At 41.9% G+C, this 40,542-nt stretch carries 37 protein-coding genes, 7 pseudogenes and 1 riboswitch; of the genes and pseudogenes, 3 read left to right on the top strand and 41 right to left on the bottom strand.

Translation table 11 applies throughout. From position 1 onward, the window contains the following. Nucleotides 1-374: 374 nt before the first annotated feature. The 20 genes and pseudogenes from bshA to ASG93_RS34325 all read right to left on the bottom strand — a co-directional run. Nucleotides 375-1,546 (bottom strand): annotated as a pseudogene (gene bshA / locus ASG93_RS19555) (N-acetyl-alpha-D-glucosaminyl L-malate synthase BshA). Nucleotides 1,547-1,968: 422 nt separating this feature from the next. Beyond that, nucleotides 1,969-2,280 (bottom strand): thioredoxin, encoded by a 312-nt coding sequence (gene trxA / locus ASG93_RS19545; RefSeq protein WP_056834381.1) that lies wholly within the window; start codon nucleotides 2,278-2,280, stop codon nucleotides 1,969-1,971. Nucleotides 2,281-2,502: 222 nt separating this feature from the next. Continuing rightward, a pseudogene (locus ASG93_RS34330) lies at nucleotides 2,503-2,702 on the bottom strand (NAD(P)/FAD-dependent oxidoreductase); the annotation flags it as partial. 236 nt (nucleotides 2,703-2,938) lie between these two features. Continuing rightward, nucleotides 2,939-3,109 carry a hypothetical protein gene (locus tag ASG93_RS19535; protein WP_156410975.1) on the bottom strand — a complete coding sequence of 57 codons (171 nt, stop codon included), beginning with the start codon at nucleotides 3,107-3,109 and terminating at the stop codon, nucleotides 2,939-2,941. Between the two features lie 84 nt (nucleotides 3,110-3,193). After that, on the bottom strand, nucleotides 3,194-4,435 hold the full coding sequence (locus ASG93_RS19530) for an MFS transporter (RefSeq protein ID WP_063891911.1): 1,242 nt from the start codon (nucleotides 4,433-4,435) through the stop codon (nucleotides 3,194-3,196). 899 nt (nucleotides 4,436-5,334) lie between these two features. Beyond that, the gene (locus tag ASG93_RS19525) at nucleotides 5,335-6,054 is read right to left on the bottom strand and encodes a DUF421 domain-containing protein (protein ID WP_056834375.1); all 720 of its coding nucleotides are present in this window, start codon (nucleotides 6,052-6,054) and stop codon (nucleotides 5,335-5,337) included. Nucleotides 6,055-6,710: 656 nt separating this feature from the next. Beyond that, nucleotides 6,711-6,974: pseudogene (locus ASG93_RS19520) on the bottom strand (nitroreductase family protein); the annotation flags it as partial. Between the two features lie 142 nt (nucleotides 6,975-7,116). Further along, the gene (locus ASG93_RS19515) at nucleotides 7,117-7,770 is read right to left on the bottom strand and encodes an NAD(P)H-dependent oxidoreductase (RefSeq protein ID WP_082614979.1); all 654 of its coding nucleotides are present in this window, start codon (nucleotides 7,768-7,770) and stop codon (nucleotides 7,117-7,119) included. 389 nt (nucleotides 7,771-8,159) lie between these two features. After that, nucleotides 8,160-8,666: a hypothetical protein gene (locus tag ASG93_RS19510; RefSeq protein WP_235550900.1), complete on the bottom strand. Its 507-nt coding sequence runs from the start codon at nucleotides 8,664-8,666 to the stop codon at nucleotides 8,160-8,162. Nucleotides 8,667-8,963: 297 nt separating this feature from the next. Beyond that, nucleotides 8,964-9,377, bottom strand: a complete 414-nt coding sequence (locus ASG93_RS36460) for a phosphotransferase family protein (RefSeq protein ID WP_414858878.1) — start codon at nucleotides 9,375-9,377, stop codon at nucleotides 8,964-8,966. Nucleotides 9,378-9,388: 11 nt separating this feature from the next. Continuing rightward, on the bottom strand, nucleotides 9,389-9,814 hold the full coding sequence (locus ASG93_RS36455; protein WP_235550898.1) for a hypothetical protein: 426 nt from the start codon (nucleotides 9,812-9,814) through the stop codon (nucleotides 9,389-9,391). Nucleotides 9,815-9,831: 17 nt separating this feature from the next. Continuing rightward, the gene (locus tag ASG93_RS19500; protein WP_056834374.1) at nucleotides 9,832-10,113 is read right to left on the bottom strand and encodes a hypothetical protein; all 282 of its coding nucleotides are present in this window, start codon (nucleotides 10,111-10,113) and stop codon (nucleotides 9,832-9,834) included. A 178-nt stretch (nucleotides 10,114-10,291) separates the two neighbouring features. Continuing rightward, entirely contained in the window at nucleotides 10,292-10,567 is a 276-nt protein-coding gene (locus ASG93_RS19495) for a hypothetical protein (protein ID WP_056834372.1), read from the bottom strand. Nucleotides 10,568-10,789: 222 nt separating this feature from the next. Beyond that, entirely contained in the window at nucleotides 10,790-11,554 is a 765-nt protein-coding gene (locus tag ASG93_RS19490; RefSeq protein ID WP_235550897.1) for a methylenetetrahydrofolate reductase, read from the bottom strand. Beyond that, the gene (locus ASG93_RS36450; RefSeq protein ID WP_235550896.1) at nucleotides 11,517-11,735 is read right to left on the bottom strand and encodes a hypothetical protein; all 219 of its coding nucleotides are present in this window, start codon (nucleotides 11,733-11,735) and stop codon (nucleotides 11,517-11,519) included. Before ASG93_RS36450 ends, ASG93_RS19490 begins: the two co-directional genes overlap by 38 nt. A gap of 376 nt (nucleotides 11,736-12,111) precedes the next feature. Next, on the bottom strand, nucleotides 12,112-12,288 hold the full coding sequence (locus ASG93_RS35935) for a hypothetical protein (protein WP_200984500.1): 177 nt from the start codon (nucleotides 12,286-12,288) through the stop codon (nucleotides 12,112-12,114). Between the two features lie 942 nt (nucleotides 12,289-13,230). Further along, a complete protein-coding gene (locus tag ASG93_RS19480; RefSeq protein ID WP_056834367.1) occupies nucleotides 13,231-13,680 on the bottom strand; it encodes a VOC family protein in 450 nt (149 codons plus the stop codon). A gap of 163 nt (nucleotides 13,681-13,843) precedes the next feature. Next, complete coding sequence (locus ASG93_RS19475) at nucleotides 13,844-14,311, bottom strand: shikimate kinase (RefSeq protein ID WP_056834365.1); 468 nt, start codon at nucleotides 14,309-14,311, stop codon at nucleotides 13,844-13,846. Nucleotides 14,312-14,503: 192 nt separating this feature from the next. Continuing rightward, a complete protein-coding gene (locus ASG93_RS19470; protein ID WP_056834362.1) occupies nucleotides 14,504-14,995 on the bottom strand; it encodes a hypothetical protein in 492 nt (163 codons plus the stop codon). A gap of 442 nt (nucleotides 14,996-15,437) precedes the next feature. Then, nucleotides 15,438-15,866: pseudogene (locus tag ASG93_RS34325) on the bottom strand (IS110 family transposase); the annotation flags it as partial. A gap of 592 nt (nucleotides 15,867-16,458) precedes the next feature. Between ASG93_RS34325 and ASG93_RS19460 the strand changes: the two are divergent. Continuing rightward, a complete protein-coding gene (locus ASG93_RS19460; protein WP_056834359.1) occupies nucleotides 16,459-19,668 on the top strand; it encodes a hypothetical protein in 3,210 nt (1,069 codons plus the stop codon). Between the two features lie 533 nt (nucleotides 19,669-20,201). Here the strand turns inward: ASG93_RS19460 and ASG93_RS19455 are convergent. The 4 genes and pseudogenes from ASG93_RS19455 to ASG93_RS19440 all read right to left on the bottom strand — a co-directional run bounded on the left by ASG93_RS19455 (nucleotide 20,202) and on the right by ASG93_RS19440 (nucleotide 23,054). Further along, nucleotides 20,202-20,719, bottom strand: a pseudogene (locus ASG93_RS19455) (DinB family protein). Nucleotides 20,720-21,452: 733 nt separating this feature from the next. Continuing rightward, nucleotides 21,453-21,686 carry a YdcF family protein gene (locus ASG93_RS36445; RefSeq protein WP_235550895.1) on the bottom strand — a complete coding sequence of 78 codons (234 nt, stop codon included), beginning with the start codon at nucleotides 21,684-21,686 and terminating at the stop codon, nucleotides 21,453-21,455. Nucleotides 21,687-21,948: 262 nt separating this feature from the next. After that, complete coding sequence (locus tag ASG93_RS19445) at nucleotides 21,949-22,242, bottom strand: NUDIX hydrolase (protein WP_235550894.1); 294 nt, start codon at nucleotides 22,240-22,242, stop codon at nucleotides 21,949-21,951. Between the two features lie 170 nt (nucleotides 22,243-22,412). Then, nucleotides 22,413-23,054: a hypothetical protein gene (locus tag ASG93_RS19440; RefSeq protein WP_056834357.1), complete on the bottom strand. Its 642-nt coding sequence runs from the start codon at nucleotides 23,052-23,054 to the stop codon at nucleotides 22,413-22,415. 374 nt (nucleotides 23,055-23,428) lie between these two features. On the opposite strand from ASG93_RS19440, the gene ASG93_RS19435 reads away from it, so the two are divergent. Next, a complete protein-coding gene (locus ASG93_RS19435; RefSeq protein WP_056834355.1) occupies nucleotides 23,429-23,833 on the top strand; it encodes a VOC family protein in 405 nt (134 codons plus the stop codon). Nucleotides 23,834-24,549: 716 nt separating this feature from the next. Here the strand turns inward: ASG93_RS19435 and ASG93_RS19430 are convergent. The 3 genes from ASG93_RS19430 to ASG93_RS19420 all read right to left on the bottom strand — a co-directional run bounded on the left by ASG93_RS19430 (nucleotide 24,550) and on the right by ASG93_RS19420 (nucleotide 28,381). Continuing rightward, nucleotides 24,550-26,502: a hypothetical protein gene (locus ASG93_RS19430; protein WP_056834353.1), complete on the bottom strand. Its 1,953-nt coding sequence runs from the start codon at nucleotides 26,500-26,502 to the stop codon at nucleotides 24,550-24,552. A gap of 500 nt (nucleotides 26,503-27,002) precedes the next feature. Beyond that, the gene (locus ASG93_RS19425) at nucleotides 27,003-27,371 is read right to left on the bottom strand and encodes a MerR family transcriptional regulator (RefSeq protein ID WP_056834352.1); all 369 of its coding nucleotides are present in this window, start codon (nucleotides 27,369-27,371) and stop codon (nucleotides 27,003-27,005) included. 29 nt (nucleotides 27,372-27,400) lie between these two features. Next, on the bottom strand, nucleotides 27,401-28,381 hold the full coding sequence (locus ASG93_RS19420) for an aldo/keto reductase (RefSeq protein ID WP_056834393.1): 981 nt from the start codon (nucleotides 28,379-28,381) through the stop codon (nucleotides 27,401-27,403). 662 nt (nucleotides 28,382-29,043) lie between these two features. On the opposite strand from ASG93_RS19420, the gene ASG93_RS19415 reads away from it, so the two are divergent. Beyond that, nucleotides 29,044-29,283 (top strand): DUF3888 domain-containing protein, encoded by a 240-nt coding sequence (locus ASG93_RS19415; RefSeq protein ID WP_056834350.1) that lies wholly within the window; start codon nucleotides 29,044-29,046, stop codon nucleotides 29,281-29,283. Between the two features lie 125 nt (nucleotides 29,284-29,408). Here ASG93_RS19415 and ASG93_RS19410 read toward each other — a convergent pair whose 3' ends face one another. The 14 genes and pseudogenes from ASG93_RS19410 to ASG93_RS34305 form a co-directional block, all read right to left on the bottom strand. Next, nucleotides 29,409-29,948, bottom strand: coding sequence for a hypothetical protein (locus tag ASG93_RS19410; RefSeq protein ID WP_056834348.1), 540 nt, complete (start codon nucleotides 29,946-29,948; stop codon nucleotides 29,409-29,411). Nucleotides 29,949-30,092: 144 nt separating this feature from the next. Further along, entirely contained in the window at nucleotides 30,093-30,686 is a 594-nt protein-coding gene (locus ASG93_RS19405) for an HAD family hydrolase (protein ID WP_056834346.1), read from the bottom strand. 49 nt (nucleotides 30,687-30,735) lie between these two features. Continuing rightward, nucleotides 30,736-30,999 carry a hypothetical protein gene (locus tag ASG93_RS36440; protein WP_056834343.1) on the bottom strand — a complete coding sequence of 88 codons (264 nt, stop codon included), beginning with the start codon at nucleotides 30,997-30,999 and terminating at the stop codon, nucleotides 30,736-30,738. Nucleotides 31,000-31,296: 297 nt separating this feature from the next. Then, nucleotides 31,297-31,888 (bottom strand): annotated as a pseudogene (locus tag ASG93_RS19390) (kinase). 362 nt (nucleotides 31,889-32,250) lie between these two features. Then, nucleotides 32,251-32,814 carry a hypothetical protein gene (locus ASG93_RS19385; protein ID WP_056834339.1) on the bottom strand — a complete coding sequence of 188 codons (564 nt, stop codon included), beginning with the start codon at nucleotides 32,812-32,814 and terminating at the stop codon, nucleotides 32,251-32,253. Between the two features lie 297 nt (nucleotides 32,815-33,111). After that, a complete protein-coding gene (locus tag ASG93_RS19380; protein WP_056834337.1) occupies nucleotides 33,112-33,552 on the bottom strand; it encodes a hypothetical protein in 441 nt (146 codons plus the stop codon). A gap of 109 nt (nucleotides 33,553-33,661) precedes the next feature. Further along, a complete protein-coding gene (locus ASG93_RS37220) occupies nucleotides 33,662-33,865 on the bottom strand; it encodes a shikimate kinase (RefSeq protein ID WP_056834336.1) in 204 nt (67 codons plus the stop codon). A gap of 50 nt (nucleotides 33,866-33,915) precedes the next feature. Continuing rightward, entirely contained in the window at nucleotides 33,916-34,119 is a 204-nt protein-coding gene (locus ASG93_RS34310; RefSeq protein ID WP_156410974.1) for a shikimate kinase, read from the bottom strand. A gap of 91 nt (nucleotides 34,120-34,210) precedes the next feature. Then, nucleotides 34,211-34,666, bottom strand: a complete 456-nt coding sequence (locus ASG93_RS19365; RefSeq protein WP_056834332.1) for a hypothetical protein — start codon at nucleotides 34,664-34,666, stop codon at nucleotides 34,211-34,213. Nucleotides 34,667-34,871: 205 nt separating this feature from the next. After that, a complete protein-coding gene (locus ASG93_RS19360; protein WP_056834329.1) occupies nucleotides 34,872-36,038 on the bottom strand; it encodes a phosphoribosylaminoimidazolecarboxamide formyltransferase in 1,167 nt (388 codons plus the stop codon). A gap of 51 nt (nucleotides 36,039-36,089) precedes the next feature. Continuing rightward, nucleotides 36,090-36,169, bottom strand: a riboswitch (ZMP/ZTP riboswitch). A 767-nt stretch (nucleotides 36,170-36,936) separates the two neighbouring features. Continuing rightward, nucleotides 36,937-38,217: a serine dehydratase subunit alpha family protein gene (locus ASG93_RS19350; RefSeq protein ID WP_056834324.1), complete on the bottom strand. Its 1,281-nt coding sequence runs from the start codon at nucleotides 38,215-38,217 to the stop codon at nucleotides 36,937-36,939. Nucleotides 38,218-38,923: 706 nt separating this feature from the next. Continuing rightward, the gene (locus tag ASG93_RS35245) at nucleotides 38,924-39,109 is read right to left on the bottom strand and encodes a hypothetical protein (RefSeq protein ID WP_156410973.1); all 186 of its coding nucleotides are present in this window, start codon (nucleotides 39,107-39,109) and stop codon (nucleotides 38,924-38,926) included. A gap of 267 nt (nucleotides 39,110-39,376) precedes the next feature. Then, nucleotides 39,377-39,715: an HAD hydrolase-like protein gene (locus tag ASG93_RS19340; RefSeq protein WP_082614975.1), complete on the bottom strand. Its 339-nt coding sequence runs from the start codon at nucleotides 39,713-39,715 to the stop codon at nucleotides 39,377-39,379. A gap of 695 nt (nucleotides 39,716-40,410) precedes the next feature. Further along, nucleotides 40,411-40,542, bottom strand: a pseudogene (locus ASG93_RS34305) (DUF1572 domain-containing protein); the annotation flags it as partial.

The raw sequence follows: 40,542 nt of genomic DNA, 5'->3' as shown, positions 1-40,542 counted from the left end.
ATCCCCGATTTCTGAAGTTCCTCAATCATTTGACCGATCTTGATCTGCGCTTCAATCGGCGCATTGGCCTTAAACTGCTGTGTGGCCACTTCCAGCTGATCGGTTAAATTTTGGTTGCTCATCGTTCTGAAACCTCCAATGTCGAATGATAGCTTGATTATAATTCTAAATTAAAGCGGAGTTCTGTGAAGTAGATTACAGTTCTCCATATATTTTCAAATACGAACATTAGACTGATCTTGATCTGCGCTTTAATCGGTGAATTGGCCTTAAACTACTGTGTGGCTGCTTTCAGCTGTTTGCCTCTCTTCAGAGAGGAAAAATAGCACAATCGGACATTGTTATATATTGAACTCTAACGAGCAAATCATCATTTATTGACACGACGCGGCTAATAAACGGTGGGAGTCTGTTATTTCTCTTCCCAACACGCGATAATAGATTTCTTCATATTGATCGATCGCTGTATCATTACAGAACGTATGACGGGCTCGGTACAAACAATTTTGAACCATCTGCTCATAATGCTCTGGGTTACTAAGCAGATGAATAACATGTTCAGCCATCTTATCTGTATCTCCTATTTCCGCTAAATAGCCAGTCTCCCCATGGGTAATGAGCTCAGGAGTCCCTCCGGCATTCGAGCCTACTGTAGGCACCCCGCAAGCCATCGCTTCAAGCGCTACGAGACCAAAGCTCTCCTTTTCCGATGGCAGCAGCATGACATCTGCGAGTGAAATTAGTTGTGCAACATCGTCCTGCTTCCCGCAAAACGTCACTTTATCTGTAAGTCCCAGCTCCCTAATTTTCGAAATCGTTTTTGACAAATCCGGACCTTCCCCGACAAAAAGCAGACGGGATGGCACTTTTTTGCTTACTTTTGCAAAGATGTCAACGACGTCCTGTACACGCTTCACCGGTCTAAAGTTCGATATATGAATAAGAATTCTCTCATCAGGCCTTGCGAACTCTCTTCTTAGCTTGGAAATATCTCGAGGATAATAAACGCGCATATCTACAAAATTATATACTAAATCAATATCTCGACTAATATTGAGCGATTCCCTTGTTTCCTTGATCAAATCCTTTGAAACCGCGGTAACCGCATCGCTCTCATTGATTGCATAACGAATTAAATCAGAGATAGAATGATCCTGTCCAAGTACAGTAATAACTGTTCCGTGCAGTGTTGTTACGACTTTCAACTTATTACCAATCATTTGTTTAGCGAGCAGCGCACATACCGCATGTGGAATCGCATAGTGTACATGCAGCAAATCCAGATCTTCCATTTTCACAACTTGTGCCATCTTACTAGCTAGCGAAAGATCATATGCGGGATAGCGGAATACGTAATTTTCGCTTACTTCCACTTCATGATAAAATACATTTTTATGAAACTGATCAAGGCGAAACGCCTCTTATGAGTGATAAAATGCACTTCATGTCCTTTTTCGGCGAGCAGTTTACCCAGTTCTGTCGCTACAACGCCAGATCCCCCTAATGTAGGGTAACAGGTAATCCCAATTTTCAGCTTATCTTTCATTTCTTACCTCCTTCACAGCCATTCGATACGATTCAACCATCAAAGCGCTCATAGGATTACTCGGGCTAACAGCCGAAGCCGGCAGCGAGAGCGAATTGCGCCAGCTGGCCGAGTAAGAGTCCGTGCCGGAAATCAGTGTTTGACGATCGTTCGATCTGCTCCAGAGTCGATACCGTAAAGAGCTTATGAGACAAGATAGCGTCGACGCGTGCATAGATCCAAGGAACGTCGCATGCCTTCGCGCCAAGCACACGAATATTGCCCTTGGAACCGACGGTATACCAACCTCCCAGCAAAAGAAACTGATGAAGGTCAAGTGTAATCGGGTTGCCTCCTAATGTCGCTACTCCTGTGCGTTCTTGAAATTGTGTCGTATGCTGCCTCCTAAGTGGAATATGGTGTATGGGTGTTTTTTCTGACTCTCAGGCCTGCTCGATAGCCGCCTTCAATCGATCTTTCGGTTGCACCCCGACTAGTTGGTTCACGACTTGCCCGTCTTTGAATATTAACAGGGTGGGGATACTCATGACGTTGTACTTGGCCGCGGATTCCGGATTATCGTCCACGTTGACTTTTACGATTTTGGCTTTATCGCCGATCTCGGCGGACAGTTCGTCCAGTACCGGAGTGATCATTTTACAAGGTCCGCACCAAGGCGCCCAGAAATCGACGAGCACAGTGCCCGCTGCGGTCTCATTTTGGAAAGTAGCATCTGTTATCGGTTGAACTGACATGGCATATGCCTCCCTTAGGAATGATTAATTGATTCGTTATGCGAAAATATTAAGCGTAATGCTTGGACAAGAACCGTTCCGCATCCAGCGCGGCCATAAAGCCGCTGCCTGCCGACGTAATGGCTTGGCGGTAAATGCGGTCCTGCACGTCACCGCAGGCGAAAACGCCATGTATGGCGGTTTGGGATGTGCCCGGAATGACTTGCAGGTAACCGAGCTCATCATAATCCCGTCCGGGAACCCCGGGAAGTTATCGACCTCCGTAGTTGTCGTCAATTTGCCGCCGGGTAGAATTCCTTCAATAACAAGTGGAGCAACATTCGCTCTTGCCAGATAGATCGCCGCCGTTAAACCGGTCGACCTGTACCGATAATAATCGCTTTGTAATGCTTAGGAAGGCCTCCTCTTCTGTTTTCATCCATATCACGGAGTATTTAACCTGTTTACTAATAAATTTGAAGCAAACCTTATGGGGAAACTTAATACAAATTTCGTTCATTCCTATTTTATTTTACGACCCAATTCTTTTATTATCTGTAATGCAGATTACAATTGGCTGCGCAAATCGGGAAGATCGGCTGAATCCAAATTGTATCTGTTGCTCTACCGGAGCGGCCGAGGCGTATAGCCGGCTGTACTCTATGGGGAGGATTCTCCGTCAACCCCTCCCCGGATTGACGACGGCGATCTTCAGCACGCCGAGGCGCTGTGTCGCGTTATGGTAACCGGTCATCCAGATCACGGTAAACAGGAACGGGACAAAAAGAGCAAGCGCCAGCACGATCCTCGTAGGTGTGAAACTCAGCAAATGTTGAATAACTTGTTTCATGTCCGATCTCCCATTCAAGGTGTTGATCCGGCCGTTCGAATGGCCTTCTCCCATCGCACGGCAATTAAACCGCCCCCTCATCCGTCAGGATTGCAAGGCCTGCGAACCCGCCTTGGATGAAAGACTTTCCGCCTGAGCTTGCGTTCCGTTTCTGGCGGCATAGTACCGGGCAAACCTTACGGAATAACACAACATGTAGAGAACCACCAGGGAAGCGAGAACATTCAGGACGATCAGAGACACGTACAAGTCAAATAAGTAGCTTAGGAGACCGACTCCCACGATGGGAACAATAAATCCGATGTAACCCGCAAAGTAGAAAGTCGTGATCACCTTCGGCCGCTCCGATGCATTCGGAAGCTCGCCGGCCAATCGCAGGCTGATCTGGAACGTCCAACCGCTGCCCAGCGCCTGAACGAGCACACCGATCCACATTAGGCTTATGCTTTCCGACGTCCCGGAGAGAACGACAAGCCAGGCACCACAAGCTAATAAAGCGATACCGCACCGAAGGCGTACGACCGGCTGTTTGAACCAAGGCAGCATTTGCATCATCGTGCCGCCTCCCATAAGCAGCAGAATCAGGAGACCGGACACGGCAAGGTTGGAAGTGTGAATCACGTTTTTCACGAACGAAGGAATCAAGGAGAGAACGGTTCCGTTCAAGGTAAACAGCGTGAAAACGGGCAGCGCACTGAACGACCAGAAATGAGGCTTAATGTCAGTAGACACCCCAAGCGATATCGATGCCGACGCCGCTCGACGGCGTTCCTTCCGGGCTTGAAAATCCTCGTCCTGCAACTTTTCCAGGCCGACCCAAGCGCTCAGCAACAGAATGGTCAAAAGCCAAAACGGCGCGCGCAGCGGCATCAGATGCAGATACTGGATGATCAAACCGGCCAAGGCAGGTCCTAGACCGAAACCAAATGAAACAGCCATACCCGATAACAGAATCGTTTTGCCCGCTTTCTCTTCGGACGTTTGCTTCAGCAAAAACCCGACTGCGGTGCCCGTAAAGCTTCCATAAGCGATTCCTTCCAGTATTCTCGCCCCGTAAACGAGCCAGGCCTGCTGGCTTGCCATAAAGAGAAGGGTGGCCAGGATCGACAACAGGATGCTGATGCGAAGAACCCGCTTCAGCCCCCAACCGCTTCCTCTGGAGCCGACAATGAGCAAAGAGGGCAATAGGAAGACCGCATACACAGCGAATAAAATGGTGATTTGCAGACTGCTTAATCGGTACTGCTCCTGAAATAGCGGAAATAAAGGCGAAGTAAAGGAAGTTCCGGTGGACATCATGAAGATGACCCATAACATTTTTTTCATAGAGAACGACCTCCCTTTTATTGGATCGATGATTTTATTGCTCTGTTTTTACTGAGGACCGGATGGCATTCGCCGTACCGGTCCTCTATCATTACTTTGCCCAATAAGGGGCAATCTCTCCGGAGTAAATCACGGCCATTACGCGGTCGATAACCGTCCGCGTCTGCCTCAAAAACTGCTGTGTGGCCGCTTCCAGCTGTTCGGTTAAATTTTAGTTGCTCATCGTTCTGAAACCTCCAATATCGAATGATAGCTTGATTATAATTATAAAAAAATTGGAGTTATGTAATGTAGTTTACAATTCTCCATTTTATATTTTTAGAAGTTGTGTAAAACGGTAGATAAAGTAGATTACTGACAATAATTCGACCGGTTGACTCGTCTAATTTCCAACTGTCATTATGATATCGCTACGATCAAATCTGCTTTAATCCTCAAGACGCCAAAATCGCCGTGGAAGCGTTTGGCGACCGCGTTAAGCGATATATTTTAACCTCGAGCATTCCTCGAAACTCTACACATTGATATGCAAAGACTACCGGATTTCCGGTGGTCTTTGCTTTTACTTTAAGGACATATGTTGTAAATTGCCATTATGTACGTATGTATTATTTACGCTGGCAGTAACATCTAATTTTTAAATAGCTGATTGTCGGAGGATAAGAACATATATCGATAAAAGACAAGAACTTATATCTTTTCGGGCCCCTATCCTAAAAAACTTCACCCTCCAAGTTGTTAGAATGTGTCTAACAACTTGGAGGGTGTGGGGTGTGGCCCTACGTTTTTATCGTAAGGGCGACCTGTTTACGTATTTTGCTGGATTTCCGTTGAAAAACATGAAGCAAAAGGAAGGAACAACCAACCATGAGCTGCTGGCTGCTCCTCCCCTTCCATTTTTATTGAATATAAATATTACCACTCTCAATGCCGGCCCTATCTCGAATCGAAACGTACAATGCTCCTTGGCCGTCGACTCCTGCATAGAACACTTCCTCGATGCTCTGAATTCCTTGCTCACGGAGCTTCTTTTGAAGCCACTTATCGTCATATCCGGCATGGCGGAGGTTTTCAGTAATGATGTTACCGTCCTTGATCACATCATTCATCATCCCCTTCTCCGGAGGCTTACGATTCAGATCGCCCAGAGTGAGTGGCATCTTGTCGGATTTAGGCAGGACGGATAGCTGTCCATCGGTCTCAAGTATGGCACAGTAGACATCGCCTGGATGAAATACATTTTTTTGGCGAAGAATTGTTAGCAGCTCATCAAGGGTCAACCTTGCTTTGCGCAGCTGTTGGGAATCGATTTGCCCCTTGTATATGACCATTTTGGGCTTGGAATTTACGAAACCACGGAAACCAGGGGACTTCTGGATGAAGTAATCCAGCGTTAAGGTAAGAACGGTGAAAATGCCGAGTGCGACGGCTGCCTTTTTCCACTCATTCGTTGGAATCGCTACTAGGGTAGTCAGTGCACCAATCGTAATGGCCGAAGCGAAATCAAAGAAATTGAACTGCGATAATACCTTGCGACCAAGGAATCGGCAAATCAGATGCAGATAAAGATAAGCACCAACCGCCGATACGGCCGTCCACCACCATTCGATGTTCCTCACCTCTTTGATATTTGCTTATTATGTCCAGCAATTATTGTAATCTGAATGTTCCAGATTATTCGTGTAGGTCAGCGATCAGCTTCTTAACCTCATCGTGTTTTTCGGGGCAATTGGAGCTTTCACCCCTTTTGTAATTTACCCACTTGGATAGAAATGTATGTAACAGAAAACAGTGTTCAGTTACGTTCTACTGCCCGTCCCTCGGTTTTAACGGTCTATCTGACATATACCACTAATTCGCATGATTTCGTCGCGTCTGAGCCCTTATCGGGCATTAACTCGGTCCTCCGTGGCTATGAATATTTCAGGATCAACTTTGATTTCCCTCACTAAAACAAACCCAGCCAGCTTCCCGGATACCATAACAAAGAAGGGATGTCGCCCTTCTACTGTCCAGTAGTGGTCTAAATATTTATAATCGGAAAGAACATGTTCATTAACATCATTATCACGCTCTTCCTTATTATTTTCTGTTCAAATGAAACCCTAAGAAGTTCTACATTACCGCCTCCGTTTCATTCTTGTACTAAAATGTTTTTTCATCATAGTTAGCACCATAAAAAGGGAGTTGCCGCACCCACAGCAACCCCCATTCTTAAACTCAAGTACCTGTTAGTGAAACATGTCCCCTGATGCTGAGAAATATCATCTTAAGTTTATCGCCACTCAACAATCTCATCGAGATGTTGTCTTGTTTGTGGACGTTTGGGATCCTTTTGGCGATATCCGAAAGCGACCATACAGGCTACACCGAAATCGTCGCCGTTAATGATACCCTCATTTTGTAAAATAACGGTCACCTGCTTTTTATCAAAACCTTCTATCGGACAGGAATCAATACCGATTTGAGCCGCGGCTGTCATCATGTTTCCCAATGCTATATAGGTTTGTCTGATTGACCATTCAAAAATGAGACGGTCNGTTTTTCGGATCCCATGCATGATTCTTATTCCGGAACGAGAAAATCCGCTCTTTCGCACCTTAAAAGTTCTAATGGTGCTTTCACAACTCTGATTAAAACGAATAGTTCAACTCCCGTTACCCGCGTAAAGATAGCAGAGATTATGGTTCAAACAGAGAAGGTGAAATAGCGGTTACCTGCTTTTTATCAAAACCTTCGATCGGACAGGAATCAATACCGATTTGAGCCGCGGCTGTCATCATGTTTCCCAATGCTATATAGGTTTGTCTGATTGACCATTCAAAAATGAGACGGTCATTATCTTCGAGTTCTGTTTCGACGAAGAATTTGTAGAAATCGTACCAATCTTGCACAACTTCTTCAGGCATATGATGAATGTCTTTCCACATTTTGTTCACGTGAACCGAGTCAGGCCGTAAGCCTTTTTCTCTTCTGGCCAATATAACTACAAAATGGCTGGCAGTGGGCAGTTGTCCCGTGGCACCGCCAGATACAGGTTTTAATTTTTCGCGAAGAGCTGCATTCTGGATCACGACAAACTTCCACGGCTCGAAGCCAAATGAACTTGGAGACAATCTTCCAGTCTCCAAAATAAAGTGAAAATCTTCATCCGAAATCTTTTTGTTGGTATTCCACGGCTCGAAGCCAAATGAACTTGGAGACAATCTTCCAGTCTCCAAAATAAAGTGAAAATCTTCATCCGAAATCTTTTTGTTGGTATCAAATGCCTTGCAAGCACGTCTCAACTGGTAAGCTTTTAAAATTTCTTGTTTTTTACTCTCCGTTCCTATCATGTTAAATCAACCTTCCTTCTATTTACTCAATTTGATGTGTCATTTCTTCAAAAATGCTTATTTGCGATAAATACCATAGCTTGTTCATCAGAATTATCAATCCTCCTAATGACTTTACGACTTATACGAGAAAGTGATTTGACTACACAACTTCCACAAGTCGTTACTTTGCATATGACAGTCTCTTTGTTTAATAACATAATATCCCATTTTATTTAAATAAGGATATCCGCGCTAGCTTCGGCCAATTCCCGAAAACTCAGATAGTTGTAGCCTGAAGGCTTTAAAATTGGTTGCCTTTTCGTCTATATAATTGAGCTCTCGTTCTTACGTTAGCGTAATCATGTACAATTAATTGATGTGTCCCGATGCCCTGGAGTCCGAACCACTTACATTTCGGGACTAATCCTTTCAGAATAATAATTCCTCGTAATTTCATGATTCCAAATCTGTGCTTCGATATATGGTATTGTGCCTTCCGGGTGCATTGATTCTATAACATCCACATCTATTAACTCATATGTAATTATTGACCTTATTTCTGTCAATGTGAAGACTTGCCCATGATAGCTGGGGTGATAAAATGCTTTTGGTTTATCTCTTCCTATCCAGAATGAAACCATACTGTCTGGAAATGTGAAACTTATATCATTCTCATTAAATATTGAAAGAGGAATTTGGAGCATATCGACGGCTATACCAGTAGATAATGAATATTTCTCTATCCAAGTTGCGGAGCCAAGTACCGAATACAACGGATATTCATCTTTTGGCTTACCACCTTTCTGGATGAATCCAGCTCTCAACCAGGCTTCTGTTTCTACTCGGCCTTTCCAATATTGAAGTGGATCCTTAAATCTATCAAAAAATGGAGTGTCGTCACACAAATCCTCCATTACTTTTAGAGCTTCAGGCTTTGATAGTCAGATAAACTTCTAAAGGGCACAGTATTATAGCAGTGTGTTATGTAATCAATCATCATCGCAATTGTCCTCCTATAAAGGTTTACTGTCTTAATTAAGCAATCATGCCTGTTTAACTGAGCACGTTTCCACACATTTTCCAAGCATACTGGAACCCCTTTATGTCATGACAATTTACACTTTGACTACATAACACTGGAAATATTCATGTGATAATATTTGAATTAACGAACTGTACAGGAGATTAAAACGTCTTACACCCAATCGAACTCACTTGTAACGCATTCTTCTTATTATTTCATCCAATAGTAAGGATCTTTCCGCTTCAGAAGTGGCATCCGAAGAAAGCTTCCGCGCTGCAACAGGAGCGATCCAAGGCTCGATTTCTGCGTACCCGATGCCAGATAGTCGTTCGTACTCCTCTAAAAATATACGGATGGTTGAGTCCCTGATTGTGTCTAAAAAGGCATTCAGTTCAGCAGGCAGATACGGGGGTATGACCGCATACTGAATCAGTATGACGTATTCTGCCAAATCCGCTTCCGGGTTCCCGGTAGAAGCATCATTCCAGTCGATGAAGAGGGCTTCATGATCTCGCAGCAAGATGTTCCCGGGGTTCGGATCTCCATGACAAAGCCGCTGCTTTACGGGCAGTTGATCCAAATAGGCGATCAGTGCTTCTATTTCTGGTTTAGTCAGAGATGGTGCTCGGCCAATATCATTTCTGATTCTTGTCCGCTGGCTTGATAAACTCGCGAATTTGTATGGATTTGATACAAAAGCCGAGCCGTGATTCTCGCGTCTAAATGATCTTCCAACAAATCCAGCCCGTTCACTCGTTTATTCGGCCCTATCGTCTTGTTTATAAAACGGTTTAAGATTGACTCGCCATAAATCCGTTCAAAAACAACGCCCGGTCTCCCTTCTACAGTAATCAGGCCGAACGGCTCGGGCACAGGCAGCCAGCACTCCCAAGCACATCGACAATGCATCAATTCTCTTTGTAAGGCAGCGGAGCTTGTGTTAGGCTTTGCCAATTTGACAATTTTGCTGCCGCCTTCCCATTCGAATACTTCCGCACATGCGCCTTCTCCCAACTTTCGTCCTACCGCATTCGTCATGCAAGCCCCCCCTTAAGTCATAATAGCCCTTCTTTTCTCGTAAGCATTTTGTACATTTCTTCTAGCATCTCCGTGGCCTCATCAATATCCAAGTCGATTGTATTTGTGTTAATCCTAGTCCCAATCCCTAACCAATACGTAACCAACTTAAAAAAGACGGTTTTGGCCTTGCTCTCTTCAAGCTTACTTAGCCGATTATCGATCTGTAAAAAAGCAGCAAATAACTCCTCGCTAAGTTTGTCTGTGTTCCGCTCTAAAAATTGTCTTCTGTAATCAGAAAGATATAGAGCTTTGAACAAACCCTTTTTTCTTGAGCGAACAAAAGGCACCCTATGGCCAAATTCATGGCAGCTGAGTTCTTTTCGTTGCAATACTGATTCATTCTGGCTAGAGCAAAATCAATGGCACGGTTATACACATCGTCTTTTACCTCGTCCATGCTTGCATACATACTGTATATTGGCTGGGTGGAACATTTTAGCCTTTGGGCAATGCTTCTGGCTGACAATACTTCAACTCCCTACCCCTTGCGATTTCAAATGCGGCATTTAACAACTGTGTGCCAATTCCACCAAAATATTCTGCCTCAACATAAGCAGTTCTACTGACCTTGGAAATTTCCAAGCAGAATATACCGATTAAATCAGTCAAATATTCATAATTCTTAAAGGAACTTCCTTGGTTCATCTTTATTTCATCGTATAGTTCATCTGTAATTGGTATGGTTATTAAGTCTTTGTATAATTGAATCACGCAGAGATTCCTAAACCTATTTCTAATACAATCTAAAGACTCAATAATAGCCCATGATTTACCTCACTAAAATATAATATCCGCACTTGAATTATTCGCGAAGTGATCACTCTATCCTGCCCACCTGTTGAACAAATCTGCCCGTTACTTCAACAGGCTGCCGATTATGCCGGCAGCCTGTTGTTATTGTGCTCTCGTTCTTCGTCCCAATGTTTGATCCGTTTATCGGAGTGAATTTATTACGGTTCTTTTCAGTTTCTTATCTAACATGGATTTTATGTCTCTAACCAGTTGTACGGATGCCTCTATTTCTATTTTCCTTGTTGAGACACTTTCAACACTACATCCAACAGGGATACCTTTTTCCAGTGCAAAATCTAATATATCTTCGAAAATTGTTTGAGACAATCTTATTGATTTTTCCAGTACATCATTAGAGTATTTTAAGTCATTTTCTAACCATGTTGGTATACTTATCCCTAACCATTTCATGAATTCCAAAGTTTTTTCAGAGCCACAGGGTGCAAGATTGAATAAAATGGGTACCATTTCCACGTTATTTGTACAGTAATAAAAGTAATCCGATAAGAAATTTTTCGATGCCTCTACATTATATGTTGCCTGTGAAACGAAAAAGGCACATCCGTTTTTGATCTTGTTTCTAACTCGTATGTGCTCATCATTCTTTTTCATATGTCTTTCAGGTATGACAACTCCCCCAAAAGTTAATTTGCTGTTTAATCTCTTACTTAATTTAGAAGCCTCTGAAAGATCTAAGTTAACCACCTGCTTACATGAAGAAGCACCTACGTATACGGAATATCTTTCTCGTTCTGCGTCAGCCTTTACCCAATTTACGAACTGTTCTTCGCTATATTTACCCACGCAACGATAAATAATTTTAGGAACTCTCAATTGGTTTAAATATTCATCACTATACGAAGCAGGGTCAATAGTTGGCAAGTACGGAAAGTCTTTGTTGTTCAACTCGTTCAGCTTCTTCCTGAACATCATAAAGAATTAATGCATCTATTTCGAGATCATTTATTCTTTCAACTTGCTTCTGTGAAATCTCTGCTATCTTTTCTGGGGTATTAGTTACCTTAGGCGGCGTCATACCATATGTTAAAATACCAGCCTCTTTACCCAATATTTTTTCTTTTAACATATACTCTTAACCTCCAGAACTTCAGTACTACACCTAACCTAGGCGGTTATGACAGCAACTACCTGTTTATCGTATATTAATGATAACATTGCCGATCGGCTAACAGGTAACTTCTAATTCCTATATCCTGCTATAGCCTGGAGCTATAACTAAGGAAAGGAGTCAGTTTGCATGCATTAAACGGATCTATTGCGTGATCGCCCGCATAGATGCCTCGACAGATTAGGACCTCTACTTCGGCTACGGCACTTTGAAGTTACCGAGTGGAATTAAGCCACTTAGATTGTGCGACTGTGAGGCGCACGAACAAAAGGCTGCCGTTCATGCCGGCAGCCTTGTTCTGGGTTGAATTCAACTATCGTTTCCGTTGAAAGGTTCAATCGATATCATCAATCTTTTCGCCTTCTTCATCCACCTGATATGTACCTCCTCCAAAAAACCAACCCTTACTTTCAACAAACTCAATAAAAGCATTCAAAAACTCGTTAGGTCTCAAATCGCCTTCGTTTGCATAAATACTGCCTTCTATTTGAACTCCAAAAGGGCTTTTCATCGAATGTCTCCTCTTCACTGCGATTATGCTAAAGTTCCCAGTTAGTTAAATCGATACAAAATATTTTCACTTCATATCAGTTTCTTGATATGGGGCTTCTCTTTATCTAAGGTTGATCGGTTACGATAATGGAACAATGGGAGAAGGTGAACTGTCATATTTACACAATATGCATTTTTGATCGATCTGGTAGTAATACTGCCAGCTAGGCATCCGATATTCGATTTTAGTAATGAACTTGGTGTTTGGCAGATATGTAATTCGATATATACATTCTTCATACAGTGGAATTTGGTTTTTCAACGTTGCATGTAAACCGTTCACTTCCAAATCCACAAAAATTTTACCATATCGGCTCTGTCTGGTACTAACAGTTAAAGGCGAGCCTTCAGTAATCATCGGCTTCCCTGTTAAATAAACACGCAAATCTCTTACATGGTAAAGGAATATTCCTAAAAATAGGAGACCTAGTATAGGGAAAATATAAATCCTATAATTTTTTAATGATGAGGGATTCATCTTAAATGCTACAAGCATAATTAGCATACTCGATATAAAAACGATAAGTGAGGATATCAGAATTAGTACATAGTCTCCACTGGACCATGCCAAAATTGTAAAGAAAACGGATATGAATAAAGTTCCTAATACAGCTAAAACCAATATAAGCCTGACGTATTTATTCAAGTAACATCCAACCTTTGTGAAAATTTTAATAACATAAAGGGACAAAATCGAAATTGTTGCATAACAGCCCCCCCTTGGTCACTAATAATAGTAGCGACTTATTATCAAGTTTTCACTTTATCCTTATTAACAAATCATTCCTTATTAAACAATTCTGCCAGTTACTTCAACGGACAACAGCAGCCGATCGTGTACCGGCTGCCGTCATGTCGTGATTCAATTAACGTTTCCGTTAGCGTAACAGTTACCGATTTATTACTTGAGCTGCTCGCTCAATCCGACGATGATACCTTCGGGACCGCGGATGTAGGCGAGTCGATTCGTGTCCCCGTATTGCACCACTTCGCCGACCAGTTCGGCGCCATGGGCAAGCAGGCGCGCGACCACGTCATCGATGTCATCGACGGCGAACATGATGCGGCGGATCCCGAGTTCGTTCACCGGAGCCTTCTCCGGCCCAGTTCTAATCGCATCCGGCGTGTGGAACTTGTCCAGCTCGATCCGTCCGTGGCCGTCCGGAGTGCGCATAAACACGAGGGTAGCATGGACGTTCTGAAGGCCTATGAGACGATCTACGGAGGAGCCCTCGACGGTCGTTTCGCCCTCCAACTCGAATCCGAGTTGGAGAAAGAAGGCTTTAACGGCTTCGAGGTCGTCAACGACGATAAGGACGTTGTCCATTCGTAGTAATTTATTTTTTGTCATAGTTTTATCTCCTTATGAATTAAAAGTCATCATCTCTATTTAAAGCTGTCCTCAATTAAGTTTATGTCTAAGCGTCTCTGTCATAAAGTTATTCAGTTGCTGCAGGGTCTTATTCAACTATCGTTTCCGTTAGCTCAATGTTTCTTGTATTAGTTCTATAATTTCACCTACACATTTCTATATCCTTATTTAAACAATCAAGGGTTTTATCACTGTACTTACTGTATAGAGGATATCTTTCCTCGTAAACGTCCTTAAGACTATTGCCTTTCTTTATAACAATGCCTCTGATTGTTACGTTTATTAGTCTCTTCTTAATCTCTTCATATGGGACATGTAAATAAATGACCTGACCATCCTGTTTAAGGACATTCATGGCCTTTTCTGAATAAATAACGCTTCCACCTGTAGATATAATGCAATTTTTTAGTTGCAATTCAGACACAGTTTTTTCTTCGATCTGCATAAATTTTTCGAAACCATCATTATCAATTATCTCTTGTAACAACCTACCCTCATGTTGCTGAATGACAATATCCGTATCCACGTAATCCATTCCTAAGGCTTTTGCAAGCAACACGCCTAAAGTGCTTTTACCAGCACCAGACATACCTACAAGAACTATATTCATTTTCTTCCTCACTTTTTTAATTATTATTGGTTTCGTTAAACCATTCGGTATTCCCCATAAATATCCTTCACAAGATAGCGTTAACTCCCCTTACTTTAACGAAAAAAGCAGCCGATCGTGATTGCCGGCTGCTGCGTGTCTTGATTCAGCTATCGTTCTCCGTTTAGCGGTATGAAACATGTGTGTGAAGCTCTATTCGTTAGGGTTCTTAAATGGAAAGACCTCATACATACCTGCTAGCATCCTTCCAGTTAGCTTAGCATTAATTTTATTTCCTTCTTTTGAAATTACTTGTTCTAACAGAACCCATCTTGGGAGATCTTCCCCTTCATTTTCTAAATCATAATCCGCACCTGCAGGGTCATCTAATCTATATAATACGCTATTCAAACTCATTCGCGAAATCCAATATGCCAAAATTCCTATAGCTTCTGTCTTTACACCAGCACTAATCATTTCTTCAAGTACGCCTGATATTTTGCTATTCCTTCTAGTCAATTCGCTATTGACCCAAATATCATGGCTCTCTAAATAATTGTCTAATGATTTTTGTAGTGGTCTTAGAAATCGAAGCATTGCAAGTGTAGCATACTTATTATCCGATATTTCTTTGTCAGACCAATACTCTGCGTTATCAATGCCCATTTTTTTCATACACTCGATTAACTCTTTTGTATTATCCATTTGTAATAGCCCCTCCTGATATTCAATGCACTAATTAATTAATTTCCATAACCGAGTAGGAATCCCCTCTAAATATACTGCCCATTAGTTCAACAGGCTGCCGATTGCCGGCAGCCTGTAGTTGCTAGTTCACCGTTTAGCTTAATACCCCCAACCCACTTTTTAGTCATTTTTGAATGATAAATGGGAAGAATAACCTCAAAACTTTCCATGGAGGGCTAATGTTAAAATTCATCTTTGCCGCCTGTATACTGTTATTCAGTCAACCTACCACTGTATCGACAATACCAAACGAAGACGAAGCTGTATGTAATGCAGTTATCGCAAGACTACTAAGTCCGCAATTATGGAAAGATACTGGTGCATCCGCCGACTTACGCACCCTTTATTGGTACGCAAGTAACGTGTGAAGCAGCTTCAACGAACAAAACAACTTACTCCATAACCGTTGTAGAAAAACGATAGCCTGTCGCGTGTATTCATAGTAGTAGCCTCGGCTCATCACGTCAGCAATGACAAGCGCATCCTTCGGGTCACTTTTGGAGGGGGAATTATCCCGGTTCTCTTTGTTTCGTTTGGTGGTGGCCGGATTCACCATGACAACACTCTTGCCCTTGCCCGTAAGCCAATTGGCCAAGTTATATCCATAGTGTCCGGTTGGCTCCATGCCGATTATGAGTCCCTTTAAGCGGTGTTTCTGCCTAATTTCGTCAATCAATCGTTCTAACTTTTCGAATCCTTCAATTGTATTTGAGAATGTAAGGTGTCACTTACTAAGTACGATGCCGTGAAAATTAGTTGCTTGTGCTACATGAGTCTCCTTGGCGATATCTATACCCACAACAAGGTGAGATGTAGAAATTCGTTCAATGCGTTGATTTTGTCTTAACGAAGGCCACTCCCCTTTTTTTGCTTATCACCAACGGATTGTGCCGCAATCGTTATGTTGAAAACACTAGAAGTAGGATCGAAATCAGTACTACGAGAATTCATCTCAAAGTTTAGACACGAAGGCGTATCTTTTGTCAGATATAAGTGATCATGTCAATTTTTTTTAATAAGTGGTCAAAATAATTGGATAACTGGCATTAAATTTTCAAGTATACTAAACATATTCCCCCGTATTAATAAAGATTAATTCAAAGAGGAGGTACTGTAATGATGAGAAAAAGCAAAGCAAAACTGTTTCCGTGTTTGTTGTTAGCTCCAACAGAAATAGTTTCAATCGCATAAAATGAAACCGCTTACACATCGACGGCGATGATGATTGAGGATAATGCGAGCCGCAAGGCATTGGGATGCCAAGATGGTCAGGTACATATACCAGCCGGAACTCATTATTCATTAGCAATAACTCTTTTAGGAATACGTTTTTAAGGTGATTTTTTAGGATTTTGGTTATAGTATTCAAATTACTTATTCGTTTTATGCTTTGTAATTTTGGCAATTTAGGAGGTAAATTTATGTTAAAAAGTAATATTTCAAAAATCCGCCTTGACAAAGGTACAACAAGCAGTCTCCCAAAACAGACAAAAAAGCTCCTTTCGCTTACTTTTGCCACGACCCTTCTTGCGTCGGTTTTTACCATTCCACTAACAGCCAACGCTGCTACGACAGTAAATATCGATGGAAACGGGACTTCCAGAACCTTCTATGGGATCGGCATGGTGAATTCCAGCGGCACCTCAAAGCTGTTGAAGGATTATCCGGCGAATCAGCAAAGCGATATTCTGGACTTCTTATTTAAACCCAAATTCGGGGCAAGCTTGCAGGTGGTAAAGAATGAAATTGGAGCCGATAGCAATAGTTCCAGCGGTACAGAGCCATCGCACTGGAGAAACCAAACAGACACTGCTGTAGCAAGAGGAGTTAACTTCTGGATTGCAAGCCAAGCAAAGCTCAGAAATGCAAACATGGAATTTGCAGCATTAAGATGGGCTACGCCTGCTTGGGTAAATACCGATACATTAAAGTCCAACTATCTTCTGAAGTATCTGGATTTAATGGCGGCCAATGGAACACCGGTTGACTTTATAGGCCCTGGCATTAATGAAACCAATTATGCAACGTCATTGGGAGATTTTATTAAAAACACCTTTAAGCCGGCATTGGATGCAGGCGGGTACACATCGAAGATTGTCATTGCTGATGATATCAATACGAAGTGGAGCGCTGCATCTACTATAAACTCGGATGCTACTTTGAAGGCTGATGTTTTTGCGCAGTCGGCACATTATACAGACTCCAGCACATCCGCTGCGCAAAGCTCAGGCATGCCCCTTTTCAATTCGGAAAGCGACACCGGTATGATGGATTGGAGCAGAGGGATCTGGGTTGCGAGAAGAATTGCAACAGCCCTGTCCACCGGAAAGCAGTCCATGTGGATGTATCAACCGGCGCTTGACAGCGTGTATGAAAACATCAAATACCAGCGAAAAGGTATACTTACCGCCAATACTCCATGGTCCGGCTACTATGAAATTCAAAAGGACCTGTGGCTGACGGCCCAATTCACCCAGTTTGCAGATGTTGGCTGGAAAATACTTGATAGTGGTTCAGGTGCTATCGATGCGGATAACTCTTATGTAACATTTAAAGATTCTGCTTCTAACAACTACAGTATTGTTCTTGTAAATGGAGGATCCTATAATGCAACCTATACCTTCAATACAACAAATCTGTCAACTGCTGCGTTGAATGTTTGGGCGACCGATCAGAATGCACAGTTTGTACAGAAGACATCCATTACTCCAAGCAGCGGTACCTTTACTATTACAGTGCCAGCACAATCCGTTTATTCGCTTACAACCACGACTGGCCAGCAAAAGGGTACTCCTACTTATTCGATTCCGGCCAACAGTAACATAAGCTTGCCATATACCGATGATTTTTCAAGCTATGCCATTGGTGATCAAGCGAAATATTTCCACGATCAGGACGGAGCATTCGAAGTAGCGGATGACGGTATAGGAGGAAAGGTCCTGAAGCAGGTTGTCATAAATCTTCCGACACCTTGGGGTAGCGGAAATAGTCAGAAGCCGTTTAGTGTTATCGGAGGTCTTAACCTTGCCAACTATCAGGTGAGTTCGGATGTTAAAATACCTGACACGTCATCTTATGCTAGTGTAGTCGCAAGGATTAACGAAGTAGATGGTATGGCTGCATCTAATACGGAACCGGAAGGATATTCGATGAGGCTTGGCGGGAATGGAAGCTGGGCATTAAGAAAATCAACCGGCGGGACTGTAACAACCCTATCATCCGGTACGATAACAGGATATAACATCGCTAACTGGCATAATGTGAAGATTGCAGCCAATGGAACGACGATAACGGGGTATGTAGACGGAGTACTTTTAACTACCGTAACTGATGGTACATTCTCTTCAGGGAATGCCGCTATAGCAACCGATACAACCAGCACCACCACATGGTCGGCTGTTATGTATGACAATTTCAAGATTGAGGCTATTGATGCCAATACCCTTGTATTTGTTAATCAGACAGATGATGCAGACTCGACTACTTTCTCCTACTCATTAGGGAATTGGACAAATTCAGTAAATACCAGCTATTCTGACTTAAAAAGGACTCATAGCTCGTCAAGTACACTTGGTGCAACTTTGAATATCTCCTTCAATGGTTCCCAATTCAGTCTCGTAGGCCCTAAGAGTAGCTCTGGCGGCACAGCTGATGTTTACATCGACGGTGTCTTGCAGACAACGATCAATACAACCACGACAGCTACACAAAACAGGAATGTTCTATACAGTAACTATGGACTTGCAGCAGGCTCCCATACCTTCCAGCTGGTTGTCAAAACCGGAACGATCACTGTTGATTATGCTGATGCACAAAGCTTTAACCCGGCAACAGCTCTTTCCACAGCGGCAGTGAATGACAATGATCTTGGAACATACAATAACCAGTATCTATATAACACTGCATGGAGTTATGGTTCACAGAGCGGCGCATACGCGGGAGACAACCACTGGAGCAGCACAACTAATAATTATTACCAGGTAGGCTTCATCGGTACTCAGGTTAAGGTATATACCGCCAAAGCTTCAAATCAAGGTATCGCGGCTATATCCATCGATGGTGGGACTGAAACTCTGGTAGATACTTATGCTGCAACCAGAGCGGATAACGTGATCATCTATACAAGCCCTGAGTTGGCGCCTGGGCAACATACGGTAAAGGTCAGGGTCACAGGTACCAAAAATGCAAGCTCATCCGGCAATATCATTACAGCAGACAGAATAGATGTAGTAACACCGGTGACAGTAAACGATAATACAACCGGAACAGGCAATAATCAATATCAATATAATACTTCATGGAGTTATGGTTCACAGAGTGGGGCGTACAACAATGACAACCACTGGAGCAGCGTTACGAATAATTATTATCAGTTAAGCTTCAACGGTACTCAGGCTAAAGTATTTACCGCCACCGCTGCAAATCAAGGTATCGCTGCAATATCCATCGATGGCGGGGCTGAGACTTTGGTGGACACTTACGCTTCAACCAGATCGGATGACGTGCTAATCTATACAAGTCCTGTCTTGACGGCTGGACAACATACGGTGAAGGTCAGGGTAACAGGTACAAAGAATGCAAGCTCATCCGCTAATATTATTACGGCAGATAGGATTGATGTAAGCAATTAGTACAGAGGTTAAGTAAGTTTCGGTAATTTAGTAAAGAGGCCGGTCGGTCGTCGGGAGCATGGTATGATTCTCCTTCCGACCGACTATCCATAGATTAGCTCCTTTTGGGTGAATGATGGTTAACTCGTCATTCTCTACATATAGGAGCTTTTTTCATGGCTGTCCACGAAAATGCATCATATTGATCCTGATGTAGGAATTTAATCAAACATTATTTCATGTCAGGTTTGAAGATTTTTTGGAGGATTGTATTTAAAGTAGTTAGGTGCAAAAATCCCTAACGCAATAGAAGTAACTATTATACTGCCTATAACAAAAGACCACCTACTTTTTGAATAGCTCATCCTCTACTCCCTCCCATAACCAAGTGAAATATTCCCCTGTCTTATATTACCATAATTAGGAATCGCATTTTACTTCAATAGGCTGCCGCGGCATGATTTGCTCCCTGATCATTCAACTATCGTATCTGTTAGTTGAATGACTAAATTTCTTGTTCCTAGGGAAATGGTGGTTCACATGTCATGTCATCATTACTTTTTCATTATACCAATATATTCTATCCATGGCCCAATGTCCGCCCTATATCTCTTGGCCATTACCCGTGCGATTTGAGCAGTGTGCGTTAAATCATGAACAACCCAGGTAGAAAGTAATTCTCTTAACATCACTACACCTAATCTAGGGTGTAAACCCGTCAACTCAAGATTCAATTTAGTTTCAAAAAGAACCTTAAGTTTGGTTAGATTTTGTGTTCTAAGCGTTTTAAATTCAATTAACTTTTGTTCAATCGATGAACTTTCATTTAAATGAGAATGGCGATCAAATGAAGGAAATGGTTTACTTTCACCTTCCTGAAGAATAAATTCTAACCTTGGTATCCAAGTATCTACCTCTAACTCAATGAGATGCTCAATTACTTCAGTGACATTCCACGTTCCTTCGCCTTCATTGCAATTCAACCATGTATCAGATATGCCAGATAAAAAAACTCTAATGCTTGTGGGGTACGTTCCAGAACCTCAATAGCTTCTTTCATATTAAAATTCATATAACTACTCCTTTCTATGATTAATCCCAATGTTGCGAAATTCGTATAATAAACCGTATGTTTATGAACTTAACATAAATTCCCACCTATGAAATATTCGCGAAGTGATTGAATAAACCTGCCCGTTAGCTCAATCGTCGCCCCTTTCCAGCTTACGTTTTAAATTCATTTAATTTAACCTGTTGTTGAGAAAGGTTTTCAGTTACGCATAACAATACAAGTTCTTGTCATCATTCGGCAAACGATATATGTTCTTGTCATTGGCTTTTGACAAGAACATATATCGTTAAAACAAAAAAAGCCGCAACTATGTGACTTTTAAGCTTATATGTTCTTGTCACCCGACAATTATATTGTTACAAATTATAATGTTTATTTTCGATCATTCAAAATAATAAGTTCCTAAAAGTCCCCCCCGTGTGTTAATAACAAGAAACAGCAGCGGTCTGGAATTAAAGTCCCAAGACTGCTGCTGTTTTTATTAAACATACTCCCGTTAGCGTACTCCGCCGTTAGCGTTTTAGCCGCCATTTGATCCAATTTGGTATATAGCTGGCCTGAAATATTTTCCTACCTTCTCAAGTTCATTCATTACATATCTAATTTTATCATTATCTAGAAACCAGTTATCCTTGGAAGTACCTGTATTGTCAATCACCGGACTTACGTAGAAAACAGTCTCTCTTGGAAAAATAATTTGATATGTTAGGAGTGCTCTCCGCGCGTGATAGTTTTAACAAACCAACACTACTTTATTAGGTTTAATACCTTTTTCTTGTAATACTTTTAAAGATAATCGTGCATTTTCAAAGGTATTCGTCGCTTTATCTTCTTGAAGTATTGCTTCAGAAGGAACGCCTAATGTTACCCCTACATTTCGCAAAAACTCCGATTCAGTTGTTTCTACATGTGGGGTGGCACCACCAGAAGGTAGAATCAACGGAGCTATACCCTGATGATATAACATGCGGCTCTTTCCATTAATTGAGGATGGCTAGCACCAGGAATTAATATTACATCTGAATGACCCAATTCGGTTTCGAAAAACATAAAATCACTAATACAGTCAAATGGAAAAGACATAGCAACCTCCCTTCTTTATTCAATTTATGTCTAACAATTTTTAAAATGCTCGACTTATTACTTGTCCATGCTCCAAAGCATCTAAAGTTCTTATACGCTGAACATCGTTTAATTCAGATATATCTGCCCATTTATATTCAGAATGTTCAGAGCTTAGGTTTATCTTGGTATCCTTTTGGTAAGGGGCAGCGAAATATTGCAACTTGGGCGTTAATACTACTATGATAATAAAATCCCGTTAATACAGCATTTTGAATTTCTACTCCAAGTTCTTCATGACATTCTCGAAATAGCGCTTGATGAATTGTTTCACCGGCGTCTACACCACCACCGGGTAATCCCCACCCCTTATTTCCATATGTTCGCTTTAACAAGAGTAATTGAACTTCGGAATTTGTTATTATAGCATGAACACCAAATCCAAAAGTAAAAAAAGCCAATGATATCATCCCCATTTCAATACTCAGAGCTATCGTCTACTACACTTCATAATACCACATATTGTAAGAAAACAGCCCGTTACTTTAATAAAACAAAAGAAGAGCTGCCGTGAAGCAAGGCCCTCAACTGTGGCTACCTCACTGAATTCCCCCCTGTTATCGTTCTTCATTTATTGGAACTTTTCAAACTCATTTTTTAACGAGTTCTGATTTTGGTGAGAAATGTACTGTTCCATTCGGACAATCAATTCAACCAGATCAGGCTTTGTTAACTGCATCTCACCGCTAATCTCTCGTTTCCGTTTGTCGTAAATGGTTTGGTAAGCTTTCTCATAATCATTTGGTTCAAATTTTACATCATTGCTACCAAATCCCATACCATCATTTAGTTGAACTTTGCCTTTTTTAATTACACAAATACTATTAGCATACGCTGGTGATATTCCGCTACTTTCATAATTCCTTAACAACAGCATAACTTTTGTGCCTTTTTTGGGGAAATTAAAGTCAACACCATCTGTATGCATGATATCTGTTCGAATATCACGCTTTAATACAATTTCCTTTTGAGCCATATCGCCTTTTAGAACGGACTCGATTGAAATCGTTACCTCCTTGTGTGTAGTTGTATATTCAGCATTTCGTTTTTTTGTAGTAACGTCTTTTTTAATTTCTCCAACAACAATATAATCCGAGATACGAATCATATCTTGTGGAGAGAATATGGACATTTTTGCTCTTAACTGCGGTAGAAATGGATTTAACAATGTTAGACAAACCAATACCGTAAGACATAATCTAGTTTTCCTCATACTGCTCCTCCAGCCAAAAATGGGTCTGTTATACAATAACAACATCCCCTGTTGAAGCAACTACTATTCTATATTTAACATATCTGTCCGTTACTTCAACAGACAACGGCAGCCGATCGTGTGCCAGCTGCCGTCATGTCATGATTAAAGGCATTTAATTTATAATCTTTAGTAGCCTCATACTATTCACTATGACAATCAATGCTGCAAAGCTAAAAAAAGTTTTAAAACACTACTGACATACTGTTGTCAGTAGCGTTTTTTTATAATCGGAGTAAGTAACCGTAAACGAGTGGGAGATAAATGCGAAGTATTTGGGACCCAAATGATGTGATACGGTATTGTATCATTTATATTAGGAAGGATGGTATCTCGTGAATTTTGCTTCTGTACGCATCATTACCGACGACGTGGATCGTCTCGTCGAGTTCTATGAGAAAGTCATGGGTGTTTCGGCGGACCGCCCCGCGCCCGTCTTCGCCGAACTCGTTGTGCCATCGTGTACCCTGGCGATCGGCCACTCCCAGACAGTGCAACTGTTCGGCGCTGGTTCCGCAGTGGCGGCCGACAATCACACTGTCATCATCGAGTTCCGCGTCCACGATGTTGATGCCGAATACGAGCGCTTGAAGCCGTTTGTCGATGAGTGGGTAAAGGAACCAACTACGATGCCGTGGGGGAACCGTGCTGTGCTGTTTCGCGATCCCGACGGCAACCTGGTTAACCTCTTCGCACCAGTGACCGAGGAAGCGATCAAAAGGTTCAGCGGTAGGCGTTGACGGTCAGTTGAAGTAAGTGAGGCGAAATTCGTAGTTAGTAATTTTACTTACCGCTTCATAGAAAGAGACCAGAGACCATAGCATCGAGCTATGGTCTCTTCATTTTATCTAGGTTCTTCATGATTTATTGAGAAATGGATCTATTTCGCGACCCTCTTTGTCTAAATATAGTTTGTTATCGCCTTCCGCATAACTCCAATAAATATTTCTGTTAATCTCAAATAGCCTTCCTAGCCGGTAATGAAAGCGGTTATTGGAATTACCTTCAACCATTTTATGCTGCCCATTAAACTATCCTGCCCGTCCCTCAATGAAAACGGCAGCCGATTTTCTCTTAGGCTCTTCTCTCTTTGCCAAGAGAAATCAGTCGGTTGAACACGGAACAAGTCCTCGATGGTTGGAAGCAGTTACGGATATTCCGCCGCGAATAAACTCCATCTAGGCGACTACGGCTTCTGGTGACACAACGCTAATCTCATTTTAATGACCTTGCATTTTCACTTCTACGGGATAGCTTACTCGTGTTGCCAACGCAACAACACCTCCAAGTTGTCCACCATATCTTACGACACGGCTCATTTTACTTGAAGGTGTTTTAATTTGTCTCACGTTACGGGGTCAGTTCATGGTCGGCTGCCTTCCTGGTGAAGCGGTTTGAAGAAAGAAAAGATACTCTACTAGCTAAACTATAAAATCCCTTTAGCTTCCAATCTAAACTATTTCGTCCGCTGAACCGCAAAATCCTGCAGCCATAGGATCCTGCCACCGATTTCAAGTCTGGCCCTCAGTTGGTTCGGCCCAACCTTCAGCGACTTGACGGCACTGTATTGGAACAGAGCCATGTCCCACTGCAGTGGTGCAACCCATTTCGAGAATGTCTGGACGGCCTCTTTTGGCGGAGCTCCGAGCTCCTCCAGCGTCAGCTTAGGCCGTAGCTCAGGTGATGCATCGACCGGGATCTGCTGTATACTGTCCCTGAAGGATACATTGAGCTCCATCTGATCTGAATTGATCGATGTAGGGATGGCAAGAGCAGTCACATTGTACGCCTGAAGGGTAAAGGTAAGGGAAGTATCAACTTTAGCTATGAGCGAACCGAACAAGGTCCGTACATCGGCTTCGCTTAGATACAGCTCCCCGTCAGACAAGATCTGCGGCGCTGCTTTCAAGTTCACCTGTCGAACCTCTTTGCCGTTCCAAAGTGTTATCGCCTGCTGTGAACCCGACTGGATGCGGAAGCCATAGCTGAACCTGCTGCTCTGATAAGTGATCAAGCCGCCTGACTCGCTTTGATCATAACGGAAGCCTTCGGATAGAAAAGGGATGGATACATACCAAGCATTATCGCGCATAAATCCCACTCGACGGTCCTGAACCTTCAGTTCGTCACCGTCGATCTTCGCACTGTTGTAGTATAGAGTAAAGAATGACATTTCCACTGCCGGATCAGGTCCTTGACCGACAATGCGATCGGTATATGGATTTAATTTCAACCAGACAAGCCCAACATAAGAATCGATCTGATACCATCGGTTCCCTGACGCATCATCCCAGTAACAAATCGGGTGAAGAATTTGTGGCGCCGCTTGCGCGAACTTATACCAAGTACCCGAGGTCGGATAACTCATCAGTTGCGCATTGGAGTTCAATTGAATGGCCACGTCAGTCGGCTTGGCATCAATAGGATCGGCAAATTGTTTGTTCACCCAGCCATCTCCTGCCGAGGTATGGGCATGATACCATTCCCCCGGCGCATTCCCATATGGATTGTTATCAATTCTTTCGAACACGTCCACACTCTGGGGCAGGAGTATCGCTGCCTCTTCGCCATATGAATTCGGCTGTTTAAAAAGCGTCGTTCTCGTATCCAGCTTTAGGATCTCATTGGACGCTTCGATCTTGGCTCCTCGGGAAAACACCCATTGAACGCCGTTCTCTGTCTCCACCCGGTAGGCAGTGCTGTTGAAGGGCGATACGAACTCAGCGGTTATTTCTCCCACGCTATTCGTTATGCTGGTTTCATTCATGAAATAGGCTTTCTCTGGCTCAATGCTCAACAGCGTTCCAATACGATTCAGTGGAATTCGAATCCACTGATCTCCGAGCCAGGTCGTATGGATCTGCAGCCATGTCATCGAGCTATTATCGAACGAATCCGCAGCAAACCACCTTTTCGTCGCAGCCACCACACCAACATCCTGCGGTGCCAACGTCCCCGTTGATGGGGTATTCGTATTCGGATTGGCGTACATTAATGTATTATCCAGCAGCGATACTTGCTTCGGAGGAGCTACGTCCACCGCGTTTGAAGGAACATTGATCCACTTATCGCCGACCCAAGTGCGTACCTTCCACCAATTATGTGCTTCCGACCAAGGCATGCCCGCCTTGACTATCTGCACCTCCTGAGGAGCTAAATAGCCCTTTGGCGGACCGCCAGAATCTTCGTATTTGTCATAAAAAGGGATGCTGCTCAGTAGCCGAACGACTGCAGGTACTCTTCCGGATTCGGGAATCTCCGAAGGGAACATCTCGTATTGAATGTCTGTCTGCACACTAGGCACTGGCTTCCAAACAACAGTCGCCTCTTCCGCTGATGCATCGATCGCTCCAGCCATGATGACTTGCGCACCCACCACTGCCGCAATGACAGCTTTTCTCAAACTCATCCGATCACACTCCTATCCATTCTTCCATTTTTAAACCAGTACAGATGGTTATACTCGGTATTAGTTCCAAAGTTTTCATCTTCATATTAAATTTGCGTTAAGAGTGGGTAAGATGTTGCACAGAGGTAAGCCATACATCACGTCCCAATCTCTACCACTCAAACTACCCGTTACTTTAATGAACAAAAAAGTGACCCACAGCAACGGGCTGGGGGTCATAACTATTTATATTTTAAAGGGGGTCAGTTTTATTATAGGCTTGATTCATTAAAGCCATATGAAAATAAGATTTCATTCTTGTTACATTTACTCAACTAACGTTTCCGTTAGCGTAATGATCTTTGATATATGATACGGTTCTCCGCGCTGTCTGTAACGGCAAGTTTTTTTGCTTTGAGCACAGCATTTGAATGAAATATTCCTTCAAAATAATACAAAAAACCAGCGATAATGCTGGTCCATGTTACAAACAGACATTTCTGAATTTAATCATGTGTTTATCACGAATGCACACTTATGAATGACTCATAAAACAATAGCTTTTTGTTTACAGCCTCGTTCGCTTTATCCAACTCTACTTGTTTTCTTTGAAGTTCAAGCTTGTGTTTTTCTAATATTTCTTTTCTTTCAGGTATCGTTGAATCGCCTTTAACGGTAAGATCGACCATTTTCCTTAAAGTTACAATCGACATGCCAGTTGAGCGCAAGCGCATCATGATATCAATCCAATCTAGATCCTTTTGTTCAAATTTCCGGTTTCCATACGGGTCTCGTTGAATATGAGGAAGCAATCCTTCTTTCTCATAATAGCGGATTGTGTGAGGAGGAATCCCGAGCCGTTCTGAAACTTCTTTTATTGAAAAAATCAATATCAACACCTTCCCATAGATCATCTCTGCTACAGGTTTACGCTTCTCATATCAGGATAACGGGTTCCGAAGGCCGCTCCTTTGGGAGCAGCTTCATCGATACGTGCCAAATCCTCTTTCGTCAGTTCGATCGCAATAGCGCCGATATTTTCCTCCAGGTACTCCCTGCGTTTCGTTCCCGGAATCGGTACAATGTCGTTTCCTTGTGCCAACAGCCAAGCTAAAGCTAATTGGGACGGCATTACGCCTTTCTCGGCGGCTATCTCTTTCACTCGTCTTACGAGTTCCAAATTTTTGATAAAATTATCCCCTTGAAACCGGGGCGAGAACCGTCGATAATCGTCTTCCGCCAAGTCTTCGAACTTTTGGATTTGACCCGTAAGAAATCCGCGTCCGAGCGGACTGTATGGAACAAAGCCAATCCCGAGTTCGCGGCAAACCGGTAAAATCTCATCCTCCACATCGCGGCTCCAGAGCGAATACTCCGTCTGCAGCGCGGTAATCCGGTGTACTGCGTGCGCGCGCCGAATAGTCGCTGCTGCGGCTTCGGATAACCCTATATAGCGGACTTTACCCTCACTCACCAGTTCGGACATAGCGCCGACCGTTTCTTCGATCGGAGTAAGAGGGTCTACCCTGTGCTGATAGTACAGATCGATATAGTCAACGCCAAGACGGCGAAGACTGGCGTCACACGCTGCTTTTACATATTCAGGACGGCCGTTGACGCCCAGAAATTTACCATCTTCACTTCGCACATTGCCGAATTTCGTTGCCAGAATGACTTCGTTGCGGCACCCTTTCACAGCTCTGCCGATAAGCTCTTCGTTTTTTCCGACGCCATACATATCGGCCGTGTCCAGAAAAGTAACTCCAAATTCTATAGCTCTGTGTATGGTCCGGATGGCTTCTTCTTCATCACGCCCGCTATAAAAGTCGGACATGCCCATACAGCCGAGTCCAAGTGCCGACACCTCTAAGCCGCTATTGCCTAACGATCTTTGCTTCAAGATCATTCACACCTTTCCATCCAAGAATTGGGTCAAAAAACATTTATGTATTCAGCCCATAATCATCATACATCTTAAAGTAGACTTTAAGGCAAGCGTTATTTATTTTCCCCTCACTTGACATGATTTACAGCGAGAATACCCCTTTCAAGGTAAGCGTCAAACCCAGGTGGGCTTTCTCCATATCTACTGAGGTGTTTTTGAAAGTTATTACTCTCACCGATGCCAAGAAGGACAATATCGGTTGAGCTTATGGAAATTTATTTCTGTAAGGACCGTCGTTCTCCCACTTCAAATATTTCCGATTTCCTGGATCAGAATCTTCTACACTGGTTAAACCCCTAAATACGCTTATCTGCCTCATATAACATCCACAGATCCATTAGTTTCATAAAATAACCCCCCCAATATTTTATAATTCTTAGCTTCGATTAGATTGGGAGGGTTTAATCTTTACTTATAGAATTAACAAGCTAGTGTTTCCTGTTAGCTCAATCCCCCCCCCAACCACTTTTTAGTAATATTCGAATGACAAATGGGAAGAATAACCTCAAAACTTTCCGTGGAGGGCTAATGTTAAAGTTCATCTTTGCAGCCTGTATACTGTTATTCAGTCAACCTACCACTGTATCGGCAATAACAAACATTATGGAAAGATACTGGTGCATCCGCCGACTTACGCACCCTTTATTGGTACGCAAGTAACGTGTGAAGCAGCTTCAACGAACAAAACAACTTACTCCGTAACCGTCGTAGTAACTCCATTTGTCGGTGCTCACGTTTCCGTAGGTGTCGACGAGATTAAATTTCTTGTCGGTTTGAGCGGGGACGTAACGACCGTTAGCTACAAGCACGTCGAGGATCATAAGTTACCGCCTCATTTGCAGGACCTGTACCGTTAGTTAGAAAAAGAAATCCCTTTTCTGTATGCCTTTCCCCCACCAAATTATCCTGCCCGATAGCTTAACGAGCCTACCGATCATTCTCGCGGCAGCCTCGTTGTTATGTGGATAAGCTTTCATTATCGTTAGTTTAGCAACCACGAGGATAATGGTTTATCATCCCAAACTTGTACTTCTATGTACCTTTCAGGACCATTATTAGCCTGAGGATTCCATTCTTGGGGTAAATCAAACTCATTTATTACTTGATAAATCTCATTTAATGTATATACCTGACCTCGGTACTTCTTCCCATCCTGGTATCTCATAGTTGGAAACAAATCTCCATAAGTAAAGCTTAAAGTAAAAGGATCGAATTCTGTAATAGGTATACGTAGTTCTTTACCTTTCTCGAACCACTCCAAGAGCCACGGACATTCTCCAACAGTCATGTGATGAGAATAATTTCGAATAGGCATTCCGCCCTTTAATATAAATATTTCTCTTGCCTTTAATTCGAGACTACGTCGAATTGCAAGATAGTCAGTGGATCTTTTACTCGCAAATCCTTTTTTCTGAATTCGAATTTCGCTGAGAATTATTTCCGCTTCTTCTGGCTCTAAATCAGATAAATTTCGAAAAGGTCCAGTTGATTCATCAAAATATTGATTTAGAAGAATTATCATTTAATAACCCCACATTGAACAACATAAATTCACATAAATCATATAATCCAATTATGCTGCCAGTTAACGCAGTGAAGTTGCCGGTCGATCCCGCAGCAGCCTCATTCTGTTGTGTATTTCACTATCGTTTCCGCTCAATAATGGTTAACTATTCATGTCTCGACATACAAACCATATATTTTCCTTGTGAGTGAACCGTGCATGAACAAGAGCGTATATTTCAGGATTAGGCTTACAATAACCAACTTGGCTGGATATCGTTATACTGCGCACATATGGTTCAATTGGCTTCAGAATGGACTGAACCCACTCTATGCGATGGTTGCTTAATAGATGGATGTTTGCGTATTTGCTCCATGTCTGTACTTTCTCGATACCTGGCAATGGACGAATATTTGAAATAAGGATTTCTTTTGCCTTGTCCCTATTAATTGCAGGAAATTTCCTGCATAGCTGATTCCAGAACCCCTCCACTGGTATCTTCCCAGTCCATAACTCTTCACGGATTTCCTTTCTAAACTGAAAAAGCACCTCATAAGGTGTATTCGAATCTTCCGAAAGTTCCTGCCAAAAAAGTGGAGAAAAATTTGTAGCAAGCACTCCAGCAACATCGAGGATTAATTCTTTCTTAGCCATATTTCGCACCTTCCTCCAACGCGTTTCAAATATATTCGACTTAAGCGCAAAAGCACCTTTTTTTGCAACATTACTGCCTGTTAGGTGAGCAAAAGCTGCCATTCGAGTCGGCAGCCTTGTACTGGTTGTTTATTTAGCTAACGGTCCTCGTTCAGCAAACTTTGTTGTCTTCAGCGACGAATACAAAGTTCAAATCCATTTTAGAGAAATACATTGTTTCATAATTACTGCCTATAACTGGGCTACCTGTGTCAGCACATACGATTTCGACTTCAACAAGATCAAAATGAACACCAGATGTTTGTTCCTTCTTAATTCCACCAGTCAAAAAATTCACACCATCACCGAATGACTTAAAAATAATAAGTTTTCCTTCAAAATATTGTCTATCTATATTTACCCACTCGAAATTCATCCCAGGCGTCATAAGCAAATGCGTGTATGGGAATCAAATGAGGATATAGGCTTTTTATTGCATTACTGAAGTTTAGTAGTATTGCAGTATCCGAAATCTCTTCCAATCCCTTTTCAATCTCATGATCGAAATCCTTCGAATTTCTTCGATCAATCATTCACTCGGTTCCCCCTTTTTCCTCTAAGTAACTCGATTGTTGAACTCTTGTTTCCGTTAGTTCAGCTCTCCTTTATTAATCTAAGTCCATTTTCTAAAAGATTGTTGCTATTGAAACAGCTGATTTGACACTTAAAAAAGTTATGAATGAATCACCATATCGGCATTTATTCGAGGTTGAACCGAATTCAAATAATATTCTTCAGCTTTCCAGTATCTTAAGTTGAATTTCTCAAGATTCTGCTTGGTATTTGCGGTTTCACGTTCGAACCGTTTCTCCCTTGCACACTCCAAATAAATAATGAAGTCAAAGAACTGCCGCCACTCTGGACGTTGAAGAAACACACCTTCAAAAAATTACAAGACTGTTACTGTTAATAGTAACAGACTTAGTTTTTAACTTATCAAGTTCGGAGTCATAGTATGGAATGCTTATTACCTGTGCATGGCTTAACTTTGAAAAGAACTGTTGCTGTAAAAACTCAACATCCCATTGAAGGTTATAATACTCGTACCATTGTTCAAAACCAGTACCGTATCTTTTCTTGCGTTCCACAATGTGGTCGTCAATATGAAAGATGCAAACAGGTTTTTGGTGTGGAATTAGCTTCTGTTGCAAGTCATTTACGAGCATGGTCTTTCCAGAACGACTTAGCCCATCAATTCCTAGTATGAATCGGTCCTTATTGCAACGACCTAAAATGGCATCTGTTACCTCATCTAATTCATACATCTAGTCAAACTCCTCTTGATATTCTTTTGGCTTCCGCTTTATTCATTGGATCAGCCTCCTGAATTACATACATTACAATTTCATTTCTTTAAAGTTCTCACCTATATAATACCATATTTTGGAACTAAACTACCCGTTACTTCAACAGACAAAGGCAGCCGATCGTGTGCCGGCTGCCTTCATGTCGTGATTAAACTTCGCAGTTAGCTCAACAGTAGTCGCGGCGGTCATACAGCGGCCCCGCGGGGTTGAACTTAATGCTAAATCCATCCCAATTAATTTGAGCGGGAGTAAACATTTCGCAAATAAACGAATGTTCGCATAAAAAACCTCCCATTTGGAGGTGAATGAGTTATTTATTTTCATAATGTACTAAGTCGTAGTTCAAAAAAATACTGTACAATGGGATGCTTTAACTTCATCTTCTCGGTCATGTTTAGAATTCGTTTTTTTCCAACTCGTCTGTCAACCAAAGCTAGAATATTCAATAAGATATCATTGCTATCTATGCTTTCCTCTATAGAAATGGATAAAAACTTGTTAGCTATAACGAAAAAATTTGATTTACTTAATGATGATTGTGCTGACAAAAGCTCCTTTGCATATTCCGATATTTTTCTACTTCTTGCTATTACTTTTAAACGCTCCTCCGGAACACTCCCTTTGGTCTCTTTTCTGACCGCTTCAATTTCATCATTGTTGATAGGAATCTGGATATCTGAATCATTCTTAATTTCCAACTCCGTCTGATACCATCTGATTAAGGTATCACTCATATTGAGTACGTTCTTTTTATCTACCGCAATATAACAAAGTCCTGCTTTTTCTGGTAAATAGCGGTAGCTGGTTGAAAGGTATTCGACCCTTCCATATAGCGCAGGACTGAGAAAACTCTCCAGATGTTGTTTCAATTTGCTCCAGGCCATTTCATCCTCCTATGTTTTATATTATAAAACACCCGTTGAGGCACTCGTTCTATTATCCATAATACAATAACCACCACATTGATCAAAAAATAACCTTAAACCCAATCCTCCCTCCTCTATGTTTGAGAAAGTATTCGAACTCGTTTCCCCGACTACGAAGTAGTTCCGATATTCAAACTGAAATCGGACCCAAACCTTTCATTTATCAATCATCATCAAAGACTCCACTCGGGATCGGTTAACATTGAATTTCAATATTCTGGCATTCTGTTCCCTTATTTTGAACTATCGTTTCCGTTAGCGTAGTCGACCGATTTCATAAGCTTTCTCTATTGCTGATTTGTAGTTATCCCATTTAAATTGGAAAGGTCCAATATTGAGTGGTTGATTATTATGTTCTAAGTAAAAATTACTCCACTCAACAATATCTGACTCTTTATCTATAGCTACAGAAATATATCCACATTCTAAATCACCGCATTGCGGACAAATCAATATTGGATACCTATGATACTTAAATTCAAAGGGATATTTAAATAAAAAGTAATCAGTAATAAGCTGTTGATGCTCATCATTACCCCAACCAAAGGCAGATACGAAGTCGTACTCTTTCAGCCTTTGAAATAAGGATACCGAATCAATGATTAAGTCAGCAAATACTGTGTTATTCTTTTCTTTTGAAACATCATCTCCATATCTGCTGGCTAATCTTGTCTCCAGAAAGTTTATATTAGTCATGGCTTAGATCCCCCAGTATCAGCTCGTAACGCTACCATACATATTAGCACATATTGGAAGTATACTGCCCGTTAACGTAACGAAGCTGCCGATCGTGCCGGCAGCTTCGTCATTCAACTCGCTTTGTATTATAATAAATTCTGCAATATCGTCTCCAATTGTATAAAGGGACTCGTTCGTCGTAAACGTCCTTAAGACTATTTCCTTTCTTTATAACAATGCCCCTGGTTGTTATGTTTATTATTCTTTGCTTAATTTCTTCATATGGGACATGCAAATAAATAATCTGGCCATTTTGTTTAAGGATATCCATAGCTCTTTCTGAATATATAACGCTTCCACCTGTAGAAAGAACACAATTTTTTAGTTGCAACTCAGACACAGATCTTCTTCGATTTCCAAAAACTTTTCGATACCATCATTGTCAATAATATCTTGTAGCAACCTACCATGATGTTGTTGTATAACAATATCTGTATCCACGAAGTCCATTCCTAAAGCTTTTGCAAGCAATACACCCAATGTGCTCTTGCCAGCTCCAGACATACCTATAAGAACAATATTCATACTCTCCCTCACTTTTGTTACTTGAGTTAAACTGCTCCTATATGCAACTATCGTTTCCGTTAGCGAAATGCCATCTCTAATATTTAGCACGTCATTTCGTCTCAGTCTTAAGTTCAATTATCTCTGAATGCCCTTTCCATTTAACAAGTAACTTTACTGTTGAATCTTGAGTCGGAGCAACAGTTCCTGCCGATGGACCAAAAAGATATATTCCCTTTTCGGGCGTTTCCTTGACAGTTATGCTACCACCTCCAACAGCGTCACCTACAGCATATCCAGTAGAAATTTCACCGGTTGGTTTCGGGTCTTTCCCGTTATACACTAGAAATTCTTTCTCAGCCACCTTATCCGAATTTTTCATTTTGTAAACGAACATAACAGCTCCCCAATTATCGCTATGTCCCTTAAATTCATAAACATATTCTATATTCGGATCAGTCATTTCGGGATAATCTGTTTTTTTAATGCCTCCGTAATAATTTGATCCCTCAGTGCAGCCGTTTAGAACAATTGCGCACAATACGATCATGCTAATTATCCATTTCAACCTTCATACCCCTCTCCAAGTCTTCTTACAACTTATTACGATGTAATATCATGGAAAGTTACGGGGATCACCAAAATTTTACAATCCTGCCCGTCCTTGTTGTGTCAAGAGTTTGTTCGCACTATTCTGCCAGTTAGCGGAATGAAGCTGCCGAACGATCCCGCGGCAGCTTCATTGAACTCTCGTATTTCGTTACTCCAACATATTAATGATGAAACAAACGGATACCCGAATAGGCCATTACCATTCCATATTGGTTTACTGCTTCTATGACTTGTTCATCACGCAACGAATTACCGGTTTGAACTAAGTACCTGACACCACTTTGAGCAGCTCGATCAATATTATCACGGAAAGGCAGAAAAGCATCGGAAGCATAGGAAACTTCTTTTAAGCATGTTAGCCACTGTTGTTTTTCAGCTTTCGTAAGTCGTTCAGGCACCACATTAAAGTAGTATTGTCTCCACTGCTTTTCTTCGGCAGGAGTAAAGTCCTCATTCGTCCAGCCGTCAATTGCATTATTTATCTCAGTACGGGATATTCCAGCACGGAAATTCATTTGCTGTACAATTGGGTGTTGCCTTAGCCACCAATTATCGGCTTTTCCAGCTGCAAGTCGTGTACAATGAATCCGTGATTGCTGTCCTGCACCAATTCCAATTGTTTGTCCATCGAATGCAAAACAAACGGAGTTGGATTGTGTATATTTGAGGGTAATCAGAGCAACTAGAAGATCCCTCTTAGAGTTATCCGGTATTATTCGTTGTGTGGTTACAATGTTCTTAAAGATTTCATCCGAAATCTCTACATCATTTCTTTCTTGTTCCATTGTGATGCCGAACACTGATCTTCTTTCGATTGGGTCAGGTATAAATTCTGGATCGATCTCAAGGATGAGGTATTTTCCGTTCTTTTTCATTTTTAAGACAGCTAAAGCATCCTCATCATATCCTGGTGCAACAATGATATCGGAGACCTCTTTTTTAAGTAAATTTGCTATAGTCACATCAACCCGATCACTAAAAGCCGCACAGTCACCAAATGAAGACATCCGATCTGCTCCTCTGGCTCTTGCGTATGCAATAGCCAACGGAGATAGCTCTAAACCTTCAACGAAATAAGATTTGACAAGCGAGTCACTCAATGGAGAATAAACAGCTGCACCAGCTGGACTTACATGCTTAAACGAGGCTGCTGACGGTTGACCAATACTTCGCCTAAGCTCTCGAACAAGTTGGAAAGCATTTAATGCATCTAAAAAGTTAATGTAGCTTGCCTCGCCATTCAAAATCTTTATGGGCAATTTTTCTGTCGAATATAACCTTGCCTTCTTTTGATGTGGATTCATTCCATACCGAAGATCTAATTCCATGTACTTAAACCCCTTTCAGAAAATAAAAAAAGTACTCAGACTTAAGTCCAAATACTTTGCCCAGGCGTACGACTGTTATTCTGTGTGCTCCCTCATGGTTCACCATGTTCACGCCAGTAACACACAGTATGATTGTTGAGAAAATTTTACTCGATAGCTTCATTATTTACAAGCGTTTGTCAGTAATTCGGTAATTATGGCAATTACCCTAACGATTAGTACTATTTACTTCATCCTTATTTATCAACGCACGAAGTGTGCTTAGGAATAACATCATAAAGAAAAAAGCCAGTAAGGCAAATAAAATATCCACGAAAGTCCCCTCCTTCAGTTTTATTAGTTTTCATCAAGTTTTAAACATTATATTGCAGAAAAACGGATAGACAAAAAGAATTGATCAAGCGAAGACCCATAATTGAGCACATGAATTAAGTCATGAAGAGATTCCACGGAATGGTTACGGCCAAATACCGAGGTCTAATTCGCATGTGAATACATGCTTATCTTACTGCATTCGTAGTCAATGCAAAACGAAAGGTGAGGTTAAAAAAGCAGAAGCGGCACGCCCTTGGATGAGGGACGGGCTGCTTTTTCTTATCTTGCTTACTTTTTCCAAATCTAAAGAACCATTTTCTCAAAAAAGGGCTTTTGCAGCGGTCTTTACGGGGACTTTTTTGTCGGGCTCCTTAAAAATGGGGAAGTATCAGTGGAACTGCAAATACAGAATTAAGAAGGTCAAAAAAAGTATGCTCAGGATGGTCCAAGGAACGATCTGCAATTAATAAATGGCAGGAATTATGCATTAATCCAGATTACTGAGTAGCAAAAAGAGACCGACAGCATCGTACTGAGGGTCTAAGTTCAATATTTAATGCCTATTGGTGATAGGACGCGAATTCTATATGTCTTTGTTCAACATCATTTCAAGAATAAGATTGTCAATCTCGGACGTTGCCTCATTCCCTATACGGCAAAAGTTTTCGATTGTCTTCTCAGCGTCATTTTCGATAAATCCATTCGTCGAGGAAATGGTCATACCTTTTGATGCGAGAAGTGCAGATTGTACCGCTGCACTAGTACAGGTCGCAACTTTCATGGCGCAGCCACCTTTTGCTCCATCACACATCATCCCGGTCACATTACCGAGCATGTTTTGGATCGCGGCTTTAATCTCCGTTATCCCTCCTCCAAGCAGATAGGTAATACCGCAGCTTGCACCCGTACCGGATACAGTGACTCCGCATAATGCGGATAATCTTCCAAATTTTGATTTGATATGAATGGTGACTAAATGGCTCAGAGCAACAGCACGGATGAGTTTTTCCTCAGATGCACCAAGCTTTTCTGCAGCTGCTACAACAGGGTTTGTCGCTGCAATGCCTTGATTGCCGCTTCCAGAATTCGCCATCACGGGCATGGTGGATCCAGCCATCCGAGCATCCGAACCTGCAGCCGCGAGAGCCATGGCATGAGATATTAAATCGTCTGACAAAATACCTTTTTGCACATTTTCTTTAATCGTCTTACCGACTTCGAGACCGTACGCATGCGCCAAGCCATCTAATCCTGCCTTACGGTTCAATTCAATGCTTTGCTTGACCAAACTGAGATCTTCAAGATCAACGGAATTCACGAATTCCACAATAGAATCGATCGTTAGTTCGCCCCGTTCCTCATTAGAGCTCTTGAAACTTGCGTTTGCGCAGCCTCCAGTGTCAACAACCTGCCCATCAACTTCTACCAGCGATATATTCGTATGATTATCAGTAATAACAACCTTCGCATACCTATGCTCTGTTTCGATAATGACCTCAATATATAATTTCCTTGGTGTATCAGCGAGATGGACCACAGAAACGCCTTGTTCAACCATTGCCTTCGCCACAGAAATATCTTCGGGCTTAATATCAGCAAGCACCTCTAACTGTTTCTCGGCATTACCAGCAATTGCACCTAATGCAGCGACAAAATCGATCCCTGTAAGGCCTGTACCGGGTATACCAACTGCTAGTGCATTCTTGATTATACCTGCACTTGCATAAACAGTAATTTTGTCAATAATGCCATCCACATAAGAGCGTGCCTTTGCCGCAGCTAACGCGATCGCAACTGGCTCCGTGCAACCAAGCGCGATAACGAGTTCGTTTTTCAGTATGTTTATGAATGTCGTCGTCTTCAAGATGTACCTCCTTAACACCGAAAGGTACCAAGGTCCTTCGAATGATTCTTAAAATATACTATAATTGCTTCGCGTAGTACAGTTCCTAAATTTTGTCTACTGCCAAAACCTCAAACCCGAAATCCCTTATTGGGCGCTGGTTTTTTAGACATGTTCATAATATTCAAAGTCGTGTCAGAGGACAAGAACATATATATCCCTCTTTGTTTTGGTTCTAGACCCGTTTAGTTGAGAAAAGCCAGCCGATCATCTGGTGCCTTCATGCTATATTGATTGAACTATTGTTTCCGTTAGCGGAATAAGGGGGTTTACTTTTCAAATAACCTTCCTGTTACTTTTATAAGCAAAAGAGGAGCTGCCGCGAAGCTAGCCCCTCAACTTAGTTTCTCATTAGTTAAACAACAATTCTCCTCAATCCTTTTCTCTCAAGGTCTTAAATGGAAAAAAAAGGTTTATCGCTGTGGCTACGATAAACAGAATTATCATCATCAACCATCCATTAATTCTTGGCATTATAAAAAGAATTGACATCGCGACTATATACATAGTTAGCCAAACTAAGAAGGGATAATAACGCTTTATTGGGAACAATCGCCTCCCCTAACAAGCAGAAGGAATAATAATATTCTAACAAAATCGTTATTAAAAAATTGCATTCTTTCATGATGCTATCGTTCGCCGTTTGCTCAATGAACAAGATAAAAAATCAGTCATTCGTTCTTGGTAAGGTGAACGGATTATTGGGGTTATTATCAAATAGCTCTTTTAGCGTCGATAATAAAGTTACTCTCCTCTTTGCATCATCTAAATCCTCAACAGATTGTTTCTGCATCATTTTGATGCCTTCTTTGTCCTCATTTTGAGGGTCAAATATTATTTCTTCACCACGCATGGCATTTCACGAATTAAGCGTAAGAATTCATCGCGTTTACTCATCTGTTGTTTTCACCTCACTTCCATTTTCCCTTATAACCGTTGCAACTAACCTGCCAGTTAGTTCAGTTAACAAAAAACGGATGCATAGGCATCCGCTGTTCCGCTATCGTTTTCCGTTTGTTGAGGGTAGGGAATATATTTCAAAGTATTCTTCCCTTCTTTAAGAACTTTGTACAGGATTTTATGGCTTCTCGTCTTCGTTCCGTCCCAAGTACTGAAACGCCTAGCGTAAAAACCACGCCATCAGCTCCTTCATACTTTTGCAGTAATACGTAGTTCCAGCATCCTGCAGCTCATTTTCACTGCCGTAGCCGTAACCGACGCCGATGGAGGCAATCCCATTTTTCACGGCTTCTATGATGTCGTATTTCCGGTCCCCGACCATGACTGCACTCGTGCGATCCATCCCAAGTTCATTTATGATATAGCTGATTAGCTCACCATTATCCGATCGCGTCCCATCCAGCTCGCTGCCATAAATGCCATTGAAAAACGTACCCAGATGAAAGTGGTTAACGATGTTCTCAGCAAACACGGTCGGCTTGGAGGTCGCGACAAACAGATTTTTCCCCTGATTTTACAGCAGTTGAAGTAGATGGGAGATGCCCGCGTACACTTCATTTTCAAATAGGCCGACATCTTTAAAATATGCCCGATAATGCCGGACAGCGGTCAATGCCTCATCGCAGCTAAACCCGTAATGCTCCATAAACGATTGATTAAATCGGCTCCAAAATTTGCTTCACTGCTGCTTGCGTGATGCGATCTACGACAGCAGGTATACCTAACGGCCTCTGGCTTCCATCACTTTTGTCGATGTACACGCGCCTTACTGGTTTCGGGATATATTTCTTTGTTTGCAGGGCGGTTTGAAGGGCTCTTAAGTTGTCCTTTAACTGAGTGAGTATATATAAGAAAGCTAAATATATCCTCACCTTGTTCGGGTGTCCATGATAAAGTGTGCGTTGTCTTCATTGTGGGAAAGGTCTCTCTACTAATGTTTAAGAACCTGCGCATGGATATGTCATTGAACAAATGAAATTTTGAGACTTTAATTCTTTTCGGTATACTTGTTCTGTCATTGTCCCTCTAAGTTTCATAACGTGCCTTCTTTCCTAAAACCATTGGTAGTTAGAGATTAAACTAACCTCTATTAATTCAAGGCAGCCACCAAAGTATCCTGCCCGTTACTTGAATGAACAAAAGAGGAACTGCCGCGTTGCAAGTCCCTTCACTATTTATGCTAGGTAATTTTTCTTAGTTTGTATTTACTTTCCAGCCCTTTTGTAGCTTCCGAATATAACAGATTTGACCAATGTGATATGCATTATGAGTTGACACATTTCCGAGTATCTCCCACCACTTGGCAGTCTCTGGGAAACCATTTAC

Origin of the sequence: Paenibacillus sp. Soil787, assembly GCF_001429545.1 — a bacterium.
Classification (GTDB): Bacteria; Bacillota; Bacilli; order Paenibacillales; family NBRC-103111; genus Paenibacillus_E.
Note: the sequence above shows the minus strand (reverse complement) of the source record. Positions and strands in the feature narration are given on the sequence as shown.

Excerpts from the sequence above, each read along its gene's own strand:
- trxA (WP_056834381.1), bottom strand. The coding sequence starts at position 2,280 with ATGTCAGTTCAACCGATAACAGATGCTACTTTCCAAAATGAGACCGCA.
- ASG93_RS19535 (WP_156410975.1), bottom strand. The coding sequence starts at position 3,109 with ATGAAACAAGTTATTCAACATTTGCTGAGTTTCACACCTACGAGGATC.
- ASG93_RS19530 (WP_063891911.1), bottom strand. The coding sequence starts at position 4,435 with ATGAAAAAAATGTTATGGGTCATCTTCATGATGTCCACCGGAACTTCC.
- ASG93_RS19515 (WP_082614979.1), bottom strand. The coding sequence starts at position 7,770 with ATGATAGGAACGGAGAGTAAAAAACAAGAAATTTTAAAAGCTTACCAG.
- ASG93_RS19510 (WP_235550900.1), bottom strand. The coding sequence starts at position 8,666 with ATGGAGGATTTGTGTGACGACACTCCATTTTTTGATAGATTTAAGGAT.
- ASG93_RS36455 (WP_235550898.1), bottom strand. The coding sequence starts at position 9,814 with ATGACGAATGCGGTAGGACGAAAGTTGGGAGAAGGCGCATGTGCGGAA.
- ASG93_RS36450 (WP_235550896.1), bottom strand. The coding sequence starts at position 11,735 with ATGTTAAAAGAAAAAATATTGGGTAAAGAGGCTGGTATTTTAACATAT.
- ASG93_RS35935 (WP_200984500.1), bottom strand. The coding sequence starts at position 12,288 with ATGAAAAGCCCTTTTGGAGTTCAAATAGAAGGCAGTATTTATGCAAAC.
- ASG93_RS19480 (WP_056834367.1), bottom strand. The coding sequence starts at position 13,680 with ATGACAAAAAATAAATTACTACGAATGGACAACGTCCTTATCGTCGTT.
- ASG93_RS19475 (WP_056834365.1), bottom strand. The coding sequence starts at position 14,311 with ATGAATATAGTTCTTGTAGGTATGTCTGGTGCTGGTAAAAGCACTTTA.
- ASG93_RS19470 (WP_056834362.1), bottom strand. The coding sequence starts at position 14,995 with ATGGATAATACAAAAGAGTTAATCGAGTGTATGAAAAAAATGGGCATT.
- ASG93_RS19460 (WP_056834359.1), top strand. The coding sequence starts at position 16,459 with ATGTTAAAAAGTAATATTTCAAAAATCCGCCTTGACAAAGGTACAACA.
- ASG93_RS36445 (WP_235550895.1), bottom strand. The coding sequence starts at position 21,686 with ATGTTATATCATCAGGGTATAGCTCCGTTGATTCTACCTTCTGGTGGT.
- ASG93_RS19440 (WP_056834357.1), bottom strand. The coding sequence starts at position 23,054 with ATGAGGAAAACTAGATTATGTCTTACGGTATTGGTTTGTCTAACATTG.
- ASG93_RS19430 (WP_056834353.1), bottom strand. The coding sequence starts at position 26,502 with ATGAGTTTGAGAAAAGCTGTCATTGCGGCAGTGGTGGGTGCGCAAGTC.
- ASG93_RS19410 (WP_056834348.1), bottom strand. The coding sequence starts at position 29,948 with ATGATAATTCTTCTAAATCAATATTTTGATGAATCAACTGGACCTTTT.
- ASG93_RS19405 (WP_056834346.1), bottom strand. The coding sequence starts at position 30,686 with ATGGCAGCTTTTGCTCACCTAACAGGCAGTAATGTTGCAAAAAAAGGT.
- ASG93_RS36440 (WP_056834343.1), bottom strand. The coding sequence starts at position 30,999 with ATGAATTTCGAGTGGGTAAATATAGATAGACAATATTTTGAAGGAAAA.
- ASG93_RS19385 (WP_056834339.1), bottom strand. The coding sequence starts at position 32,814 with ATGGCCTGGAGCAAATTGAAACAACATCTGGAGAGTTTTCTCAGTCCT.
- ASG93_RS19380 (WP_056834337.1), bottom strand. The coding sequence starts at position 33,552 with ATGACTAATATAAACTTTCTGGAGACAAGATTAGCCAGCAGATATGGA.
- ASG93_RS37220 (WP_056834336.1), bottom strand. The coding sequence starts at position 33,865 with ATGGATATCCTTAAACAAAATGGCCAGATTATTTATTTGCATGTCCCA.
- ASG93_RS34310 (WP_156410974.1), bottom strand. The coding sequence starts at position 34,119 with ATGAATATTGTTCTTATAGGTATGTCTGGAGCTGGCAAGAGCACATTG.
- ASG93_RS19360 (WP_056834329.1), bottom strand. The coding sequence starts at position 36,038 with ATGGAATTAGATCTTCGGTATGGAATGAATCCACATCAAAAGAAGGCA.
- ASG93_RS35245 (WP_156410973.1), bottom strand. The coding sequence starts at position 39,109 with ATGCGTGGTGAAGAAATAATATTTGACCCTCAAAATGAGGACAAAGAA.